50 protein-coding genes (1 of these 50 running past the window's edge) are annotated in these 57,671 nt (G+C 49.2%); 27 read left to right on the top strand and 23 right to left on the bottom strand.

Features of this window, described 5'->3' with window-relative positions:
• The 5 genes from PsB1_RS09370 to maiA all read right to left on the bottom strand — a co-directional run.
• Positions 1-151, bottom strand: the 5' portion of a protein-coding gene (locus tag PsB1_RS09370; protein WP_284360672.1) for a DUF3108 domain-containing protein. Its footprint begins 668 nt before the window's first position; only the first 151 of its 819 coding nucleotides appear in the window; the start codon lies at positions 149-151; the stop codon falls past the left edge of the window.
• A 1,203-nt stretch (positions 152-1,354) separates the two neighbouring features.
• Positions 1,355-1,909: a VOC family protein gene (locus tag PsB1_RS09365; protein WP_284360671.1), complete on the bottom strand. Its 555-nt coding sequence runs from the start codon at positions 1,907-1,909 to the stop codon at positions 1,355-1,357.
• Positions 1,906-2,982, bottom strand: coding sequence for a 4-hydroxyphenylpyruvate dioxygenase (gene hppD, locus PsB1_RS09360; RefSeq protein ID WP_284360669.1), 1,077 nt, complete (start codon positions 2,980-2,982; stop codon positions 1,906-1,908). Before hppD ends, PsB1_RS09365 begins: the two co-directional genes overlap by 4 nt.
• 67 nt (positions 2,983-3,049) lie before the next feature.
• Positions 3,050-3,505 carry a MarR family winged helix-turn-helix transcriptional regulator gene (locus PsB1_RS09355; RefSeq protein WP_284360667.1) on the bottom strand — a complete coding sequence of 152 codons (456 nt, stop codon included), beginning with the start codon at positions 3,503-3,505 and terminating at the stop codon, positions 3,050-3,052.
• 51 nt (positions 3,506-3,556) lie between these two features.
• On the bottom strand, positions 3,557-4,219 hold the full coding sequence (gene maiA, locus PsB1_RS09350; protein ID WP_284360666.1) for a maleylacetoacetate isomerase: 663 nt from the start codon (positions 4,217-4,219) through the stop codon (positions 3,557-3,559).
• A gap of 209 nt (positions 4,220-4,428) precedes the next feature.
• Here maiA and PsB1_RS09345 point away from each other — a divergent pair, with 209 nt between their 5' ends.
• The gene (locus tag PsB1_RS09345) at positions 4,429-5,169 is read left to right on the top strand and encodes a Bax inhibitor-1/YccA family protein (protein WP_284360664.1); all 741 of its coding nucleotides are present in this window, start codon (positions 4,429-4,431) and stop codon (positions 5,167-5,169) included.
• A gap of 104 nt (positions 5,170-5,273) precedes the next feature.
• On the opposite strand, the gene PsB1_RS09340 is transcribed toward PsB1_RS09345, so the two are convergent.
• Positions 5,274-6,782 (bottom strand): DNA recombination protein RmuC, encoded by a 1,509-nt coding sequence (locus tag PsB1_RS09340; protein WP_284360663.1) that lies wholly within the window; start codon positions 6,780-6,782, stop codon positions 5,274-5,276.
• 827 nt (positions 6,783-7,609) lie between these two features.
• On the opposite strand from PsB1_RS09340, the gene PsB1_RS09335 reads away from it, so the two are divergent.
• The 4 genes from PsB1_RS09335 (at position 7,610) to sdhB (ending at position 11,967) form a co-directional block, all read left to right on the top strand.
• The gene (locus PsB1_RS09335) at positions 7,610-8,548 is read left to right on the top strand and encodes a radical SAM protein (protein WP_284360662.1); all 939 of its coding nucleotides are present in this window, start codon (positions 7,610-7,612) and stop codon (positions 8,546-8,548) included.
• A 452-nt stretch (positions 8,549-9,000) separates the two neighbouring features.
• Positions 9,001-9,477, top strand: a complete 477-nt coding sequence (locus PsB1_RS09330; RefSeq protein ID WP_284360701.1) for a response regulator — start codon at positions 9,001-9,003, stop codon at positions 9,475-9,477.
• 361 nt (positions 9,478-9,838) lie between these two features.
• A complete protein-coding gene (locus PsB1_RS09325; protein ID WP_284360660.1) occupies positions 9,839-11,065 on the top strand; it encodes a type III PLP-dependent enzyme domain-containing protein in 1,227 nt (408 codons plus the stop codon).
• Positions 11,066-11,184: 119 nt separating this feature from the next.
• Complete coding sequence (sdhB, locus tag PsB1_RS09320; protein WP_284360659.1) at positions 11,185-11,967, top strand: succinate dehydrogenase iron-sulfur subunit; 783 nt, start codon at positions 11,185-11,187, stop codon at positions 11,965-11,967.
• Here sdhB and PsB1_RS09315 read toward each other — a convergent pair.
• Positions 11,964-12,377, bottom strand: a complete 414-nt coding sequence (locus PsB1_RS09315; RefSeq protein WP_284360658.1) for a hypothetical protein — start codon at positions 12,375-12,377, stop codon at positions 11,964-11,966. The genes sdhB and PsB1_RS09315 overlap by 4 nt on opposite strands.
• Before the next feature lie 175 nt (positions 12,378-12,552).
• Between PsB1_RS09315 and PsB1_RS09310 the strand changes: the two genes are divergently transcribed.
• Positions 12,553-12,963: an MmcQ/YjbR family DNA-binding protein gene (locus tag PsB1_RS09310; protein WP_284360657.1), complete on the top strand. Its 411-nt coding sequence runs from the start codon at positions 12,553-12,555 to the stop codon at positions 12,961-12,963.
• A gap of 72 nt (positions 12,964-13,035) precedes the next feature.
• On the opposite strand, the gene PsB1_RS09305 is transcribed toward PsB1_RS09310, so the two are convergent.
• The 3 genes from PsB1_RS09305 to argE all read right to left on the bottom strand — a co-directional run bounded on the left by PsB1_RS09305 (position 13,036) and on the right by argE (position 16,613).
• A complete protein-coding gene (locus PsB1_RS09305; protein WP_284360656.1) occupies positions 13,036-13,746 on the bottom strand; it encodes a M48 family metallopeptidase in 711 nt (236 codons plus the stop codon).
• A complete protein-coding gene (ctpA, locus tag PsB1_RS09300; protein ID WP_284360654.1) occupies positions 13,747-15,177 on the bottom strand; it encodes a carboxyl-terminal processing protease CtpA in 1,431 nt (476 codons plus the stop codon).
• Between the two features lie 245 nt (positions 15,178-15,422).
• The gene (argE, locus tag PsB1_RS09295; protein WP_284360653.1) at positions 15,423-16,613 is read right to left on the bottom strand and encodes an acetylornithine deacetylase; all 1,191 of its coding nucleotides are present in this window, start codon (positions 16,611-16,613) and stop codon (positions 15,423-15,425) included.
• 112 nt (positions 16,614-16,725) lie between these two features.
• On the opposite strand from argE, the gene metK reads away from it, so the two are divergent.
• Complete coding sequence (metK, locus tag PsB1_RS09290) at positions 16,726-17,922, top strand: methionine adenosyltransferase (RefSeq protein WP_284360652.1); 1,197 nt, start codon at positions 16,726-16,728, stop codon at positions 17,920-17,922.
• A 4-nt stretch (positions 17,923-17,926) separates the two neighbouring features.
• Here metK and phbB read toward each other — a convergent pair whose 3' ends face one another.
• On the bottom strand, positions 17,927-18,649 hold the full coding sequence (phbB, locus tag PsB1_RS09285) for an acetoacetyl-CoA reductase (protein WP_284360651.1): 723 nt from the start codon (positions 18,647-18,649) through the stop codon (positions 17,927-17,929).
• A 932-nt stretch (positions 18,650-19,581) separates the two neighbouring features.
• On the opposite strand from phbB, the gene PsB1_RS09280 reads away from it, so the two are divergent.
• Positions 19,582-20,619 (top strand): LysR substrate-binding domain-containing protein, encoded by a 1,038-nt coding sequence (locus PsB1_RS09280; RefSeq protein WP_284360650.1) that lies wholly within the window; start codon positions 19,582-19,584, stop codon positions 20,617-20,619.
• 24 nt (positions 20,620-20,643) lie between these two features.
• Positions 20,644-21,066, top strand: a complete 423-nt coding sequence (locus PsB1_RS09275; protein ID WP_284360649.1) for a helix-turn-helix domain-containing protein — start codon at positions 20,644-20,646, stop codon at positions 21,064-21,066.
• A gap of 68 nt (positions 21,067-21,134) precedes the next feature.
• Here the strand turns inward: PsB1_RS09275 and PsB1_RS09270 are convergent, their stop codons facing one another.
• Complete coding sequence (locus tag PsB1_RS09270) at positions 21,135-22,118, bottom strand: quinone oxidoreductase family protein (protein ID WP_284360648.1); 984 nt, start codon at positions 22,116-22,118, stop codon at positions 21,135-21,137.
• Between the two features lie 871 nt (positions 22,119-22,989).
• Between PsB1_RS09270 and PsB1_RS09265 the strand changes: the two genes are divergently transcribed.
• The 6 genes from PsB1_RS09265 to PsB1_RS09240 all read left to right on the top strand — a co-directional run bounded on the left by PsB1_RS09265 (position 22,990) and on the right by PsB1_RS09240 (position 28,951).
• Positions 22,990-23,283, top strand: a complete 294-nt coding sequence (locus PsB1_RS09265) for a DUF6489 family protein (RefSeq protein ID WP_284360647.1) — start codon at positions 22,990-22,992, stop codon at positions 23,281-23,283.
• Positions 23,280-24,593, top strand: a complete 1,314-nt coding sequence (mnmE, locus tag PsB1_RS09260) for a tRNA uridine-5-carboxymethylaminomethyl(34) synthesis GTPase MnmE (protein ID WP_284360646.1) — start codon at positions 23,280-23,282, stop codon at positions 24,591-24,593. The genes PsB1_RS09265 and mnmE overlap by 4 nt, the downstream gene beginning before the upstream one ends.
• A gap of 96 nt (positions 24,594-24,689) precedes the next feature.
• Positions 24,690-26,558 (top strand): tRNA uridine-5-carboxymethylaminomethyl(34) synthesis enzyme MnmG, encoded by a 1,869-nt coding sequence (mnmG, locus tag PsB1_RS09255; RefSeq protein WP_284360645.1) that lies wholly within the window; start codon positions 24,690-24,692, stop codon positions 26,556-26,558.
• Entirely contained in the window at positions 26,545-27,225 is a 681-nt protein-coding gene (rsmG, locus tag PsB1_RS09250; protein WP_284360643.1) for a 16S rRNA (guanine(527)-N(7))-methyltransferase RsmG, read from the top strand. Before mnmG ends, rsmG begins: the two co-directional genes overlap by 14 nt.
• Positions 27,222-28,031: a ParA family protein gene (locus tag PsB1_RS09245; RefSeq protein ID WP_284360642.1), complete on the top strand. Its 810-nt coding sequence runs from the start codon at positions 27,222-27,224 to the stop codon at positions 28,029-28,031. Before rsmG ends, PsB1_RS09245 begins: the two co-directional genes overlap by 4 nt.
• Complete coding sequence (locus PsB1_RS09240) at positions 28,028-28,951, top strand: ParB/RepB/Spo0J family partition protein (protein ID WP_284360641.1); 924 nt, start codon at positions 28,028-28,030, stop codon at positions 28,949-28,951. The genes PsB1_RS09245 and PsB1_RS09240 overlap by 4 nt, the downstream gene beginning before the upstream one ends.
• On the opposite strand, the gene ribD is transcribed toward PsB1_RS09240, so the two are convergent.
• The 3 genes from ribD to PsB1_RS09225 form a co-directional block, all read right to left on the bottom strand.
• Positions 28,931-29,614: a bifunctional diaminohydroxyphosphoribosylaminopyrimidine deaminase/5-amino-6-(5-phosphoribosylamino)uracil reductase RibD gene (ribD, locus tag PsB1_RS09235; protein ID WP_284360640.1), complete on the bottom strand. Its 684-nt coding sequence runs from the start codon at positions 29,612-29,614 to the stop codon at positions 28,931-28,933. The two genes, PsB1_RS09240 and ribD, sit on opposite strands and share 21 nt — an antisense overlap.
• Positions 29,614-30,333, bottom strand: a complete 720-nt coding sequence (gpmA, locus tag PsB1_RS09230) for a 2,3-diphosphoglycerate-dependent phosphoglycerate mutase (protein WP_284360639.1) — start codon at positions 30,331-30,333, stop codon at positions 29,614-29,616. The genes ribD and gpmA overlap by 1 nt, the downstream gene beginning before the upstream one ends.
• A gap of 443 nt (positions 30,334-30,776) precedes the next feature.
• Positions 30,777-31,607, bottom strand: a complete 831-nt coding sequence (locus PsB1_RS09225; RefSeq protein ID WP_284360638.1) for an N-formylglutamate amidohydrolase — start codon at positions 31,605-31,607, stop codon at positions 30,777-30,779.
• A 242-nt stretch (positions 31,608-31,849) separates the two neighbouring features.
• Here PsB1_RS09225 and cpdR point away from each other — a divergent pair, with 242 nt between their 5' ends.
• Entirely contained in the window at positions 31,850-32,209 is a 360-nt protein-coding gene (cpdR, locus tag PsB1_RS09220) for a cell cycle two-component system response regulator CpdR (protein WP_284360637.1), read from the top strand.
• An 8-nt stretch (positions 32,210-32,217) separates the two neighbouring features.
• On the opposite strand, the gene PsB1_RS09215 is transcribed toward cpdR, so the two are convergent.
• On the bottom strand, positions 32,218-33,690 hold the full coding sequence (locus PsB1_RS09215; RefSeq protein ID WP_284360636.1) for a DNA-3-methyladenine glycosylase 2 family protein: 1,473 nt from the start codon (positions 33,688-33,690) through the stop codon (positions 32,218-32,220).
• Positions 33,691-33,827: 137 nt separating this feature from the next.
• On the opposite strand from PsB1_RS09215, the gene PsB1_RS09210 reads away from it, so the two are divergent.
• The 6 genes from PsB1_RS09210 to PsB1_RS09185 all read left to right on the top strand — a co-directional run bounded on the left by PsB1_RS09210 (position 33,828) and on the right by PsB1_RS09185 (position 43,303).
• Positions 33,828-34,376: a methylated-DNA--[protein]-cysteine S-methyltransferase gene (locus tag PsB1_RS09210; protein ID WP_284360635.1), complete on the top strand. Its 549-nt coding sequence runs from the start codon at positions 33,828-33,830 to the stop codon at positions 34,374-34,376.
• Positions 34,377-34,436: 60 nt separating this feature from the next.
• Entirely contained in the window at positions 34,437-35,354 is a 918-nt protein-coding gene (gene pyrF, locus PsB1_RS09205) for an orotidine-5'-phosphate decarboxylase (RefSeq protein ID WP_284360634.1), read from the top strand.
• Positions 35,355-35,375: 21 nt separating this feature from the next.
• The gene (gene addB, locus PsB1_RS09200) at positions 35,376-38,453 is read left to right on the top strand and encodes a double-strand break repair protein AddB (protein WP_284360633.1); all 3,078 of its coding nucleotides are present in this window, start codon (positions 35,376-35,378) and stop codon (positions 38,451-38,453) included.
• A complete protein-coding gene (gene addA, locus PsB1_RS09195; RefSeq protein WP_284360632.1) occupies positions 38,450-41,974 on the top strand; it encodes a double-strand break repair helicase AddA in 3,525 nt (1,174 codons plus the stop codon). Before addB ends, addA begins: the two co-directional genes overlap by 4 nt.
• A 24-nt stretch (positions 41,975-41,998) precedes the next feature.
• Positions 41,999-42,319 carry a thioredoxin TrxA gene (gene trxA, locus PsB1_RS09190; protein ID WP_284360629.1) on the top strand — a complete coding sequence of 107 codons (321 nt, stop codon included), beginning with the start codon at positions 41,999-42,001 and terminating at the stop codon, positions 42,317-42,319.
• Between the two features lie 198 nt (positions 42,320-42,517).
• Positions 42,518-43,303 carry a 3-hydroxybutyrate dehydrogenase gene (locus tag PsB1_RS09185; RefSeq protein WP_284360628.1) on the top strand — a complete coding sequence of 262 codons (786 nt, stop codon included), beginning with the start codon at positions 42,518-42,520 and terminating at the stop codon, positions 43,301-43,303.
• Position 43,304: 1 nt separating this feature from the next.
• Here PsB1_RS09185 and PsB1_RS09180 read toward each other — a convergent pair whose 3' ends face one another.
• Positions 43,305-44,825, bottom strand: a complete 1,521-nt coding sequence (locus tag PsB1_RS09180) for a hypothetical protein (RefSeq protein WP_284360627.1) — start codon at positions 44,823-44,825, stop codon at positions 43,305-43,307.
• Positions 44,826-45,003: 178 nt separating this feature from the next.
• Positions 45,004-46,482 (bottom strand): efflux transporter outer membrane subunit, encoded by a 1,479-nt coding sequence (locus tag PsB1_RS09175; RefSeq protein ID WP_284360624.1) that lies wholly within the window; start codon positions 46,480-46,482, stop codon positions 45,004-45,006.
• Positions 46,483-46,583: 101 nt separating this feature from the next.
• Here PsB1_RS09175 and PsB1_RS09170 point away from each other — a divergent pair, with 101 nt between their 5' ends.
• From PsB1_RS09170 to PsB1_RS09150, 5 genes are all read left to right on the top strand, one after another.
• The gene (locus PsB1_RS09170; RefSeq protein ID WP_284360622.1) at positions 46,584-47,255 is read left to right on the top strand and encodes a TetR/AcrR family transcriptional regulator; all 672 of its coding nucleotides are present in this window, start codon (positions 46,584-46,586) and stop codon (positions 47,253-47,255) included.
• On the top strand, positions 47,245-48,603 hold the full coding sequence (locus PsB1_RS09165; protein ID WP_284360620.1) for an efflux RND transporter periplasmic adaptor subunit: 1,359 nt from the start codon (positions 47,245-47,247) through the stop codon (positions 48,601-48,603). Before PsB1_RS09170 ends, PsB1_RS09165 begins: the two co-directional genes overlap by 11 nt.
• An 11-nt stretch (positions 48,604-48,614) precedes the next feature.
• A complete protein-coding gene (locus tag PsB1_RS09160; protein WP_284360618.1) occupies positions 48,615-51,866 on the top strand; it encodes an efflux RND transporter permease subunit in 3,252 nt (1,083 codons plus the stop codon).
• A gap of 166 nt (positions 51,867-52,032) precedes the next feature.
• On the top strand, positions 52,033-52,239 hold the full coding sequence (locus tag PsB1_RS09155) for a twin transmembrane helix small protein (protein WP_284360616.1): 207 nt from the start codon (positions 52,033-52,035) through the stop codon (positions 52,237-52,239).
• Positions 52,236-52,910, top strand: coding sequence for an SDR family oxidoreductase (locus PsB1_RS09150; RefSeq protein ID WP_284360614.1), 675 nt, complete (start codon positions 52,236-52,238; stop codon positions 52,908-52,910). Before PsB1_RS09155 ends, PsB1_RS09150 begins: the two co-directional genes overlap by 4 nt.
• Positions 52,911-52,922: 12 nt before the next feature.
• Here PsB1_RS09150 and PsB1_RS09145 read toward each other — a convergent pair whose 3' ends face one another.
• From PsB1_RS09145 to hemE, 5 genes are all read right to left on the bottom strand, one after another.
• A complete protein-coding gene (locus PsB1_RS09145) occupies positions 52,923-53,378 on the bottom strand; it encodes a hypothetical protein (protein ID WP_284360612.1) in 456 nt (151 codons plus the stop codon).
• A 65-nt stretch (positions 53,379-53,443) separates the two neighbouring features.
• Entirely contained in the window at positions 53,444-54,739 is a 1,296-nt protein-coding gene (gene rho, locus PsB1_RS09140) for a transcription termination factor Rho (protein WP_320412732.1), read from the bottom strand.
• A 137-nt stretch (positions 54,740-54,876) separates the two neighbouring features.
• On the bottom strand, positions 54,877-55,332 hold the full coding sequence (locus PsB1_RS09135; protein WP_284360611.1) for a CopD family protein: 456 nt from the start codon (positions 55,330-55,332) through the stop codon (positions 54,877-54,879).
• Complete coding sequence (gene hemH, locus PsB1_RS09130) at positions 55,329-56,375, bottom strand: ferrochelatase (protein WP_284360610.1); 1,047 nt, start codon at positions 56,373-56,375, stop codon at positions 55,329-55,331. Before hemH ends, PsB1_RS09135 begins: the two co-directional genes overlap by 4 nt.
• 69 nt (positions 56,376-56,444) lie before the next feature.
• Positions 56,445-57,521 (bottom strand): uroporphyrinogen decarboxylase, encoded by a 1,077-nt coding sequence (gene hemE, locus PsB1_RS09125; RefSeq protein WP_284360608.1) that lies wholly within the window; start codon positions 57,519-57,521, stop codon positions 56,445-56,447.
• Between the last annotated feature and the right edge of the window lie 150 nt (positions 57,522-57,671).

Raw genomic sequence — 57,671 nt, 5'->3', positions numbered from 1 at the left:
CGATGCGCGCCCGCAGTGAGATTTCGACTGTTCGCGTCTGGTTAGGGTCAAGCGACGCCAAAAAACTTTTGGTCGCATTATCTCTTGCCACACTGGGTGTCGCCAGCACACACAGGGTACCGACCAGTTGTGCCAAACAAACCTTAGTCATTTTATGCTCTCAATTAAGGATTAAGCGGGCCGCCCCTTATGCACAATCAAATTGGGGTAAGCCGTTCCGCCATCATGAAGGTGCATGATTAGTCCAAGCATTCAGGATAATATGCATAGATTACCCCTCTAAGCCAAAAACAGTCTGCATTTCAAGATGTAGTTCAATCTATGCCCATCGGATTTGATTGGGATTTAGATGTGTCTGGTCAGAAGTGCAACCAATCTTTAGGATAAAGGTATACTTCATTTTGTCCCATGTTGCTTAACTCATGTTGCTTATCTTTAGACAAAAATTGTGTTCCTGGTGACTTTAGGCTCTTGGGTTTGTGTTGGATGGCTTGCACGCAAGCAGATGTTGTCTTTGCCAGTCACGAGCATATGAGTGATGTGTCAACACTTGCAAGTTGGCCCGCTTTAATCTTTCACTTCTTGGGCTGACCCATTTGACCCAATCTGGGGTTGGCATAATCGGGGCCTTTTGGAAAATTGTTCGATTGCCAGTCCGCTTTGATCTAACCATGTGGCCCATACCAGCCATAGGCCGCCGATCAACTACGCATTTTTGCATCACTTAGCAAACATGTCAGCGAAAGATTGCCCATAATCTTTCAACTTGATCACGCCTCACCCACCAACCCTAATCTTAGGAATGGTTTAAAACGGTCAATGATCAACAAGAATGTGTGCATTTAGTTTATCACTTTTGGCACCAATCTCCTCAATTGCACATACAATCCCACAACCTTAGGCCCATCATGACTTAAAATCTTCATTATGCGAATTGTCAGATTCGGACCTAGCTAAAGCTAAGCTAATCCTAATAGCCAAACTCCTGATGCTACACTCCTAAAGCTGTGGGGCTTCCACCCATTCGGGGTCTCGCGCATGAGATCAGGCGGGATCCGGTCTGCCTTTTCAATTTGGGCCTGTTAAGGGTTTTAGGCTTTGGTTGGGTGTCATGGCTTTAACCCCAAACCCAACAATGTCTTAGGATAAGACGACAATCAGTGCCCATAACCGATCGTATCTATTCGCGGATAGGTGGCTTGGCATGAATTAACCAAACGCAGCTGAAGGTGAAGTGGTTTTGTACAAGCAAGGCCAGTCACCACCCAAGCTTGATCGCGCTGAACGAGCCAATTATGACGCCATACCTAACTATGGGCAATTCAAGCGCCATGTCATCGCAGTCGAACCAGAGTTAAGTTTGCGACCTGTGACTGGCCCGCGCTTTGGCATGAAGCCAATCTGCGTGACGGGGTGCCTTTTTTGTGCGGGACCATTCTTCCAGCATGTCTGGGGCAACCCGGCGTAACTCGGTAATTTCTTGATCCGTACCAATATCGCACGCCAGTTCCAAGCGATGGCCATTGGGATCAAAAAAATAAATGGAGCGAAATATGCCATGATCGGTTGGCCCGATGACCTCGCACCCCGCCGCTTCGGCTCGTGCCTTGCCAGCTAATAGCGCGTCTTCGCTGTCCACTTTGAAGGCAATATGTTGCACCCATTCAGGTGTATTGGGATCGCGCCCCATTTCGGGCTGTTGCGGCAATTCAAAAAAGGCCAAAACATTACCACCCCCCGCGTCTAAAAACACATGCATATAGGGATCATATTCGCCTGTGGAGGGGACATGATCTTCTGCGAAGGCAATCACGAAGGTCATACCCAAAACGTTGTGATAAAAGTCTACCGTCTCTTTCGCATCTCGGCAGCGATAGGCGACGTGATGAATACCTTGAAGGTGGTTCATTCTTGCAAAATCCCGCGTCGAATTTGGTCTAATTCGATGCTTTCAAACAGGGCTGTAAAATTCCCCTCACCAAAGCCCTCATTGCCTTTACGTTGGATAAATTCAAAAAAGATCGGACCAACTGCATCCTTGCCAAAGATTTGCAATAACAGCCCTTGGCCTTCGCTGGGGGCACCGTCAATCAAGATTCTGCGCTGGCGTAACGCTTCCACATCATGGCCGTGGCCCGGCAGGCGGGTGTCGATCAAATCAAAATATGTATCAATCGTATCTTGCAATTCAACACCACGCGCACGCAGATGATCCACAGTAGCCAACAAATCGGATGAGCCCATTGCAATATGTTGTATGCCTTCGCCCTTATAGCGTTGGAGGAATTCTTCAATTTGATCGGTCTTGCCGACTTCGCCCTTACTTTCGTTGAGCGGGATACGGATTTTACCGCAGGGACTGGTCATGGCTTTGGAGAAGAGGCCTGAAACCTTGCCTTCAATGTCGAAATAGCGGATCTCGCGAAAGTTAAAGATGCGCTCATAAAAATCGGCCCACACCTCCATATTGCCACGAAAAACATTATGGGTGAGGTGATCAAGATAAGTTAGGCCTATTGAATTGTTCGCTTCTTTTTGTGCAGCACCAGGGATGGGCTTAAAGTCGACATCATAAATGCTTTGCGCGCCATAACGGTCCACCAGATAAATGAATGCCCCGCCAATACCTTTGATCGCTGGAATATCCAATTCCATAGGCCCTATCGGGCTATCAACTGGCTCTGCACCTCGGGCAATGGCTTGTTTTAACGCGTAAGCCGCATCCTTGACGCGAAAGGCCATGGCATTGGCAGAAGGCCCGCGCTGTTCGCGAAACTGTGCTGCTTGGCCAGCTGTTTCCATGTTGAGAATAAAGTTAATATCGCCCTGTTTGAAGCGGACCACATTTTTGGATCTATGTTGTGAGACTGCCGTAAACCCTAATTGGTGAAAATAGGTGGCCAAGGTGTCTGGGTTCGGGCTTGTAAATTCCACAAACTCAAATCCATCTGTTCCTAAAGGGTTTTCAAACAGGTCAGTCATCACCAAATCCACCTCTTTTGACCCTATATAATTTCATTTGTTACTAAATGCCAAGATCAAACCGCAATCAAACATCGTGTCCTTGCGTCAACCTCATGGCTTTCTCTTCCAGTTTGCGCAAAATGGATTCTAAACGTTCCGCCGCTTGCACACCAATGGCTTCGATTAACTCTTGCTCAAGTGATAAGGCCATTGGGGTAACTTCTTGAACAATTGCGAACCCAGCTTTGGATAGGCTCAATTGCACCGCACGCCGATCAGAAGCTTTGTACCTTGAGCGCACCAGGTCACGGGCAACCAAAGTAGCAGTTGCACGACTGACCATGACCTTGTCCATCGTCGTGCGCAAGACAAGCTCTTGTTGTGACATGGATTGACCTTCCGATAAGACGGCCAAAATCCGCCACTGAGAAGTTGTGAGGTCAAAGCGGCTCTCATAAGCTTTAGCAATCAGTGCGCTAACCTTGTTGGATGCTACAGCCAAACGGTAAGGCAGATAGGTTTCAAGATGGAGTGGCTTCATAATGGTTCAAAGCTGTTTGAATTATATCGATCGGGTGCAAGCTGGCTCAGTTCACCCAGGGTTCAAGTTTTGGGAGTCAATTTGTGTTTCTGGGGCGGTAGACAAAAAAGCAGGATGTACACGTGCCTGTGCATCAGCTCTGACTAATAATGGAAACATGGTTAAATCGACGCCAAAGCGACGGGCATTATTCATTTGTGGGACCAAACAGATATCCGCCAAAGTTGGCTCTTGACCGTATAAATAGCCTTGACCTGGTGACCAGCCCCTGTTTGCAGTTTCCTTTTCAAGAGCGCCGAATCCTTGAGCTATCCAGTCCGCACACCATTGGGTAACGCGCGCTTCATCGGCACCAAAATCATCGGCTAATTTTCGCCTTACATTTAGATTTTGCAGCGGGAATATATCGCTGGCGATCACATGAGCAAAGGCGCGGCATAAAGACCGCTGCCATGGATCTTGTGGATAAAGGCTCGGCCTCGGATAGAATTCTTCTAACCAATCCACTATCGCCAAAGATTGTGTTAAAACCCCTTCCTCCGTGACAAGTGCTGGGACACGACCTTGCGGATTGAGATCGAGATAGACAGTGGATTGGTGATCATTTGCGCGCAAACAAACCGAATGATGCGTTACGCCGATGCCCTTAAGCGCCAAAGCTATGCGAACCCTGTACGATGCCGAAGAATGCGAATAAGCGTGTAATTCAATCATGGATTGAGCTTAGCATCTGTTTACGTCCGCGGCTATATCTTCACAAGCTACAAGCTGTAACTATTTGGTTATGCCTAGGTTGTTAACGGCTACAATGAGGGGCATACACAAAATCGTGTAGTCACCATGTCTTGCATTCCTTGCCCAAAGACATGATATTAGTCTACCGATGCGGCAAAAGTCTGCCCGCAAAGTGTAAAGGATAGAACATGAACGACCGAAATAGGTTTCAAGCTCAAGCGATCCCAGCCGGGACCACGATGGACATGTCCGTCGACGCTGGCCTGCGGAGCTTTATGTTAGGCGTCTACAATAAAATGGGCTTGGGATTGGTCCTTTCTGGCCTTTTAGCTTATGCTACATCATCGGTTCCAGCAATCCGCGATCTCCTTTTCACAGCCAATGGTGGTTATACTGGTGTTGGCATGGTGCTGAGCTTAGCGCCCCTTGGTGTTTTACTGATTGGTATGTTTGCGATGCGCAATCCTTCCAAAACTGGGGCAAGCCTCCTCTACTGGACGATTGTGACGCTTATTGGTGCAGGCCTTGGGGTGTTGGCGATACGCTATACGGGCGAATCTTTGGCCTCTACCTTCTTCATCACGGCTTCTGCCTTTGGTGCGTTGTCCTTGTGGGGCTATACTACCAAGCGCGATCTGACAGGTTTTGGAACCTTCTTAATCATGGGTGTATTTGGCCTAATCTTGGCTTCCATCGTCAACATATTCCTGCAAAGCTCTATGATGCATTTTGTGATTTCAGGGCTCGGTGTGTTGATTTTTTCTGGCTTGATCGCCTTTGATACTCAGCGACTCAAATTTGATTATTACCAACTTTCCGGCAATGATACTGCTTTATCGGTTGCCACAAGCATGGGTGCGCTCAGCCTCTATCTGAACTTTATCAATCTGTTTCAATTCCTGCTCAGTTTTTTGGGCAACCGCGAATAAATAAGCAGATTGATTGCGCCAATGAAGCCCGTCGATTTAGATCGGCGGGCTTTTCCTCTTCTTGACTCATGCTTTTAAACACTTTTTTCAACAATCTGGGGTACTTAAGAACGATCATCTAGATCATCCTTGCCTAAAAGGTCGCTTGGGTCGATTGAAGGTAATGCGTCTTGCCGGCTGCTACCGGGTAGACTTTCGACCGCCCGCAATCGGCGACCTAAGACATTTTCCCGGGTGCGGGCTTCAAGCACGACATTTTTGGCTTGATCCAATTTATCTTCAACTTTTTTGAGCACGCCGCCAAATTTTTCAAACTCTTGTTTTACAGTACTCAGCACCTGCCACACTTCACTGGAGCGTTGTTGAATGGCAAGGGTGCGAAACCCCATCCGTAAACTGGTCAAAGTTGCCATTAAGGTCGTAGGCCCAGATACCAGAACCTTATGCTCACGTTGCAATAAATCTACCAAGCCTGGGCGACGCACCACTTCTGCAAATAAGCCTTCAGTCGGCAGGAACATGATTGCAAAATCGGTGGTATAGGGGGCGGCAATATACTTATCGCTGATGTCTTTAGCCGCCACACGAATGGCTTTTTCTAAACCTTTTTGCGCAGCTTCCACCGCCGCGCCATCCGCCCGCTCAGACGCGTCGATCAGCCGCTCATAATCTTCAATCGGCAACTTCGCATCAATTGGGAGCCAAACCGGGGAGTCGCCATCATTGGGCAGGCGGATGGCATATTCGACGCGTTGGTTGCTGCTAGGTTTAACTTCCACTTGATGTGCATATTGATCTTGGCTCATAGCTTGTTCTAGGAGCATACCTAGGCTGGCTTCGCCCCAAGTACCGCGCGCTTTGACATTGGTGAGGACGCGCTTGAGATCTCCAACCCCGGTCGCGATGGTTTGCATTTCCCCCACGGATTTAAACACACGCTCCAAATGCTCATTGACTTGGCTGAAAGAGGCACCCAAGCGCTGTTCGAGCGTACCTTGCAACTTCTCATCGACGGTGACACGCATTTGTTCTAGCTTGGCTTCGTTTTCTTGTCTTAGGACATCCAAGCGGCCTTCAACGGTTTGGCGTAAGGCTAAAGCTGCGCGGTCATTGGCCTCCATCAACTCTTTAATCTGTGTTTGAGCTTGGCTTAATCCTTCGATCTGTAAACGACCATGCGCGGTCATACCCTCCATCAGGCTGGTGGACAACAGAGCGATTGCTTTGTTCACCTCTTCACGCAGCGCGCGGCTATCATCCCCCGTTGCGACGCGATGTTCGGCTAAGCTTAGGCCAAAATGATCCAAACGCTCACGTTGATTGGTTGCCATAAGATCGATCAGACGATGCAATTCTTGGGAGATGCCCGCTAAACGATTGGCCATTTCTTCGCGGGCCAGCACGTTTTGACGACTTGCCTCATCCCGGAGCGAGCTAATGCCCTGTTGCAGGACCTGCCCATGATCAAGGACGCGAACATTAAGATCGTCGATTCGGCGGACCATCAAGTTTAAGGGCCTATTCGACCGCGTTAGGGCAAAATAGAGCGCAATGAGAGCCACTAAAGCGTAAAGCCCAATCAAAGCGATCAGAGTTGTTGTTTCAGAACTCATTGGAGGGCCCAATCTGGTTTCGTCCCGCTTAGCCTAACGCAGCTCTTAAACCAATGTCTGAGTGCAATAAATTAAAGGCCAGTCCAATACGAAGATCAACTGCGGCCGCATTGTTGCCAATCCTGTTTCAAACCGATGGTACTAGATGGTATAGGTAGACTAAATGAGCATTATAGACATAAAAAAGACCGCGCCATGGTTAGGCGCGGCCACTCTCGATCGAGAGCCAAAGGGGCGTCTCCTCCCCGAAACGCCGCTGGAACAAAGTCCAACTATCTCCCTGTGACAATGTGTCACCTTTATGTCAAGTGTCTTTCATTCTCAGTTGCAGCAATGGCTACAATTTCAGTTAGGATACCTGATCTTGCAACTGACGCAGTGATCAGACCGGATGCATACCTGAACCGCCTACATGATGTACACGATGCGGCTTGGGTTCAGCAAATCTTTGGAAAAATTGAAATTAGTCAAGAACATAATGCTCTAAGGTTGCACGAGTCTTTAACATCTATGTCCACTCAGACGTCCAGTTACAGATCAGCTGCATGAAGGGTCTTTTAGACTAAAGTTGGGGTATGCACGATGAAGCGAACGTTCTTGTTTTGGCGAACATCTCTGCGCTGATTGTTTGGGTGAAGCTTCGCAAAAAATTTCTATGAAATGGCAGATGAAGTATAGGGCATTTGCGATCGTATCCAAGCACTGTGTGAACATATCAAGTCGGGTGCTAGGATGAGCTGTCCCATTGTTCCATTCCGAAATGCTGGTTTAAAAGATGTACCATCAACTTTATACTTAACCAGCAAAGCCCACTGGAGCTGACCATTTTGGCACTTTATCCTACGCAGAAATTTCAAGATCAGGACCGCACCGCAAAGGGTGAGCCAAGAGCCCGTGTGACATTTGAGGGATTTAAGACCTTGTGGTTTAACACCGGGACCTTGTGTAATATAACATGCGTCAATTGCTATATCGAAAGCTCGCCCACCAACGACCGCTTGGTCTATCTGACTCCGGCCGATGTTGCTTCTTATTTGGATGAACTAGCAACCCTTAAGTCCCAGCCGATTGAGATTGGCTTTACCGGTGGGGAGCCCTTTCTCAATCCTGATATGATTGAGATTTTACACCTAACCCTTGAGCGTGGCCATTTTGTGTTACTCCTCACCAACGCAATGAAACCAATGATGCGCCCCCGCGTACAAAGAGGTCTGACTGAGCTATTAGCACTGTATCGGGAGAAACTGAACTTTCGGGTGAGTCTAGACCATTGGTCGCCCGTCCTGCATAATCAAGAGCGTGGGGAGGGTGCGTTTGAAGAGACCTGCCTTGGTATAGATTGGTTGGCCGCACAAGGGGCAAAGCTGGCGATTGCGGGACGCAACTTGTGGGGTGAAGGTCAAGATGAGAGTCAAGCAGGATTTGCTGCACTGATTGAGTCGCACCAATGGCCCATTCAATTAGATCAACCATTCGCTTTAGTTTTGTTTCCTGAGTTAGATGCGCATGCCGATGTGCCTGAAATTACTCCCAACTGTTGGACGATTTTAGGGGTGGATCCTTCAAGCCTAATGTGTGCAAGTTCTCGCATGGTGGTCAAACGCAAAGGGGCCAAAAATCCAATAGTTCTGCCTTGTACCTTATTACCCTATGAGCCGGCTTTTGAATTAGGTCGGACTTTAACTGGCAGCCAAGGTGATACGAAGTTAAACCACCCCCATTGCGCCAAATTCTGTGTTTTAGGTGGGGGATCTTGTTCTGCTTAGTGTCACACTATCGTGTGGATTTGTCTTGCTTGGCCCTGTAGCAATGTGGAAGAGGGCACACATTGGTAAGATTTACAGCCGAGATTGACCACCCATTATTCCGATTATCCTGTCTTACTCATTGAACTGGCTATTCCATAAAGCCCGCAGTTATCGGCCCATTCTCATATCGGTACTGACATCTTTGTATTGGTCTTTAAGTGTGGGTTGGAACAGGGATTTATATAGGCTAATGAGGTGTATAGTTTATTTTTAAACTATTATGTAGAGAAGGAATCAAAATTTACCTTCAAATTAAGTCATTCTAAGCAAATTATAAATTAAAAAGTAGGATAATTATTATAAGCAGGCATGAAAAACCCTTTTCATGTTCATGCAGACCTGCCTCATATTATGTATGTGCAAGGAATATTAGTGATTTGACTCTAACGACTTCTTCCCCTCTTTCTATTATGATTGTGGATGATAACCACCACATGCGCAGCATATTGAAAGAATTATTGCGCGCTGCTGGTATATACGAAGTCAAGGAAGCCAGCGACGCCGTAGAGGCGTTTGAGTTTATGAGATCGGTTCCGGTTGACTTATTGTTGGTCGATCTGGCTATGCCCATGGTTGATGGCGTTGAATTCTCTAAAATGATCCGAACCAATCATGACAGCCCCAATCCTTATTTGCCAATTATCATGATTACCGGCCATTCTGAACGCTCGCGTGTCAATGCTGCACGTGATGCGGGTGTGAATGAGTTTTTGGTCAAACCTGTCACAGCTAAAAGCTTGATGGACCGTCTATCCTTAATTGTGAATAGGCCGCGTGGGTTTATCAAAAGCAAAAGTTATTTTGGCCCAGACCGGCGTCGCAAGAATGACACCACCTATGGAGGTTCTGATCGGCGTACCTCCAATGGGCAAAAGGATAAGACATAGAGCAAGGCCATGGATGTGGTTGAGCAACATATCTGGTTATAAGCAGTCTTTAGCGTGAAATGACCATCTGATATTTATGCATTTTTTTCATTTTTGGTGTGTTTGACTGGCTCAACAGAAAAAAACGATTGCACCAAAAAAAAATAGTCTTATACGCGTCGCTTCCGGCGGACCTGGAAACAGCATCCAGTCCACTAACGCCCCCTCGGGCCCAGGCCACACGGCAGCGGCTTCCACCCCCGCTTCCGGCGTAAGCTTCCAAGGGCGGACCTGACTTACATCCGGGCATTGATCGGATTTCTGATCGGTGTCTAGCATGTCCGACTAACGCCGGCCTGGGTTTAGATCATAGGGGGATCCAATGGATCACTTCACAAGTGCGCACGACGCTGTCGTGCACCTGCGTCCTGACGTGCCACTGGCGGTCAATCGGCCACATCGCGTCCGGGCGGCTACGCGTTGGTTCCTTGATGCGTTTGAGGGCGATATTCTCTACGCGGTAAAAGCTAATCCGTCACCATGGGTATTGGAAGCGCTGTGGCGCGAGGGTGTGCGTCACTTTGACGTCGCCTCAGTCAATGAGTGCAAACTGGTGCGCGACATGTTCCCTACTGCAACTTTGGCCTTCATGCATCCGGTCAAGAACCGCACTGCCATTGCACGCGCCTATCATGAATTTGGCTGCCGCATTTTCGCGCTCGATACCCTAGAGGAGCTTCGCAAAATACAAGAAGAAACCGGGGGCGCGACGGATCTGACCTTGATGGTCCGCCTTGGTGTCAGCAATGCCGATGCAAGTCTAAAGCTTGAGTCCAAGTTTGGCACGCATGGGGAAGAGGCAGTGCTCTTGCTTCGCCATGCCCGTGCGGCGACCGAAGAGGATTTAGGGGTGTGCTTCCATGTTGGCAGCCAATGTATGAGTCCCAATGCTTGGCGCGACGCACTGTATGAAACCTCAAAACTGATTATTCAGGCAGGTGTTACCGTCGATGTTGTCGATGTAGGTGGTGGTTTCCCAGCTGTTTATCCCAATATGGCACCACCCCCCATGCAAAGTTATGTTGATGAAATCCATCGCTTGTTTGATGCGATGCCCGTCACTATGAATTGTAAACTATGGTCAGAACCTGGGCGCGCCTTGGTCGCAGAGGCCACTTCTATCGTGGTGAAAATTGACCTTCGTAAGGGCAATAGGCTTTATATCAATGATGGTTCTTACGGCACTTTGTTTGATGCAACCCATATTAAGTGGCAGTTTCCAGTGCGCCTCATTCGATCCAACACCTTGGATCAAGGCGCAACATGCGCAGATGAGCTGCTCGTCAGCAAGCTGGCCGATTTTAGCTTTTTTGGACCAACATGTGATTCCTTGGATTGCGCTGAGGGCCCGTTTCGCTTGCCCGAAGACGCTGCAGAGGGCGACTGGATCGAAATTGGCATGCTAGGGGCTTATGGCGTCACCATGAAGACTGGGTTTAACGGCTATGGCGAGGTGATTGAGGTACAAAGTAGCGATACGCCTTTTACCTCAATGTTTCCAAGCGATCAGCCCGCAGGCCAAGTGGTTCCGCTCTACGCCAAGGGTTAAGTCTTCGCTTTAAGGTGCCTTAGGACTGCATTGGGAAGTACGATACCCTTTGCCCAAGGCCCAAACTTGCCCTATGTCACAGTCAAAACATTTTGAGAGACGATAAGGATAGCCGCTGTATGGTTCAGCTTACACTTCCAGCCAATTCTCGGGTAACCAAAGGCAAGCATTATCCAGCACCAACTGGCGCAAAAAAAGTGCGTAGGTTTAAGATTTACCGCTATGATCCTGAGACTGGACATAATCCGCGCTGGGACACCTATGATGTGGCCGTCGATCAATGTGGGCCTATGGTTCTTGATGCGCTCATCCATATCAAAAGTACGATGGACGCGACCTTGACTTTCCGCCGCTCTTGCCGCGAAGGCGTTTGTGGCTCTTGTGCGATGAATATTGGTGGGCGCAACACTTTAGCCTGCACCAAAGGCCATAGCGAGGTTCTAGGTGATACAATCGCAATCAGCCCGTTGCCTCAAATGCCTGTGATCAAGGATTTGGTTCCTGACCTAACCAATTTTTACGCCCAATATGCTTCCATTGAACCTTATTTGCAGACCACCACACCCACCCCTGAACTAGAGTGGAAACAAAGTCCACAAGACCGTGAATCATTGGATGGTTTGTATGAGTGCATTTTATGCGCCTGTTGTTCCACCTCCTGCCCGTCTTATTGGTGGAACGGCGACCGTTATCTCGGCCCTGCCGTATTGTTACAGGCTTACCGCTGGTTAATTGACAGCCGGGATGAAGAGAAGGGGAAACGTCTAGACCATCTAGAGGATCCATTCCGCCTCTATCGCTGCCACACAATAATGAATTGCGCTCAAGTTTGTCCAAAAGGCCTCAACCCAGCCAAAGCCATTGGTGAAATCAAATCTATGATGGTTGAACGCGCGCTTTAAAGGCGCAGCGCTCTGCTGATCCTGTCGGCAAAATGGGTGAATCTGGGATAATCTTCGCAGATAATCTGTACAAAAACATCCCACGGCGGTATATTACTCATGTAAACTGGTCCTTCACTCCCAACATAGGCACCACCGCCCACCCCAACGTACAAACCACCACCTGGTCCTTCATACAAGCCACCACCTGGGCCTGCATAGAGACCCCCGCCAGGCTCTGTGCTTAAGCCACCCCCGCGACCTGTTGATAGCCCGCCGCCCGGGCCAGTATATAGTCCACCACCTGGGCCAGTATAGAGCCCGCCGCCAACATCTCGAGATGCACCCCCGCCTGGCCCAATGTATAATCCTCCACCCGGCGAAGAATTACGTCCACCTCCGATGCCGAAAGATTGATTGCGCGGCCACATTTCAGATTCCTCATAATTGGGATAATGGGCTAATCGATAAAGGTTAAATCCTTCTGAGTATCAAAATTGAAAATCGAACTAAATCACTGTTTATGAATTCTTGGCTGATATTTGATTTTAATTACAATCTATATTTACCTTGATATTTTCGATTTTTGATAGCTATTTTGCATAGATGAAAAAAAGCAAGGATCCCAAAATTATTGAGCCAAAACCGAAGTTGTTGACGTGGGAGGCTTTGCGGGCTTTTGCGCTCAGCTTGAACTTACCCAATGTGGAAGATGCAGTCTCTTGGGGGCAGCCCAATCTCAAAGCCCATGGCAAGTTATGGGTGTGGTGGAATAGCGAAGAACATGCGGCTGTGTTTAAATCTAGCTTTGAAGAACGCGATTTTCTCCTAGAATTTAACCCTAACACTTTTTTTATTACCCCCCATTATCGCAATTGGCCTTTGATCTTAGGGCGTCCGGATCGTTTGGACCCTGCTTGGGTGGCTGCCAATTTAGAGCGCGTATGGCGTTCGCAAGCCAAAAAATCGTTTTTAAAAAAATGGGATGATGAAAAAAGGGCAAATAAATGTCATTAAGTTGATTGAAGCCTACCACCTAGTCAAACCCAAAGAGAAAAGGCTCATCCACCATAAATAGATATTCAGTCCTTAGAAGCCTAAAGCCAATAGGGTATCCCCATGCGCCCTCAACCAAGCGCGAGCTGGTTTCCAATCTGGCATTAAAGATGTAACCAGCATCCAGAATGAATTGGAGTGATTGAGTTCAACCAAATGCGCCATTTCATGGGCGACCACATATTCAAATACCTTTGGCGGTGCACCAATCAACCGCCAAGACAACATGATATCGCCATTCGCCGTACAAGACCCCCAGCGCGAGCGTGTGTCACGTATCGTGATCGTATTGGGCGCTTTACCCAGTTTTGCGCTAAAGACTTGAACATAGTGATAGGCGTCGCCGTGGGCGAGGGCCTTGAGGGCCAACTTAGTTCGCCCGGCCATGCGTTGTGGGGGCGCAAAAATCTCCAAAATGGGCTCTTGGCCATCATGAAAACTTGCCGCTTGTCGGCCGGGCTTTCGAACCAGCTTGGTCGGCCGCCCACGAAACAAAAAGCTGGCCCCTTCTTCAAACGGGGCAGGCAACGGCAAGGCAGTCAGCCGCGCGTCGATCCAACCGCTATTTTGGTGGGCAAAGCCAAGTGCATCAGAGAGCTTGACCCGCGCTGGACCTGAAACCATGACGTGGCGCTTGATCGGATCCACCCGCAAGGTCAAACGCTTGGTCCCTCGACGTGCAGTGATCAAGGCCTGAACCTGCCGCCCAGACGGTAGATGTAAGTTGGCGAGATGGCGGATCATCTAGTTTGGTGCAGTCGCAGCCTTAGCAGGAATCCCCTCTTGCGGCTTTAATTCAGCGCGGCGCGTCACAGTCATCGGAGCACGCTTAGGCAAGCCAGCGGCGAGCAATTCATAAGCGCGCTTGAGTTGATAATCCTCACCCTCTTTCCAGCCAACAGGTGGCATTTCTTTGGGCATGTGGGGCAAGGAGCGCTTGAGTCCACTCTCATTATCGAGTGCATGGGGCAAATCCTCTTCACCACGAAACATGGCTTTGCGCTCTTTGAGTTGTTCCTCGGTGGTCCGCACCGCTGCAATCTCGATATCAGGTTCAATGCCCGCGCCCTGAATAGAACGCCCAGCAGGGGTGTAATATTTAGACGTGGTCAAGCGCAGCGCGCCGTCGCGGCCATTACGCAGCGGGATCACGGTCTGGACCGAGCCTTTGCCAAATGAAGCCATACCAACAATAGTGGCACGACCACGGTCTTGAAGGGCACCCGCCACAATCTCTGAAGCAGAAGCCGTACCCTCATTAATCAAAACGACCATGGGCACGCCCGCCAAACGTTCACCCGGTGTGCCATAATAACGCTGAATATCATCGGGCCTTCGTCCACGTGTTGAGACCACCTCTCCACGGTCCATAAAGGTATCGGCCACTTCAATTGCTTGGTCGAGTAATCCACCGCCATTGTTGCGGAGATCGAGCACAATCCCCTTCAACCGCCCGCCCAATTGGCGCTGAATATCGTCAATCGCTTTATTAAGGGCTTGGCCGGTACGCTCGTTCACAAAGGTTGAGATCCGAATATAGGCAAAATCACCCTCAATCTTGCTGGTCACGGGCTTAAGCACGATGACTTCGCGCTTCACCTTGGCGATAAAAGGCTCCATCGTATCGCGCGCCACGGTCACATCAATGGAAGTGCCCACAGGGCCACGCATTTTCTTAACCGCTTCATCAAGTGGCAACCCAAGGATGGAGACACCGTCCACCGCAATCAGTTTATCACCCGCTTTGATACCAGCCCGTGCCGCTGGACTATCGTCCATTGGCGAAATGACTTTGACAGCACCGTCTTCGCTGGTAACTTCAATGCCGATGCCGCCATATTCGCCACGGGTTGAGACTTGCATATTGTTGAAGGCTTCGGCGTCTAAATAGCTGGAATGTGGGTCAAGGGATTGCAGCATGCCATTGATGGCCGCGGCCACCAATTTGTCATCCTTAGTCGGCACCACATAATCGGTGCGAACCCGCGCCATCACGTCAGCAAACATTTCAAGTTGGCGTAAGGTATCCTCACCCTTGGCGGCTGGAACCGGGATATCACCGCGCCCACCCGCAGACCAAGCAACCGCACTGGCCCCAAGGGCCGCGCCTAAGCCCAAGGTTCCCGCCAGAACCGGGGCGATCCACCAGCGCTGTGACTTTTGGACGTCTTTCATCTTATGCTACTCCAACGCGTGACAAGGTGGTAAAGGGCACCTGAATTCATATCATATAGTCTAGCCAAATCCGTTAGGCACTTTTTAGTGCAGTCCATGACAAACCTTTAATCCTTCTAACTTTGGTTTGAACATAGCGCGTGCACTTGCTTGGTTACCCTCTAAAGATGTGCAAATTATGATTGAACACGTGTTTTTTCAACTATCGTTGAAATGATTGGCGTATAGATGGTTGGCTATGATGTTTAACTAAGAAACGTGCCCGAATCTCCCCGCATACGCTGCACCAAAGCGATCATGAAATCTACACAAGCTTGTAACTGCGACATTTCTATAAACTCATCGGGCTGGTGAGCCTGCAAAATCGAGCCTGGTCCGCAAATTACTGTCGATAGCCCGCCTAGTTGGAAAATGCCGCCCTCGGTCGCATAGGCAACGGCACGCATAGAATTATCCCCAGTCAGAGCACGCGCCATAGCTTCAGCTTTACCATTGGTTTCAGGTAACATGGCGGGAGAAAAAGAACGCTGTGTCATGACAGCGCCCCCTTCGGGTGCCTTAAGCTTTATCGCTGCGTCTAACTCTTCCACCCATTGCGCAATGCTCGTTTGATACGCTTTGGGATCATCGCCTAATTCAAACCGGATATCAAAAATGAAATGACACGATTGTGCCAATATGTTGGAAGCGGTACCACCTTGAAGCACCCCGATTGTGATTGTGGTTCCAGCTGGCTCAAAGGAACTGTGCTTTGGGGCTTTAGCACGGGCTTGATCGGCAAGCATGTAGATTTTTGCCAGCAGTGGCACAGCTTCCATGATCGCTGAAACACCTTGCTGTACTTGGCTCGAATGTGCTGCTTTGCCGGTTATTTCCACCTGATAAACGGCCAAACCCTTTTGTCCTGAAACAACCCGCATATCGCTTGGTTCACCGATGATAACGCAGTCCAACGGCGCATAATCAAGGCCAAGCGCGCGAACCAATGATGGTGCACCTAAACATCCAATCTCCTCATCATAGGTTAGGGCAATATGGATCGGCGCTGTGAGTTTCGCCTCGGCCATATGGGGTGCCAAGGCTAAGGCGCAAGCTGCAAACCCCTTCATGTCGCAGGTGCCGCGCCCATAAAACCTGCCATCTCGTGCTACCAAGGTCCATGGATCGCTGGTCCAATCTTGATCGTCGACCGGAACAACATCGGTATGTCCCGACAATACTATACCCCCCGGTTTGGTGAGTGGTCCAAAACTGACTATCAAATTGGCTTTCGTGCCATCACGATTGGGAATACGCCGCGTCACGGCACCAAGCCCCCTAGTCCGAGTTTCAACCCAGTTAATCAATGGCAGATTAGAGTTGCGTGACGTCGTATCATAACTGACTAGATGGCCTAGAATTTCAATAGTGTCACCAAGAAGTTTTTGCTTATTCATAGCAAGACTGTGACATGAAGTCTGACTAAGCGCTACTTTTTTCGTTTGCTATGTTGATTTCAAGATATAAACATGTATTTATATCTCAAATAATCGAGACTGGAGTTATCCCTTGGCCCGTACTTCATATTTTTTCACCTCTGAGAGTGTATCTGAGGGACATCCTGATAAAGTTTGTGATCGGATTTCAGATGAAGTGGTCGATCTTTACTTTCGCCACACAATTGCTGAAGGGCTTGATCCATGGGCTTTACGTTGTGCGGCTGAAACCTTGGCAACCACCAATCGTGTCGTCATTGCAGGGGAATTTCGTGGCACCAACAGCGTAACCGAAGACCTAATCGCCCACACTGCGCGTATGGCCATCAAGGATATTGGCTATGAGCAAGACGGGTTCCATTGGCAATATGTCGATATAGAAGTGCTCTTACATGGACAGTCTGAGCATATTGCCATGGGTGTGGATGCGTCGGGTAACAAGGAAGAAGGAGCTGGCGACCAAGGCATTATGTTCGGATATGCCACCAATGAAACCCCAGAATTAATGCCAGCACCCATCCAGTTTAGCCATAAAATTCTTAAAGATTTGGCCAATGCGCGCAAAAATGGCGTTCTGGCCATGCTCGGCCCCGATGCGAAAAGCCAAGTCACAGCGCGTTACGAAAACGGCAAAGCCGTTGCTGCAACATCGATTGTCCTATCAACCCAACATCTCGATGAGAGACTGTCCAGTGATGACATTCGCGCCATTGTAGAGCCTTATATACGTAAATCACTTGGCGATATTTTGCCGATCGACCAACATTGTGTGTGGCATATCAATCCAACGGGCAAGTTTGTCGTCGGGGGTCCCGATGGTGATTGTGGTCTGACTGGGCGCAAAATCATCGTTGATACTTATGGTGGGGCGGCCCCCCATGGTGGCGGGGCTTTTTCTGGCAAGGACCCCACCAAAGTTGATCGATCTGCGGCCTATGCAGCCCGCTATCTCGCTAAAAACATCGTTGCAGCCGGTTTAGCAGATCGGTGTACCTTACAATTATCCTATGCCATCGGCGTGGCTGAGCCCTTATCCATATACGCCAATTGCGATGGGACCGAGCGCTGCGATTTGAACTTGCTTGAGAAGCGATTACCGCAATTGATAAAGCTGACACCGCGTGGCATTCGCAGTCATTTAGAGCTCAACAAACCGATTTATGCCCGAACCGCAGCTTATGGTCATTTTGGCCGTGCCCCAGAGGCCGATGGCGGTTTTTCGTGGGAAAAAACCGACTTAATCGATGAGCTCAAAGACCTGCTCGTTTAAGAAATCAGCCCGCAATGAATTGCGCGCCGTTAATGGTCAAAGTGGATCCATTGATAAAGCCTTGATCTTCAACCAAAAAGATGACGGCGCGCGCGATCTCTTCGCTTTCACCTAGGCGACCACATGGTATGGATGCTTTGACTTTGGCCAAGGCATCTGAGTGCATGGCTGAGACCATTTCAGTAGCAATATAACCCGGTGCAACACAGTTTACGGTCACGCCCTTGGCAGCCCCCTCCTGGGCCAAGGCTTTGGTGAAGCCAATCACGCCAGCTTTAGCGGCTGAATAATTGACCTGACCAATTTGGCCTTTTTGGCCATTGATCGAAGATATATTGACAATTCGACCAAACCCACGCTCGCGCATGCCATTGATCACAGGGCGGGTGCAATTAAAAAGACTATCAAGATCAACATTGATGACCGACCGCCATTGTTCTGCGCTCATCTTATGGAAAAATCCATCCTTGGTAATTCCAGCATTATTAATCAGAACCGAAATGGGCCCTAACTCTGCTTCGATCCGGCCCATCGCCTTCGTGCACGCCTCATAATCTCCTACATCAAATTTATATGTAGCTATACCGGTTTGGGCGGTGAACGCCTCTGCAGCTTGATTATTACCCCCATAATTAGCACCAACCACATAGCCAGCATCGCGCAAAGCGATCGAGATCGCGGCACCAATGCCACGTGAGCCCCCTGTCACAACCGCAACTTTTTTCATGTGTTTCCTCACCTTTGTTTCAAAGCTTATAGTTGCTTACCCTAGCGAAGCCTGCCTAGCTTGGAAGTTACTATTATGTCGCATTGCAGTTGAATTTTTGAAAAGGTCAGTTCGCTATAGGCTGCGTGGTCTATGCTACATCGTCCATAAGTGTGGCTTTCCTGTTTAGATTCCTGCACGAAACCCCAATGATTGTTGCCATCTCGAATAAGCTAACGCTAAGGACACTGAGTTACCGACACTCACTGTGTTGCGTTTGAATAAGTTCAATCAATACCTCTAACCGGTCGATGGCGGCATATAGACCCTTTCAGCTTCTAACTCTCGAACTTGCATCAGGACAGGTGATAAAATCAAGTCATCACTTGGGCTGAATGGTTCTTGTTCGCTCAATAACGAGCTTACCATAAGTAAGATTGGTTCACTGGGCATCTATTCTAATCCTTGGCTGATAGGGTCCTTCAATTGTGCGGCTGCTACGATTTCTCATGTCGTTGGATTTGTGGTCAGTCGCACCATAGTCATGCTAAAGATCTTATTCATTCAAGCTCAGAGCTGGTGGCAGCTTTAAGATTTTCGCGGACATCCGCTGCAGCCAGCTTGATGTATCTAAGTCCAGCTTGATGCGTCCAAGTATAGTTGGGGCGGCCATTGTTCGGTGTGGTACTAAAGCTGACCTAGTAAACTTGAATGTCATGATCATCTTTTCCAAAGCCGTCTTGTCGATTGTGATTTTCCAATCAGCAACCAGATGTACCGAGGTGCTTGTGGCTCCTATGCGCAAAACTGACCCTTCTCAACAGCTCAAAAAATAGAACGAACTGAAAAAGTGTGCTTAATTCATCAAATACTAAAAAATCTACTTGGGAGTTCACAAGATTTGCAATATAGTTAAAGTTTATTTGAGGAGTAGTGTTCCTTTGAACCAAATCATGCGGCACAAATCTATTATGTCGGATCTGCATGTTTTTCATGACGCTGATTTATGTAGGGGGCCTAATGTTACAGCGCACGCGCTGCGTGTGCACCCCTCGACGGTATCAAGGGCTTTAGATCAACTTGAAGCGGATTTGAATGCCCGGCGGGTTCGCCGAACCGCTCAAGGGTCTGTCCTAACCAACGCAGGTATTCTTGCCCACACCTACAGACGCACCATTGATTATCACAACGGGGAGCTGGATCGCGACATTTGTGATTCTGCTGCCGTTTCCCCAAATGGAGCCGTCACCTTATTTTGTTCGGATGAGGTTGCTGTTCAAGTAATATGCCCAGCATTAACCCACTTATTACGCGAAAACCCAAAACTGGATATTCACCTTGTTTCTGGTTTTAAGCCAAATCGGCCATTGGAATCTGATGCGGAAATTTCCCCTAATTTTAGTGCAGAACCCATAAGTGGTTATTGTTCGCACTGCTTGGCATTTTTCCACCATGGTTTATTTGAATCTAGGTCATTATTCGAGCTTTATGGCATGCCAGCTTCCTTGGAAGATGCTTTGTGTCATACCTGCCTAAACCATGAAGCACAAACCCATACCGAGGCTATGAAGCGCCAATTTCCGCCCTTTCAGACTTTGGCCCGACGTCGCGTTGAAACTAATTCCAGCGCCGCTTTTGTTGAGGGCGTTCTGGCTGGTATAAGAATTGCATGGCTGCAAATAGCTTTGGTGCCAATGTACCCTGAATTGGTTATGGTAGGCAGCCCTGCAACAGCGATAGAATTGAGTATGGTGTATCATCGTGATCTGGAGCGCATACCACGTATACAAGCGATTATATGCTGGCTCGAATCTATTTTCGATCAGCGTACAAAACCATGGTTTCTATCAGAATTTATCTGGCCGAGTGATTTACCCACTCACCCAATCGAGTTAGCGGGTGACATGCTAAATGGCACAGGTGAATTTGCTAAGACGGTACCCCCAAAATTGCGGGTGCTACTATATACTATCAATCAATCAGGTGTATGAATCTGAAACAATGGAGTAAGTGAGTTGTCAGTAAAAGAAATCTTAAACCCTCGAAAGGCCGATGATTTGGACCATTTTGTGGCGCAACGGGTGCGTCGCCAACGTGACGCTGTTGATATGACACAAGACCAATTAGCCCAGGCACTTGGTATCTCGTTTCAGCAGCTTCAAAAATATGAGCGCGGCGTGAATAGAATATCAGCTTCACGCTTGTTTCAAATTTCCTGTGTACTTGGCGTTGGGCCTGAATATTTCTATGAAGGTGTCGATACCTCCCAATTTGTCCAATCACCAAAATCAGAGCGAAGCGAACCGCCACAATCCTCCATCTTAAGCTTGATCGCACAAAATCCCGATGCAACCGATCTGGTGATCGCTTTCGTGGAGATCAAATCCCCCAAGCAACGTCAAAAAGCGATTGATTTGATACGCTTGCTTGCCGATTAAAGACAAGCTTACCAGAATAATACCTAACAGAGCGCGTCTGGTTTGTTACAAACCGGACGCGCGCCTAGTTATTCACTTGGTTCGGGGATCAAAATTGTTGAGCCGACAGTGTTGCGACTTTCTAATTCCTTATGTGCGCTGGCAGCATCGACGAGTTTACGCCTCGCACCGATAAGGGGGCGGATGATTCCACTTTGTACCAAACTGAACAAACTACTCGCAGCTTCATCTAACTCTTGTCTCGTTGAAACATAATCAAATAAAGTGGGGCGCGTTAGGAATAAAGACCCACGTTTAGAAAGCTCCAATGGTGAAATTGCTGGTGGTGGGCCTGAGGCGTTGCCAAAGCTCACTATCAACCCCCTTGTTTCGCAACATGCCAGAGTGTCCATGAACGTATCTGCTCCAATGGAATCATAGACAATTGTACACCCCTTGCCATCGGTTAGACGCATAACTTGATCAACAAACCCATTTTTTCGATACAAAATTGTGGCATCGCAGCCATGTTGATGGGCAAGATCTGCTTTCACTTCTGAGCCTACGGTTCCAATGACTCTAACCCCGAGATGGGCCAGCCAGGTGCAGGCCATCAAACCAACACCGCCAGCCGCTGCATGAAATAGCACTGTATCGCCTTTCTTGAGCGGCTTGAGACGCCGAACCAAAAATTCTGCTGTTAGACCTTTAAGCAGGATTGCTGCTGCTGTCTCAAGATCGATGAAAGCAGGGACAATAACCGCCTTGGTTTCGGCAACAGCAACATAGCCAGCATAGGCACCAAGGGGCCCTAAACAGAAAGCGGCACGATCTCCTACCTTAAAACGGGTAACTCGCGCACCAATTCTAACCACAGTCCCGGCCCCTTCAAGCCCGAGTGCAGAAGGATAAGAAACAGGATAAATGCCTGTCCGGTGATATATATCAATAAAATTGACACCGCAGGCAGCCAGTTTAATGAGTATTTCTTCGGGTCCGGGTACTGGGATGGGTGCTTCTCGAAGTTCTAGCGCTTCGGGGCCACCGGGCTTTGAGACGACAATTTGTTGCATCCTATGCTTGTCACTCACTTTAAATGTAGGTTCGCTGGTTTGCAAACTTCGCCCCATCACCATTTTCATCCGCTAATTTGGTGTGCAACACATGTCCAAGCCTAAGATGTCACTGGATTATGCTAACAGAAGCGTGTTGAGCTGTGCAATGATCTTCTGTTGCGCCACTTCTTTGACGATCAAATATTCTCAACCTCTTACAGCAGCCGACGACTTGGTCTTGGGCCTGCATTGGCCTACCAACCGAAGATAAGAACACCAAAATAGCTGCCACGGGTACCTATATCCGACTGATTCGCTACGACCTAGCTTTTTGGCCTACCCAGATATCCGCCAAATGTGCCAATATGGGCCTTAGTCTGGCAATGTTACCAAAGAGGCGGTTCTTTATACAATAGCCTTGTCTGAAGCATGAATCGTCGTAAATTACGGAAAGCTTGGTGCATCCCTTTGATCATATCACAGCGATATCCATGCAAGGCTTGATGCGCTAGATATTGTCAGGTCGCGAACCTACTAAAATGGCCGGCAGACCTATCATTATGGTCACACATCACCTCATAATCATAGTTTCTCTCCGAAAGAACTAATAGTTCATGGATCTTTGGAGTTACGTCATTGGCTTGATTGGTCTGAATTTGCCCATTTGGGCCTACGATGTCACAGAAATGGCCCTTGCCATTGTCACACGGAAACAAGGTGATAGGAAATTTACTTGAAACTTGAGCCTAAACACACCCAATACCGTTATAATAGTTTTGAAATGGAGCTAAAATAGAGATATGCATGCCTTATCATTTTCAGATATGATCGCTATTAAGTTACAATGGTCTTGCGGGTATTATAGTCCCTAATTTTGCAGGAGAGTGGCATGAAAGTTTCACTAGAAGTTGACTTAACCCCGAGTGAGGCACGTGAGCTATTGGGATTGCCTGATTTAAGTTCGGTACAGGCCGCATTTGTTAATTTGGCCAAGGATAAACTCGATAAAACAGCAAGCATTGTCGATGTTGAACCGATGTTGCGCACTTGGACCGGATTAGGTGGCGTGGCAACCGATGCTTTGGGTGCCCTTGTCAGCGCGGCCTTTAAAGTTGCCGCCGGTGATGTTGGGACAAAAAACGGCTCATCAAGTGATCAGTCTCCAAACGATAAGCCTTCGTGAAATCTGAGACCATTATTGCACTGGCTTCTGGCTCTCTGCCCGCAGGCGTCGCGATTATTCGTCTATCGGGACCTGCATGTATAGCAGTCGCACATCGTCTATTTGGGGCAATACCTTCCGCCCGTCACGCCAGCTTGGTATCGATTATTGATGGCGATGGTGTTCCCATTGATCGTGCTTTGACGCTCTATTTTCCAAAACCAAAGAGTTTTACGGGCGAAGATGTTTTAGAGCTGCATGTCCATGGCGGCCCGGCCGTGGTGCGCGATACCTTAACCTGTTGCTTGGCAGTACCTGGTGTTCGCCTCGCCAATCCCGGTGAGTTTACCAGACGCGCCTTCGAGAACGGGAAAATGGATTTAAGTGCTGCTGAGGGGTTAGCAGATTTGGTTGAAGCCGAAACTGTGAACCAGCGGCGTCAAGCATTGCGCCAAATGGAGGGCGCACTTGCGCAAGAAATCACCCGTTGGCGCGATGCCATTATAGACTGCCTTGTAGATGCTGAGGGTGATATTGATTTTCCTGATGAAGATCTTCCGCCTGGTCTAAATGCGCGCGCACGGGTGCGGATCCAGGATTTGCTATGCAAATTGCAAGCTTATGCCCATGATGCCAAAAGAGCACAGCGGGTGCGCACTGGTTATCGGGTTGCCATTATCGGACCACCTAATTCCGGTAAATCAAGTCTCCTTAATAAGTTAGCTGGTCGTGATGCAGCCATTGTTGCACCTATTGCAGGTACGACCCGTGATATAATTGAAGTGCGCTTGGTGCTCAATGGTATGGTTGTTTTGGTTTATGATACAGCAGGAATTCGCGATACGAAGGATGCCATCGAATCTGAAGGCGTTAGACGGGCGACTATGCAAGCTGGAGACGTGGACTTACGTTTAGCCTTGATTACCTGCGACGAGGATAGATTAGAACTTAATTCATTGATGAAACCCGATGATTTATGGTTACTGGGTCAAGCCGATCGCATTGCATGGGGTCCTGCTCAGCGTGGGGAATTAGTGATTTCCAGTGTCCAAGATATTGGTATCAATCATTTAGAAATTCTGTTAGCTGATCGCGCAGCCCTTGATACCGCCCATAGTCAAGCCGCCCCCTTAACCCGGCTGCGTCATCAAGACGCGGTTCAAGAAGCTATAGGATGCCTTGCCCGAGCTGCAGATGCTACACACGCTTCACCTGAACTCATTGCTGAAGATTTACGCCTTGCTGCGCGGGCTCTCGGTCGTATTGCTGGTCAAGTTGATGTGGAAGATGTTTTGGACCGATTGTTTGCCCAATTTTGCATTGGCAAATAATCTAGCATGTTTCACGTGAAACGCATCTGCCATGTTGAGTCGACGCTTGCCCCTTATTTCAGTATGTAAGCTTCACTTTATTTAATTGAGGCCACTATGGATCAGCATTTTGACACCATCATCATTGGTGGCGGCCACGCAGGCTGCGAAGCGGCTTCTGCCAGTGCTCGTCTTGGGGCTAGCACGTTACTGATTACCCATAGAGTTGAAACCATTGGTGAAATGTCATGTAATCCCGCAATTGGTGGTCTTGGTAAGGGCCATCTTGTCCGGGAAATCGATGCCTTAGATGGCATTATGGGCCAAGCCGCAGATGCGGCAGGCATACAGTTTCGTATGCTCAACCGCTCTAAGGGACCTGCCGTTCGTGGTCCAAGAGCACAAGCCGATCGCGATCTTTATCGTAGGGCGGTACAAAAAATCCTTACTCAACAAGATAATCTTACTATTCTTGCGGCCAGTGTGGAGGATTTAATCCTCGACCAAGGTGTGTGCATTGGTGTCATACTCGCTGATGGTGTTAAATTGAGGTCCGGGGCGGTTGTTTTAACCACAGGAACTTTTTTGAACGGCATGATCCATTTGGGTCAAAAGACATGGCCCGCTGGACGAATTGACGAAGCCCCTTCCATTGGCCTCGCCAACACGCTTTACCGCCTCAATTTACCCATGGGCCGCCTAAAAACTGGAACGCCTGCACGCCTCGATGGTCGTACCATTGATTATAAAGCATGTGATCCGCAGCCTGGTGATGATCCACCTATTCCGTTTTCCTTTCTAACCGGTGCGATCACACTACCGCAAGTTCCGTGCTGGATAACTTGTACAACGCAAGCAACCCATCAGGTTATTCAAGATCATTTGCATCTTTCTTCGGTTTATGGCGGCGCGATTTCTGGTCGTGGTCCGCGCTATTGCCCATCGATCGAAGATAAAATTGTACGCTTTGCCGACAAGGACAAGCATCAAATCTTTTTGGAACCAGAAGGTCTTAACGACCCGACGATATATCCTAATGGCATTTCGACATCTTTTCCCGAACACATACAACGCGCCTTTATTGCTACGATTCCTGGTCTTGAAAGAGTGGTCATTAATAAGTTCGCTTATGCGATCGAATATGATTATGTTGATCCCCGTGCATTGGGTTCGGATATGTCTGTCTTAACCGTGCCAGGACTTTATTTAGCTGGGCAGATTAACGGGACAACAGGCTATGAGGAAGCGGCAGCACAAGGCCTGATGGCAGGATTGAATGCAGCGCGCTATGTTGCCGGCCAATCGTCTGTCAGTTTTGGCCGTCATGAAGCCTATATTGGCGTGATGATTGATGATCTTGTTACGCGCGGCGTGACTGAACCCTATCGTATGTTTACTTCCCGCGCAGAATATCGCTTGAGTTTGCGCGTCGATAATGCCGATCAAAGACTGACTCCCATTGGTATCAAACTGGGCTTAGTCGGCAGGGTAAGACAAGATGTTTTTGCAACCAAGCTTCGATATTTAGAGCAGGCGCGTCACTATGCCACCAGCACCCATTTGACTCCAACTCAGGCTAGTCGCATGGGCCTGATGGTCAATCAAGACGGTCGTAAAAGGTCACTTTTGGAACTGATGGCACTGCCTGAAATTGGTCTTGAACGGATGAAGTCATTGTTCGCCGATTTAGCAAATTTACATCCTCAGGCTTTAGAGCAATTAGAGATCGAAGCTTTATATGCAGGCTATTTGGATCGACAGGAAGCCGATATTATTGCATTTCGCCGCGACGAGGATTTAGCTTTACCGTTAGATCTTGATTACAGCACTATTGGCGGGCTATCCAACGAGGCTCGGGAAAGATTAACATTGGTCCGGCCAACCAGTTTGGGGCAAGCTGCCCGTATAGAAGGGATAACTGCGGGTGCGCTGACAGCCCTACTTGCCCATGTCCGCCGTGGAAGTCCATCTCGTGCCCTTGCCTGACAATCAGATCATTGGAACAATAGATGAATTACAAGCCCAAGAACTGCTAGTGAGTCATATTGGTGCTTCACGTGAAACATTGGATCGATTTAGGGCCTATCAGAGCTTGCTTGAAAAATGGGCCCCTCGGATTAATCTGGTCGGTGCCTCAACGCTGCCGTACTTCTGGTCACGCCACATACTCGATTCTGCGCAAATTCTTCCCCTTGCGCCACCCAATGCCGTATCATGGGTTGATTTTGGTTCAGGCGCTGGCTTTCCTGGCCTAGTATTGGCCGTTTTGCTAGAGAACAGGCCTCAATCGACCCTGTTCTTAATTGAAGCTAACACGAAACGCTGTGCCTTTTTGCGTGAGGCCGCTCGGGCGATGGAGGTAAAAGTTGAAATCATTCAAGCAAAAATTGAGGATGTCGCACCAATTAAACTGGATGTCGTTACCGCAAGGGCCTTCACATCATTGGATCAACTCATGACCTATGCCGTCCCATGGATGGCACAATCAGGTCATGCACTCTTTCCAAAGGGACAAGACATTCAAGCTGAACTCATAAAAGCCTCGACACGATGGCAATTTCAGTCCATTATTTATCCATCACTGAGCGACAGCCGAGGATGTGTTGTCAAGATTTTCAATTGTCATTCTAAATTAGGTTTATGCCAACTATGAAACCGACACGTATTATTGCTATAGCTAACCAAAAAGGCGGCGTAGGCAAAACAACCACGACGATTAATCTCGCGACTGCATTAGCGGCTGTAGGCGAAGCCGTTTTGATCATGGATTTAGACGCACAGGGTAATGCCTCTACTGGCCTTGGTGTGCGGGCAGCCGACCGTCGCATCACTACCTATGATGTTATGATGTCTGAAGCGACAATTGGGGAAGCAGCCATCGCGACACTCATTCCAAATTTGGCCGTAATTCCTGCCAGCGTTGATCTTGCTGGGGTTGAAACGGAATTGTCGCAAGCTGCTGATCGGGCGTTTCGACTGCGCGAAGCATTGATCCATCATCGACAAGATGTTTCACGTGGAAACAGCATCGCTTATAGCTATATTTTGATTGATTGCCCGCCATCGCTGAATGTGGTCACGATTAACGCTATGACAGCTGCACATGCGGTACTGGTGCCCTTACAATGTGAGTTTTTCGCCTTAGAAGGATTATCGCAATTGATGCGGACGGTAGACTTAGTGAAAGGTTCACTTAATCCAACTCTAGAAATCCAGGGCGTTGTTCTGACGATGTATGACCAGCGCAATAATTTATCTGATCAGGTGGCCCTAGATGTTCGGTCACATCTAGGCGAAAAGGTCTATAGCACAGTGATACCGCGCAATGTTCGCATTTCAGAAGCGCCATCTTTTGGTAAGCCAGCCTTGCTGTATGACCATAAATGTTCGGGCAGCCAAGCCTATATGCGCTTAGCTAGTGAAATATTGCAACGCGAGCGAGCAATGTTAGCAGCATGAGTGAAGAAGCAGAACTGACCCCTAAAGCGCCGCTTAAAGCCGAAAGCCGAACACCACGTGGCTTAGGTCGCGGATTATCTGCTCTTATTGGGGAGGCTGAAACGAGCCACGCTGGGTTGGTAAGGGGCGATATTGGAACTCGCGAGATTGGTCTGGATCTGATCGTCCGCAATAAAAGCCAACCACGTCGTCAGTTTCATGAGGATGAGCTTCAAACGCTGGCTGAATCACTTAAACAACACGGCATTTTACAGCCCTTGTTGTTGCGACCCTTGGAAAATGGCTCTGGTAAATATGAAATCGTAGCGGGGGAACGTCGCTGGCGTGCTGCCCAACTGGCAGGCTTGCATAGCGTACCTGCCCTGATACGCAATTTTGATGATTTGACGACATTGGAAGTCTCAATCGTTGAAAATGTGCAACGAGCAGATCTTAATCCTATTGAAGAAGCTATGGCCTTTCAGCAATTGGTGGAGCGCTTTGGAAGAACCCAACAAGCCATTGCCGACGCGATCGGGCGAAGCCGAGCGCATGTATCCAATACAATCCGATTGCTGACACTTCCGGAATCAGTTCAAAATCTAGTCAAAACCGGCGAAATCAGTGCCGGCCACGCGCGTGCGATCATTCAGGCACCCGATCCATTCGTTGCAGCCCGCCTAATTATTGATCAGGGATTAAGTGTGCGTGACGCAGAAAAATTAGCTTCAAATCGAGATCCCAAGATGGGACGGACAACGCGGTCAACAAGCCAAGCCGATGCTGATTCTAAGGCTTTAGCCCATGATTTATCGGTTGCCTTGGGTCTAGAAGTCGGACTGACGCATAAAAATGGGGCTGGTGGGGCGTTGACGATCCATTATCGTAGTTTGGAACAATTAGATGATTTATGCCGCCGTTTAACCGCCACTGGCCGTTGACGGCTTATCTATTGAATCAACGATTCCTAAGAGCATCGCCTGTTTTGCTAAAAAGCTACCGGGTGATATACAAACACGCATCATGCCTTCTTGGCCAAGTTCTAAGATCATTTGCGACAAAGAGGCTGTAATTCCATCGTGTAGAACCGCATCAAACGTGCCATCATCTTGCCCAACATGAAGCCAGGGCAAGCCAGTTCGCAGCCGCTTCACAAATCCTGCAATCTGTGTCTGCCCAGCCTCTGAAAACAGTCCAACATGAACCTCAATGTCGGCCTGCCGCAACCGCCTAACCCCCTGACCGGTAGTACGTGGATCGGGATCAAGAACGCTGATAGTTACGGATTTGACGCCTGCTTGTATCAAGGCATCGCTGCAGGCAGGGCCACGGTTGCTTTCATGTGCGCAAGGTTCCATGGTGACATACACAAAAGACCCATCGGCTTGATTTCCAGCTATAGCTAAGGCTACTGCCTCACCATGCGGCCGACCGGATACTTGTGTCCGCCCCTCTCCAACCACTATGCCATTGCGCACAATTACACAACCAACACTTGGATTTGGAGCCGTTTTACCAAGACCGTCGCGAGCGAGCTCAAAGGCGCGACCCATGAAGCTCTCATCCAATGCCGACCAAGTCTTGGTTGCCAACCTATCAGACATCAGCGCAATTCTGGGACTGTTACCGCGCGTGAAGGATCAAGATAAGTTGCACGAATTGGCTTCAACTCCTTATCCAGTTCAATGAGCAATGGATTTCCAGTAGGGACCTCAATGTCCATGATATCGCTACTAGAGAGGTTAAACACATGCTTGATGATCGCCCTTAACGAATTTCCATGTGCAGAAATTAACACGTGTTCGGATCGCAATTTTGGGACAATGGCCTCTTGCCAATAGGGTAAGACCCGGTCCAATGTCATGGCAAGGCTCTCACCATCAGGTAACAGACAGGGTGAAACATCTCGGTAGCGTCGATCATGGCTAGGGTGAAGGGGATCGGAGATCAGCTGGGCAGGCGGTGGGATATCAAACGACCGCCGCCAGATCCTAACCTGTTCTTCTCCATGTTTTGCCATCGTCTCGGCTTTATCAAGCCCTGTGAGGGCCCCATAATGGCGTTCATTCAAACGCCAGCTCTTTTCTTCAGGAAGCCAACAACAATCCATGGCTTGAAGCGCCAGCCACAGGGTGCGAATGGCACGGGTCTGAAAGGAAGAAAAGGCATAAGAGAAATCAACATTTGCCGATCTTAAGAGGGTGCCTGCATAACGCGCTTGGGCTTCACCTTCCTCAGTTAAGTTCACATCTACCCAACCTGTGAACCTATTTTCAAGGTTCCATTGTGATTGACCATGACGGAGGAGCGCAAGTTTGGGCATTGGTGTTCCTTAACCACATACACTAAAACGGTGGTGGGAAACATCCCTAAAAGCTTTATCGTAGGAAAATCAAGCGTCCAAACGCCCTTATCGTCGAAATGAGAATGCAACATGGATTGGCACAAAATTGAAATGCAAACATCCAAAGCAGAAAAGAGCAGGTAACACGACCGAAGGTGCTTTGCATGCAAATCAATCTATTGCAGCATTGCTGCAATGCAAAAATGAAAAAAATAATGATTACAGATCATTTGAAGAAATGTGACTTAAATTCTAAAGATCCAAATGCAAAAATGCTTGATTATCTCGCAGATGCAAAATAAAAAGCATTGAACGCTTTGGCGTTCATGCCCTTTTCGGGCGTTTCCTCCCAAAAAAACTTATGGCCGGGCTTCAACGCCCGGCCTTTTCTTTTCCACTAGACTTAAGATCAACCGGGTGTGTCACGGTATTAATAGTCGGGAGAAAGCAGATAAATGACCCACAAACTCACCAAACATACGCCGTAAATCGGAAAAAACAGATTTTTTGATCAGGGCACCTTCAACCATGTAAAGAGAGCGATTGATCTCAATTTGAAGCGCATGCCGCATAAGGGTAGGATGACCATATCGATGTATGGAATAACCACCAGCAAAGGGATAATTACGCGCCACTTTAAATCCAAGGTCACTGAGGAAGCGATCGGCTTCCTCGATGAAGATTGGGTCACATGACACACCATACCGGTCGCCTAAGACAATATCATAGCGTGGGATCCCAGAAGCGGCAGAAGGCATAGAATGGCAATCGAGTAAAAGGAAATGACCCACTTGGGCCATAATCCGCGCCAAAAGTTCATCTAGCGCGTCATACCAAGGCACATAAACTTGACACAATCGGGCCTGTATCTCCTGATAGGTTAAAGACTTGGCATAGATTGCAATACCATCGCCTACTGTCCTTGGAATGACGCCCAAGCCTGCTTCCACCCGCGGCGAAGAGAAACCCGATTTCTCAGGGGGTAAATCAATCACCAGCGCTGGATCAAGCTCTTCACAATCGCGATTTAAATCCACAAAGGCCCGTGCATAATCCGTAGTTAACCAATAAGCGCCAGCCAAAGGGGCATCCAAAAACAATTCATCTACAAATGCATCTTCTGAGCGCCGAAGGGCTAGGCGATCCAGACATGCAGCATCGAGCAAATCCTTGGGGTAAAAACGGCCTGAATGGGGACAAGTCACCACCAGCCCCCCCTCAGCAACAAGCGGGGATAAAAGACGAAAAGGCATGGGGGTGCCAGAAAAAGGCTCCACCTGAGAGACGCGATCATATGCTAAAATGCTGCCCTCCTAAACATGTGGGCAGCTTAAGCACAATTGGTAGCAAATAACAGAGGGGTCAGGACGCGTTGAAGTGCTAGCTGTGGCATTGACAAACAACACACAAATTTATCCTATGCACGTGTGCGTCAACCTCGCCTTCACAATATTGGCGCATAGGGAACCAAACAAAATAATGGAGTAATGCCACTATGGCGCGAATCCTATTGGCTGAAGACGACGATTCCCTGCGTACATTCCTTGCAGCAGCCTTACATAAAGCCGGCCACAGCGTCATGGATTATCCAGATGGTGATCAAGCCTTATATGCACTTAATAACATGGGCTTTGACCTATTATTGACCGATATCGTCATGCCAGGGGTGGATGGCGTTGAGCTGGCGCGACGTGCTGCCGAAGTTGATCCCAACATGAAAATCGTCTTTATAACAGGATTTGCAGCCGTTGCCCTCAATGCAGCTAACCAAGCCCCATCCAAAGCCAAAGTCCTATCGAAACCATTTCATTTGCGCGAACTGGTGGCAGAAGTCGAAAAGGTCATGGCTGCATAACGTTGGCGTCAGCTAGCTAAACTTGACCAGATGTGCTGAGCAGCATAGGCACGCCAAGGTCGCCACGAGTTTGTTCTTGCGTTCAGGGCTTTCAGATCAGAAAAGCAAATGCCCAAATCCTCAAGGCCGCGCTTAAGGGCAACATCCCCGAATGGGAATGCATCAGGGTCTCCTAACGCCCGCAATCCAATATAGGCCGCCGTCCATGGGCCAATGCCTTTGATCGCCAACAATCTACCAATCACAGCATCTGGAGGACCAGTCAGAAGAGTTGGGTCCTCAACATAGGCCTGGGAAAATTCTTTTAAGCACATCAATCTAGAAGCAGGAACACCTAAAAAACTCAGATCGGACGCAAGAATGGAAGTCGCAGTCGGGAATAAATGGGTAAGCCCACTTTGAGAATGCAACTCACGAGATAATTTGTCGCCTAACACTGCCACCAATTGAGCACCTAAACCAATGGCGGCTTTGACCGAGACTTGTTGGCCCAAAATTGCACGCACCCCAATTTCAAATGGTTCAAAAGCCCCCGCAACGCGCAACCCCGGCCTTGCCTCAACCAAGGGACTTAGTGTTAAGTCCTGCTTTAAATGCGTATCAATGGCTTCTGGATCGGCTCCGAGGTCGAAGCATGCACGGATTCGCGCAAGCAATAATGGCAAAACTTTAAGATCCTGACAATTGATCTCAACTTGAAGCCAATCCCCTAAACCCTTAGTAACGCTGATAATTCCTATTTGCCCATCTAAAGCGAAGCTACGTCGATACACACCCCCCTCAAAGCGCTCAACGCCAAGATAAAGACGATCGACCATAAAGCCTGATATAGCATTCCAATCATAAGGCGGCCGATAACGTAGTTTCAGAACAATCGAACCATGGTGTTTTATGAGGCCATTGTGACCAAGTTCGCTGCGAAGTGCGCTTGGCGGTCGCCTAAACAAAGCGTGAAAGGCTTCATTAAAGCGCCTAACGGAAGAAAAGCCTGACGCTAAAGCAATGTCTGTAATCGACATTGTACTTTCATGCACCAATTGCTTGGCCAAAAAGAGCCGCCTGGTCTGGGCGACGCTACTGGGGCTAGCGCCAACATGCTTTAGGAACAGGCGGCGCAAATGTCTTTGACCTATTCCCAAACGATGGGCCAAACCCTCAACCGAGCCAGTATCTAAAACTCCCTCTTCAATCAGACGTAAGGCACGTCCAATCGTCGTGGCTGTGCCGCGCCAAGCCGGTGTATCGGGTGCAGTTTCCGGCCTACAGCGCAGGCATGGTCTGAACCCATGTTCCTGCGCTGCAAAAGCGCTTGGGTAGAATTTCACATGGTTCCGTTCGGGAATCCGCGCCGGGCAAATCGGTCGACAATATATGCCAGTTGTGGTCACGGCCGTGAAGAAACGGCCATCATAACGGGCATCGCGTGCGCTAATAATACGATAACAGGTATCTGGATCGAGGAACATAGAACCCCCTGACATGGCTCTACACCTGTGTCTAGCGGAATTCGGACGTGGTGTTTGTATCAAAATGGGCACTAAAGGTCCGAAAACCGCTAGCAGGCTTAGTCAGATTGGAAGATAAGCCTAGGATAAAATGTAGCAGCGGACGCGATCACATGAAACTTTTCTTAGACCATATCCCTTCGCCAATGGGTGAGATGATGCTCGTCACCGACCAAGACGGCAAGATTCGTATGTTTGAATGGGTCGATCATCAAGAGCGTATGGATCGGCTTTTGGCACGCCAATATAAGAGTCACTATCACAGATTTAAGCTGGACATGGTGAAAGGGTCCGCACCTATCCATATCCGCCAAGCGCTTGACGCATATTTTAATGGGCAAATCACAGCTATTGAGGATTTAGAAACGGCCACTGGGGGCACGGAATTTCAAAAGACAATATGGCGCGCCTTACGCACAATACCGGCAGGCACGACCTTGACTTATGGCGACCTTGCTACTCAAATCGGCAAACCCAAAGCTGTACGTGCGGTTGGCCTAGCCAATGGCGCCAACCCAATTGCCATCATTGTCCCATGTCACCGTGTCATCGGGGCCAACGGCACATTAACTGGATATGGTGGCGGCCTTGCCCGAAAACAGTGGCTTTTAATGCATGAACAAGCCTTGAGAGCCCCAAACAAGTTAAACATGGATGTGTAGTGCTGCGCTCTGGGCAGATGTGATCTGGGCAGAATCGACAAGTTCGCTTAAACACATAAGATGACGAGTTTCAGCGACCGCCTCACTCAACAAATACGCCACTTCGCCACCCCCCTTTGCGTTGGACTTGATCCATTTGAACATGAAATCCCTCATCTCTTCGGGCCCATTGGTGCACTTTCAACGCTGGAGGCCTTTTGCCAAGAAGTGATCGAACAAGTTATAAGCAAGGTGGCTGTCATAAAACCCCAGATTGGGTTGTTTGAACCATGGGGTGGTGAAGGTATAGCTCTCCTTGCCCAACTAAGCCGCTATGCCCGGGATCGTGGACTATTGGTTATCATCGACGCCAAGCGTGGTGATATTGGCTCGACAGCTCAGGGCTATGCAAAGACTTTTTTAGGTCAGGATGCGGCAATTCCCTGTGACTGCTTGACCATTAATCCTTATTTAGGCCTCGATAGCCTAGAGCCCTTTGTGACAACGGCGATGGCTTATAACAAAGGTGTAGCAATCTTGGTGCGCACCTCAAATCCGGGGGCGGTTGATTTTCAAGATTTGATGTGCGGTCATGCACCCTTGTGGATGCGGGTAGGTGAGGCATTAGTAGGATTGCAAGCGCAGATGATGGGGCAGGGAAATTATTCCTCTCTCATGGTGGTGTGTGGGGCAACTTGGCCCGAAGAAGCGGTAAAACTCCGACATGTTTTACCAAAAACCCTATTTTTAGTTCCAGGCTATGGTGCGCAAGGTGCTACCGCTGGAAATGCATTAGCCGGGCTGATTAAGGGACCAAAAGGCCATGAAGGGGGGGTTATATCTTCCTCTCGCGCCATATTATATCCAAGAGCGTGCAAAGAGGCCACTTCCTTGGCCCAATGGCGTCAAGTTTTTCAGGTCAATTTAGAAATGATAATTCACGACTTGCACCGTGCGTCCGATAATGTCGTGCCAATCAAACAAAATACATCCGACTAAATGGATGAAAGGCACTATGGCATGGCACAGCATATGTTTGACCTGTTCCAAGCGAAAACCCCGCGGGTGTTCACTATCCCGCCAACAGTGTCATTTCTTGATACGTTCGCCCGCACCCTATTGGCAACATTGGACCAGCCAGACACGCCGTTTAACTTGTCTGATGCCCTGATTTTGCTACCAACACGGCGGGCATCACGGGCGCTTAGTCAAGCGTTTTTGGACGCCCATACCAAGACTGCAACCTTGCTGCCGCGCATCCGCACCCTCGGCGATCTTGATCCAGCTGATACAAACCTCGCTGAGCTCAGCGACACGCTTGCACAAGCCCCCGTGGTTGATCCATTGGCTCGTAAACTGATCCTAGCGCGCCTTATCCAAGCTAGAGGTAAGGCTTCAGATTGGTCCTCTGATCCTGCTGCGGCCTTATCAGCAGCCGATGCCTTAGCAAACCTTCTTGATTCCGCAGCCATGACAGCCAGCGGGGAAAGTGAGTTTGATTGGTCGAAACTCGACACATTAGTGACACATCATGACTTAGCTCAACATTGGCAACAATCAACAACTTTTCTGTCTATCATTACGCAGGCTTGGCCCGACTATTTACGCAGTATCGGCAAAATAGACCCCGGCGTGCATCAAAGACGAAATATTGAAGCCATTATTGCAAGCTGGAAGCTGAACCCTCCAAAACATACGGTCATTATTGCTGGTTCTACCGGTTCGATGGCGGCAACTAGAAATCTGATGCAGGTTGTGGCTCGACTTCATAAAGGGGCTGTGATTTTGCCCGGCCTTGATCCCTTCATGACCTCTGATGCTTGGAAGGCGGCGCGTGATGACGATCAGCATCCCCAACGCGGTCTCGCCGTAACACTTGAAGCCATAGGTATAGATCGTGAACAAGTACAAGTTTGGCCAGGCGTGCATGAAACAGATGCGTTGCGCAACCGCCGCTTAGTCCTCAACGAAGCGCTAACCCCGCAAGCCTCCACAGCCGATTGGCCAACACGCATTCAAGACCTCGGCACAGACTCCATCGCCATGGGTCTTGAAGGTATTTGCTTGATTGAGGCAGCCAGCGAAGACGAAGAAGCCAGTGTCATTGCACTTGAATTACGCAAAGCCATTGAAACACCTGACAAAAAAATCGCCCTCATTACGCCAAGCTCGCAAATTGCTCGGCGGGTTGGTGCCAAAATGCAGCGTTGGTCCATTCAAGTTGATCATTCATCCGGCCAGGCCTTAGCCGAAACGACAATAGGTAGTTTCATCAAGCTTGTTGTCCAATGGGCAAGAGATCCAGCGGAACCTGTATGCTTGAAGGGTCTGTTGTACCATCCTTTGACAAGCTTGGGCCTTGACCGCACCCATATAAGGGTCTGTGCATCAGCCCTTGAAATTTCCTTATTACGAGGTGCACGAAAAGATGATCATTTAGGTGATCTCATTGGGCGGGTAAAAGGGCTTGATCCGCAAAATTGGCTCAAACAAGCTCAAGCAATCGACTCAAAACAAGTGGCACCTAGCCAAGCTGATGCCATAGCGCTTCTTGAGAATTTACACCAGATCTGGCAAGAAATAGGAATACTTCAGGGCCCACTTAGTGTCATTGCTTATAAGATTTCAAGCCTCGCTGAACGCATTGCCACCACACCAGCACAGTCCGGCGCACAATTGTTATGGCGTGGTGAAGCGGGAGAGGAAGCTGCCCGCTTGTTGAGTGCCTTGATCGAACATGGCAGCTATTTTGGCTCTGTCGAAGAGCCTGCGGTTGAAAGAACCTTAAACACAATAATGGCAGGCATTGTGGTCCGCCCGCATACTATTCATCCAAGAATTGCTATTCTTGGGCCGCTAGAGGCACGGTTACTCCATTTCGACCAGGTCATTTTGGCTGGGCTGGATGAGGGGGTGTGGCCACAGCCCAATCTACCTGACCCATTTCTATCACGCGCAATGCGGCAAGATTTAGGTCTGGGGTCTGTCGATATCTTTATAGGCCTATCCGCCCATGATTTTGCGCAATTTGCTTCAACTTCGCAAGTCACACTGACGCGCTCATCAAGGCGCAATGATGCGCCCTCCATCCTGTCTCGCTGGTTATGGAGGCTCAAGACATTAGCCATAGGTGCCTTAGGGGAGGCAGGGGCCAAGAAGGCCATAGAAGGTGACTCAAACTGGTTGGAACTGATTCGCCGCCATGCGCCGGTCAGGACATTTGATCCGTTGGCAGCTCTTCCTGCCCCCAAGCCCCCGATCTATTCGCGTCCGCGAGCCTTTCATGCCACCGAAATTGAAACTTGGATCCGCGATCCTTATAGCATCTATGTCAATAAAATTCTAAAACTGCGACCACTTGAACCTTTAGGTGGTCCAATTGGGGCGGGAGCGCGGGGGACTGCTATTCATGCTGGCGTCGAGGTGATCGCGGATTGGGCCACAAAGCGCCCAATTGACCCTTTCGATGCCCTGAGTGAGGCATTCAAGTCGGCTTTACTGACTTCTGGCTATCGGGGATGCGACCTCGAAATCGAACTTGTGCGTCTTAAACCTTCCATAGCCTGGCTTGCCCATGAAGAAATCGAGCGCCTTAAAGCTGGATGGCACCCTTTGGTTGAACGAAAGGGCAGCATAGAGATAGATACCAATGAAGGGCCACTGACCTTAAGCGCACGGGCAGATCGGATTGACGTTGGCCCTTCAGGTACACAAATCATTGATTTTAAAAGCGGACAAACACCCAGCGCCAAGCAAGTAAAAGCACTATTCAGCGCACAACTCCCTGTCACGGCTTTGATAGCAGCAAAAGGCGGATTCAAGGACCCACGCATCACTTTACCAGCAGATTTGCGCCATGTGCGGTTGGGCGGACAAGATGTAGGATATACCCCTGCTGTAGCCAGTGACACCAACGTAGCTGAACTTATTGAGCGCGTAACACATACTTTGCGACAACTATCAGCCTGCTATGATAGGCCAGAGCGAACGTATCTGTCCAAACCGCGGGTCGCCTTTATCAAGGCAGCCAATTATGAAGATCCCATTGACCGTCTTTCACGCCGGGCAGAATGGGCAGATGCGGTAGGCACAGAATGACCGACCTAGCTACGACAACAATCCCGGCAATAGTTGCCCAGACACTACACAATCAGTTCATCGCAGCACGTCCTGATGTATCCGTCTGGGCCAGTGCCAATGCAGGGGCAGGAAAAACAAAAGTCCTGATCGATCGGATCGCACGCTTACTACTTGCGGGGTCACAGCCTGGAAAAATTCTGGCGGTTACCTATACAAAGGCAGCGGCTTCTGAAATGCAGACGCGTCTCTATAAACTACTAGGGTCGTGGACAATCGCCTCAAATGAGCAGCTCAAGGCCGTTTTATTGGATTTGGATCCGCAATTTTCTCATCCAGGCGATGCATTCTTAGCCCACGCACGCGCCCTATTTGCCAAAGCCCTAGAAACACCAGGTGGCCTAAAGATTCAAACCATTCACGCTTTTTGCCAAACGATATTACAGCGCTTTCCACTGGAAGCAGGAATTCCACCGGGCTTTAGAACGCTCGATGAGGCTGAGGCCCAACACTTACAAGCCCAAGCATTTAAACTTGCCTTTGCCACAGAGCCAGACGCATTTAAAACATTGGCACGTTTAACCAGCCAATCGGGCCATTTTACCCTTGTAAAAAACGCCCTTAGAAGCAAACCTACTTTCCCCCAGTTTCCAATCAATCTAGATAGATTGGCCAAAGAATTAGCCAAAGCCTTAGAGATTGATCCTGAAAAGTCGACTGAGACTTATCAACAAGAAGCTATAAATCAACTAGATCCTGCCGCTTTGACACAAGCAGCAACTGCTTTGATGGCAGGCACAGTAACGGACATCAATTCAGCTAACAAACTTTGCATTATGGTCGAAAGTGAAGATCAAGAAGCCGTTGTGAATGCATGGCGTGACCTGGTTTGGACGCAAGAACATAAGCCCAAGTCCAAAACAAAAATCTATACCAGCCAATTTGCAACTCATACCAACATTACTGACCTGTTGGGTGGAAGCCCTGAAGCACCAAGCGTGCTTTGTGACGCATTCAATCACATGCAAGAGAAAATTCGCGCTTTATCAACCTTTCACCTCTCTATGGCACTGACGCGGGCGACAAATGCCTTTTCCCTAGCGTGGAGCCAAATCAAACAGGCTATTGGAGTTCTCGATTTCGATGACCTTCTCACCAAAACGGCAGCCTTATTACAATCAGGGCAAGGGGCGGCGTGGGTACTTTACAAGCTTGATGCCGGCATTGATCATATATTGATTGACGAAGCCCAAGACACCAATCCAGCACAATGGGATCTTCTAGCACCCTTATTTGCAAACCTTGAACAAGATAAGCGCACTTTGCCCCGAACGCGTTTCATTGTTGGCGACGAAAAACAATCCATTTATTCATTCCAAGGCGCGATGCCAGAACGGTACTTACAGGAAAAAGCGAGTTTTGAAGCGGGTGCTGCGACGTTTGCAGATGGCAGAGTAAGTCTTGAATTCGACCTATCGTTTCGTTCGGGCCAAACTATCTTGAATGCTGTCGATGCGGTTTGGGCCCACGCATCACAACAAATGGCAGCAGCAGATGGGCAGTATGATCCAATATTCTGCGATGATGAAACCAAATTCACCTTCCCTACTCATCACTTAGCTTTTCGCGATCAACATGTTGGGGTGGTCGAGTTATGGCCCTTAACCGTGTCAGGAGACAAATCTGCCGAGAGGGAGGCCTGGGATCACCCCCTAAATATAGAGCGCGAGGATAGCAGCCGTAACCGATTGGCAGACCGTATCGCGGGCGAAATCAAGGCGCGCCTCGATAATAGGTTCATGATTCCAACGCGTGAAGGGTCACGCGCCATGACGGCAGGCGACATAATGATCCTAGTCAAAAGACGCGGACTTTTTTTTCATCAGCTGATCAAACGTCTCAAATTTCACAAAGTGCCAGTGGCGGGAACTGACCGCATCCGATTGAACGAAGATCCAGCTGTTATGGATCTTGTGGCTTTGGCGCGCTTTGCCTTATTGCCGCAGGATGATTTTAACTTAGCCTGCGTCCTTAAAGGGGCTTTTTGTGGACTCATCGATGATGATAAACATCTTTTTCCCTTAGCCTATGACCGACAAGGCTCTTGCCTATGGGATCGTCTGCTACACTCTAAAGAGCCCCTACATCGCGATATAGCGGCGTTTTTGGCGTCGGTTCAAGCCCGCGCAGCCGGTTTACCGCCTTTTGAATTTTTGGCCTCTGTTCTTGAACGCGAAATCAAACCCAAAAAGACGGGCTGGACCCTCCTTATCGAAAGACTTGGCCCAGAAGCGCGAGAACCCGTGGAGGCGTTATTGGCCAAGGCACTGGAACATGGCCGCAAGCAAGTTGCAAATTTGACCAGCTTTTTAAGTGGTCTAGACAATGATGTTTCAGAGATTAAACGCGAAGCCGAACACGGGACCACAGGCATACGCGTGATGACCATTCATGGCGCTAAAGGGCTTGAAGCACCAGTGGTGATCTTACCCGACACAACCTCACCACGCACCAGAAAGGGCGATCATATCTTTCAGCATGAGGCGAGTGGGGCCTGGCTTTGGTCGCCTGATCCAAAGGCGGATTGCCGTTATATTGCAAAGCTACGCGCACAAGCCCAGCAAGCAGAAGAGCGGGAAGATATGAGGCTTCTCTATGTCGCCATGACACGGGCGCGAGACCTTTTAATACTGTGTGGCTTCCAATATGGACCTAAATCCAAAGACCCAGATCAGCCAAAGGATAATTGGTTTAACTTATTAAGGTCAGCCTTACCTCTCATTGGCGATGAAAAAGTAGGCGCAGGGTTTGATTTCACATATAGCTTCTGGGGTCGTTATCTAAACGTAGCAGATTTCTGCGAAGCCAAGCCCATTGATACAGTCCCTTTGCCTGAATGGATTGATCAAAACCCACCTCCTCAATTAACCCCACCGCGTCGCATTGCCCCCTCCATCTTGGCTCCTGACGGTGCACTGCCAGCGACATTGTCCCCATTGGCCACCCAAACCAATCATCGCTTCAAGCGAGGGCGACTTATCCATGAGCTGCTGCAACATCTTCCAAATGCTGATACTCATCAATGGTTAAATCTCGCAAAAAGTCGCCTCAAACGTGAGCTTGAACTCAGTGAGGCAGAACAAAACGCAATCTCTACCGAAACCCTAAAAATCATGCATGACCCGCAATTTGCGGCACTATTTGGACCAGGAAGTCGGGCTGAGGCGGCAATCATTGGTCGTGGTCCTGGATTGCCAGACGATATGGTGGTCAATGGTACGGTTGATCGATTGGTTGTGACAAAAGACGAAGTGTTAGTATTGGATTTTAAAACCAATCGCCCCCCACCCCAGTCGATCGAGGATGTGGCCCAAGTCTATCTCAATCAAATGGCCGCTTATCGGGCGCTACTACAAGCCAGTTGGCCGGACAAAATCATCCGATGCGCGCTGCTTTGGACCGATGGCCCTCATTTAATGGGCATACCTGATCAAGTTCTTGATCGAGCCTTGCGAGTCATTGCGGCACTACCTAGGTTATAATTTTAATGACGCGGAGCGTGTCCCATGCCAACAATTTCAATATCTGATGACAGCTTTGAACGCGATGTCTTAAAGGCCGCAGGGCCAGTCCTTGTTGACTTCTGGGCGGAATGGTGCGGCCCGTGCAAACAGATTGGCCCAGCCCTCGAAGAAATAGCCAACGAATTGGCTGGAAGAATTGTGGTCGCCAAACTCAATATTGACGACAATCCAATGACCGGCACGCGCTATGGCGTGCGCGGTATCCCTACCATGATGCTGTTCAAGGATGGACAAGTGTTATCAACCAAGGTGGGCGCTATGGCAAAGAGCCGCATTAGCGCCTGGATTGGAGAGACGCTTTAGAGATCCTACGTCTCAAAAATTCATTCGGACACGCTTTGCGCCCTTTCAGCACAAACCGCTGTCGAAGCTGGCCACAGTCGTGAAAAAAGACATGACTGTCTAACCTAGATTTTGCCACTTTGGCATGTTTTAGGAAACCACGCATTGAGAGTTAAGTCATGGGGCAGCTTCTGCTCTAGTACCGAAAAGGATATTGTCATGTCTGGTCAAACTAAAACCGCCCTGATAACCGGATCGACCAGCGGCATTGGTCTAGGCATAGCCACCGCATTCGCTGCCCAAGGCTATAGCATCATCCTTAACGGACTTGGCGAATCCGATGAGATTGAAGCAATGCGTGTTGGGCTTGCCAAAGCGCATGGGGTGAAAGTGATTTATCATCCCGCCAATATGACCAAGCCCGAAGAAATTGCCGATATGATGCAACAAGGCGAAACCCAATTTGGTGGGGTTGATGTTCTGGTGAATAACGCAGGTGTGCAATTTGTATCACCCATCGAATCCTTTCCCGTTGAAAAATGGGACCAGATCATCGCCATCGATTTAAGTTCTGCGTTTCATACGATCCGCTTAGCCATACCAATGATGGTCAAGCGCAAATGGGGACGCATCATCAATATAGCATCCGCGCATGGATTGGTCGCTAGTCCATTTAAATCCGCTTATGTGGCGGCCAAACACGGTTTGGTCGGGCTGACAAAAACCGTCGCATTGGAGCATGCCCAAGAAAACATAACCTGTAACGCAATTTGCCCGGGTTACGTCTTAACAGGTCTGGTGCAGGCCCAAATTCCCGATCAAGCCAAGTCACGCGGCATAAGTGAGGACGAAGTTATCAAAAATGTCCTACTGGCAGCTCAACCCACCAAGCAATTTGTCACGGTTGAACAAATCGCCGCGTTTGCCCTTTACTTGGCTAGTGAGAGTGCCGCCCAATTCAACGGCGCTATACTTAGTATGGATGGCGGCTGGACTGCCCAATGATTCATAGTTTTACACTCTTTTTCACACCTTGTTGGGTATGTTGGCACTGGGCTAATAAAGTGTCAATTTGACCTGGGTTTGAAGGAGGAAATTGAAGAAAAGACCCTTGGGATGAAGCCTTAATCGGGGCTTGCGTTTTCAGGCGCTCTAACAGGGGATCTTGCCCTGCTTTATGTAATGAACCAGTCACTTCAAAGCCTTGAGCACTTGGTTTCCATTTCATCTTGATCAGGACCGATTGGCCATTGCTAGAAACGGACACAAGCTCGGTCGGACCGGTCTTTGGCACAGGCAATCCGGAAATTGACACACTATATCCAGCCCCAGGCCGACATGCGATCGAGAGTAAAGCGCCCTTCGGGCCTTGAGGGGTTACCATACGGGTTGGGCTGGTTAATCGCCAGCTTTCCTGTGGCGGTTTCGGTGTGCTCCCTATGGTCTGGGATGCCGGATCAGAGGATTTATCCTTGATTAGAACCTCCTGCGACCAAGACAATTGACCACCATGTATTTGATAGGTAGCTAACGTTCTTTGGGTAGGGGCAGAAGAACAAAAACCGCTTATTTGCAACACCTTTCCCCGGATTTGTCCAACAATTGCTTCGGATTTTGCAGGTGTTGGTATTTCGAGACTGGTCATGCGCACTAAATCAATCACCACCACGCGGCTGTTACAGTCACCGCCCGCTTTAGGAGTGGCCACAAGTAAGGCTAACTCAGCAAAACGCCCGTCGATAGGGAATGTAGCTTGTATGAATAAGGGCGATTGTCCTGCCGGTAGGGCCACCCACGCGTCATGTTGTTGCGCGTGCTGTGGAGTGATTTGCTTTGGCTGTGAATTATTAAATGAATAGACCAATTGCCCATCCACCCATGCGCCGAACTGTTGACCATTTCCGGCAATCAGAAACAGACCATTGCGGCTCAGAAATTGTCCGGGTGGCAATGGTGGTGGCTTTGCACCCACCAGCATCAAATCCGCATACAGCCGACCTTGGGATTGAAGCACCCCGTTTTTTCTCATCTGGGTCAGCACCACAGTGCCTGGATAAGGACCTGGGACAAAGATCAGATCAAGCATATTGGGTGGGGTGAGAGTTTTTTCATCCTTTCTTTGAGGTCGGTGATACGTCAGAGCTATATCATAGCCGCCCGGACGGACACGCGCACGGCGGGTTAACGTTTGCCCAGCTTGGGATGCTTGGACTTCCAACTCGGTCAAATATTGCTCCACAGAGAGGGTGGTTGAGGATAAGGGCAGGCTCTGGTTTACGCCAGCATATATGGTTTGCGGATTGAGCGTCAGGAATAATTGACGCTCACTCAACAGATCGGGGCTGGGACTAGGAACAGCCACTTCTGCTACCTTGGGCGTGCGCATATAGGGAATGATAACACCGCCAAGTGCAACACCAAGGACAAAAAACAAAAGCGCAACCAAAGCTACGATCCCATAGCCTACTTGTGGCTTAAAAACGGGTCTAGATTTAATGGTGATTGGCTGACGGTCACTACGCGACATAGGGTTTTCTTTAATCTGGTTTGGGGTGCGCGGCCAAGTCCCAGAATCCTAAACCCAGACTTGATCTATGGGGTCTTCACTTCAATAAGCCAATCAAGCAAAACCAATGCGATGGTGCTCAATAGCTTTGAAGATCAGACGTCGCTTGATTGAATGTGATTGAGTAAGACTTCGGTACTTATATACCTGGCGAGCCCGCAAAAGTTCGATAGAGTCCAATCGCGGCATCGCTCAATTGGGCTTGACTGGCAAGCCGTGTTTGCTTGGCTGCAGCAAGCGCGCTTTCAGCGTCTAAGCGCTCTTTATAAGCAATTAGACCTGCCTTAAATCCTGATAGTGCAGCTAGATAACGGACTTGAGCTGCTGTTTCACCTTCCAACGATGCTACTACGCGCAGTCGCGCTTGCTGATATGCGCTTAAAGCTGTTTGAGCCTCGGCAATCGCGTTTAAAGTTGTTGACCGATAGGCTAAAAGCGCCTGTTTAAATCGCGCTTGGGAAGTGCGTACACTGGCGCGTCGTTGCCCGAAGTTAAACAGGGGAATATCAATCACAGGGGTGGTATTAGCCAATTCACGCGAGGCAGCCAAAGGACTTCCTGCCAAAGATGACAGCGTCGTGATCGTCCCGACAATCGATAGGCTTGGGTAAAGATCGGCCCGCGCAATGCCAACACTGGCAGCTTGAAGGATTGCATCTTGTTCAGCTCGCTTCACATCAAGGCGACGACGGATAAAGTCAGCCGGCACTTCAACTACCAATGGGGCTTGGGTGTTAAACTTATAATCTGGGATTGCTATCAATAGGGTGTCCAATGATCCAGGTACAACCCCGCGCAAGATTGCGATACGATCAAGGCCGGCTTTAACCCTCAATTCTGCATCTGGTAGCTTTTGTTTGATTTGGGCGGCCTGCCCCTGTATGAGGCCCTTATCAGCCAAAGAGATCAGTCCGTTTGCTTCACGTTCATTGGCTATAGCATTTAATTGTTGCGCACGATCAGCCTCCTCACGCAGAAAGGCCAAGCTTTGCTGCGCATTGCGCAATTCATTATAAGCAGCAGCCAAATCGGCAATCACAGCAACTTTTGCACCTTCCAAAGATGCGGCCGCCCCTGCTTCATTGGCCCGTGCACCAGATATGGCAGAACTTAACCGGCCAAATAGTGGTACTTCCCAGGAAGCACGAAAGCTCTGCGATCCTGTGGTTTGCTGATCTACCAACTCCCCAGAACTCGTGATTAACTTCTGATTATCACGTGCATAATCGGTGCTTGCGCTTGCAACAAAATTAATACGTGGAGCAAAACCCGCAATCGTTGCGCGCCCGGTCGCACGGGCCTCTTTCAGGCGCTGATATGCCACCTGCACCGTTATGTTTTCATTTAAAGCGTCACGAACCAATTGGTTGAGGGTGGGGTCTGCAAATTGTTCCCACCAGCGTGCACTATCGCCCATGGAGGCAGGTGGCGAGTCGCGGAAAGAGACGGGTAAGATTTGAACAGGATTGCTAACTTTGGGTGCACCGATTCCAGGGATCCCGATCGATCCCCCAGTTGCACATCCACTGATCATGCAAAGCAAAATTAAAGCGTTTGCGATGAAACCGACACGCCCCACTTTAAAGCTTCTGATTTTTAGAGCTTTGATTCCCGACATGAACTTAATGTCTCCGCAAACTAATGTTTTTTGAGTTTCCATTTGGCCTTGACACCAAGGCCACATAATGCGAACGAACGTTCGCTATCGGAATAAGACTAATGCCACGCACCGTCAACCCATTGAAAGCTGAAATTCGACGCCGGGAAATACTCGACGCCGCCCAAGCCTGCTTTGAACGCCGCGGCTTCCATGGCACATCAATGGACCAAATTTGTAGCGAAGCCAATATCAGCCCTGGCGGTCTTTATCGCTATTTCCCGTCCAAAGAAGCAATCATCGCGGCCATGGCGGAAGATGAGCGCAGAAGTGCAACCTTGACTTTTGCGGCGGTTCGCGCGTCGGATAATTTTTTGCTTGCTTTGTCTAATCTGTGTGAAAAATTTGTTGAGGCCTATTCAGATCCCAATCGGGCGGCCTTTGCAGCTGAATTGATGGCCGAAGCGGTGCGCAACCCTAAATTTGCTGCTGTGGCGCGGGAAGCTGAAAGCAAAATTCGTTCAGATATTACCACCCTATTACAAGCCGGCCAAGAACTTGGCCATGTTGAACCAAGCCTAGACCCGGCTGAGGCTTCGGCTGTGCTGATGGCTGCGGCCGATGGAATGGGACTACGGATGACTTTTATGAATGACTTTACCGCTCATGAAGCGGCATCCGCCCTCAAAAAATTGGTTTTGCGCTTTTTAAGTCCCACAAAAGCCCCCTTTCACCTAACGCCTAGCCCGATCAATTCGGTCACAAAACCGATTGGAGCCACCAATGACGCCTAGATATCCAGCCACATCTCTTGCCATTCTTCTTATGGCGGCTCTTAGCCTATCGGCCTGCGGTAAAGCAGGAGACAAGAAGGCAGCGGATGCAAAAGAGAAAGGGCTAGGTGGTCGGATGCCTCAATCGGTATCGATTGAACCTGTCGCGTTACAAAACTTCACCGGTCGCTTGGTGGTGGCGGGTCAGGTTCAGGCGGTCAATGAAGCTCGGGTTTTTCCAACATCCTCAGGGGCGCGGGTCTTACAAATTCTCGCAGACGCCGGCGATAGGGTGGTAGCTGGCCAAGCTTTAGCGCGTTTAGATAGCCGACAGGTCAATGCGGATAACGAATTATTGGCGGCTCAGGTGCGTCGCGCACGGACGACATTGGCTGAAACTGAAGTTGGACTAGCTGCGGCGAAGCAAAACCTAGATCGTGCTGAAAATGGTCCCCGTGAAAGCGCCCTTGATATTGCGGCCGCTCAAATAGCGTTTGAGCAAGCCGATGGGGAATATCAACGTGCATTGGCTGTCAAGGGTGATGGCGCGCTTTCGATGGAGCAAATTGACGCAAGGCGAAACGCAGCGCGCACAGCAGAAGCCCGCCTTAGGACTCAACGAGGCGATATCGCCGCCTTCTTAGACGGCCGCAAACAAGCGGTTGCGCAAGCTCTTGCCCGTGTGGGGGCCGCCAAAGCTGATCTTCAGTTATCCATAGCCCAACAAGTTCAATCACAATCGCGCCAAAACAATGGATTGATCAGTGCCCCAGTTTCCGGCCAAATCATTTCACGCACCGTTAATGTCGGCGAGATCGCTGGCTCCAGTGGCCAACCCATGTTTGTGATTGTAGCCAATGATGCACTTGAAGTCGCGGCTGAAGTACCAGAATCAGAAATCGCGCGCTTAAGCATAGGCATGAAAGCGCAATTTACCGCGCCGGATGGCTCCAGCGTCAATGGTAGTTTACGACGACTGCCCGCCCAAATTGACCCGCAAAGACGCACGGGAATCGCTAGATTTAGCTTAGAAAAAAACCCAAGTGTTCGGTCAGGTGTTTTCTTGACCGGGGCCGCAACTTCTGCTGCCCGCCAAGCCCTAAGCGTCCCAGCCTCGTCCCTGGTTTATGGCCGGGAAGGTGCATCGGTATTCGTGATGCGGCCCAAGGATAATTCAGTCACCAAAGTTAAAGTGACACTTGGTGCCCGTGAAGGGTCAGCCGTCGAATTGATCAGTGGCCCCTCGGCCGGTTCATTGGTTGTAACAGCTGGCTCAGCTTTCTTGGCTGAGGGCGAGAAGATCAACCCTGTCCGTAGCACAGTGAACGGTTCGCCCCCAAGCCAGCCTGCCACTCCACCCAAGAAGTGAGGTAAGTCTTCATGCGCAATATATCTTCTTGGGCGATCAAAAATCCAATTGCCCCAATCTTGTTATTTTTTGTCTTAACCATCATGGGCATAGGTGCATTTTTTAAGCTGCCGATCAATTCCAATCCAGATATTGAGTTTCCAGCCTTTACGGTCCAAGTCGGACTTCAAGGTGCAGCACCCAGCGAGCTTGAAAACCAGATTGCCACCAAAATTGAAGGTGCGTTAGCTTCGATCGAAGGTGTTAAGACGATGAACACCACGCTGGTGACGGGGAGTTCAACCACTTTTGTTGAGCTGCAGATCGGCACAGATATCTCAAAAGCGGTGGATGATGCCCGCGCTGCAGTATCCCAGGTCCGTTCAGAATTACCCGATGGCATCAATGAGCCCCAAGTTGCTCGCATCGATTTCAATGACCAAGACCCATTGGTGATTTATTCGGTGCGTGGCCCCGATATGGCCACTGAGGATATATCTTGGTTGATTGACCGTGAGTTCAGTCGACAATTGCTGTCGGTTAAGGGGGTCAGCCGGGTGGAGCGTTGGGGGGGGGCGGACCGCGAGATTACTGTAGATCTTGACCCTGCCCGTCTTACTGCATTTGGCGCTACAGTATCGCAAGTGAGCCGGGCGTTACGCGGGCAGAATATTGATTTGCCAGCAGGACGATCTGAATCAGGCTCAGGTGAGCAGACGATCCGTGCAATCGGCTCAGCTAAAACAGTAAATGAATTGCGCAAAACCCCAATTATTCTTGAAAGCGGGCGCGTTGTAAGATTGGGCGATATTGCCGATGTCAGAGATGGCTCCAGTGAGCTGCGCAGCATTGGCCGATTTAATGATCAGCCTGTCGTTATGTTTCAAGTATTACGCTCAAAAACCGCAAGCTCACTAAAAGTTTATGACGCGGTACGGTTAAAGGTTGAGGAGCTCAAAAAAACCTATCCCAATCTTGTAATTGAACCGGTTTTTACCCCAACCGATTATGTACAAGAAAGCTTTGATATGTCGATGGAGACGCTCTTTGAGGGGGCACTATTGGCCACCTTGGTGGTGGCGGTCTTTCTCGGGGGATGGCGTCCTGTTATAGGGGCTGCTGCCATCATCGCCATAGCATTGATTTGCTTAAGCTGGGTCGTGCAGGCCACCAGTGGTGTACATGTATCAAAGACTTTGTTGCTGGCTATTGGCACCGTCATCCTCGGCATTGTGACTTTTCTCATCAAGGATGGTCGCGCAACATTTTTGGCGGCAATTGCCATTCCGCTTTCAACCATCCCAACGTTTTGGATGATGGGCTTATTGGGTTTTACGCTCAATGATGTAACCTTGCTCGCATTGGCCTTGGTGGCTGGTATTTTGGTAGATGATGCCATCGTTGAGATTGAAAATATTGTTCGCCACATTCGCATGGGTAAATCTCCCTATGCTGCGGCACTGGAAGCGGCAGATGAAATTGGCTTAGCGGTTGTGGCAACCACTGGAACCCTTGTAGCGGTGTTTGCGCCCGTTTCGTTTATGACGGGCATTGTTGGTCAGTTTTTCAAAAGCTTCGGTCTCACCGTCGCAGTAGCGGTGTTGTTTTCACTGCTTGTGGCCCGCTTAATTACGCCACTCCTTGCTGCCTTTATTCTTACCCGCTCGCCCCCTGAAGAAGAGGGCGAAGCAGGCAAACGCTATATTGCCTTTTTGGAAATGGCCTTGCGCAATCGGTGGAAAACAGTTGGGATTGGTGTATCTGTCATGATCCTTTCCATCATGATGTTAAGTCTTGCCCCGAAAACATTTACCCCAACGATCGATCAAGGCTTCGTTCAAATGCGGATTGATTTGCCCCCCGGATTGTCGCCGGACGAGGCGGATGCGCGTGCGCGCGAAGTGGCCGCTATTGTCATGAACCGGCCCGAAACAAAATCCGTGGTACAAAGCGTTAATGGCGATTTAACTGGGGCCACTTATTTTATCTCGTTGATCGAGCGGAAGCACCGCTCAATTTCTCAGCAAGAATACGAAGGTGTGTTGCGCGGTGAAGTTGGTAAAGTTCCAGGAATCCGGGCGCGCTTTGGTGGTGGCTGGGGCTCTGGCGGGCTATCCATCAACCTCACTTCCGATGACCCAGATGCCTTAGCCACAGCGACTGCGCGAGTCATGCGTGAGATGCGCAAAAAACAATGGGCAGTAGATTTGCGCTCAACTGCCGATTTAACTCGGCCAGAACTCCATATCATCCCGCGCCGGGAAGAGGCAGCTCGCCTTGGCGTATCGATTTCTGAAATTGCAACGGCCGCACGTTTAGCCACAACCGGCGATATCGAGCTTAACTTGGCTAAATTCAATGCTGGCGAACGCCAAATTCCAATTCTGGTTCGCTTAGCTCGCGAAAATCGGGCTGATATAGAGGCGATCGGCGCTTTACGTGTAGGAACTGCCACTGGGCAAACAGTGCCTTTGACTGCAGTCGCTGACATTGAATTTGGTGGTGGTGAAGCGCGGATCACGCGAGAGGGGCGTCAACGTGTCGTCACCATTTCTTCAGGTCTAACAGCTAACAAGCAATTGGGTCCAGCTTTAGAAGAATTAGCCAAGGAAGATTTCTATAAAAATCCCGGCCCCGGTGTAACCGTCAAACCCGACGGGGACGCCGAAGAATTGGGCGACATGTTTGGACAGTTCGGCAGTGCTGTCGGACTGGGTATATTGCTGATCTATTGTGTTTTAGTGCTTCTATTCAAGGACTTCCTGCATCCGATCACTATTTTGTCGGTCATTTTGCTCGCCCCTGCAGGTGCCTTTATAGCGCTTGGATTGGTTCAAGAACCCATGTCACTACCCGTGATGATTGGTTTGCTGATGTTGATCGGGATCGTCATCAAAAACTCGATCCTGCTTGTTGACTTCGTGATCGAAGCCCAACATCGGGGTGTACCCCGTCATGAAGCATTGATCGATGCAGCACGCAAACGGTCACGGCCGATTATCATGACGACGATCGCGATGATCGCTGGTATGGTCCCTGCGGCCCTAACAACTGCCGGGGCTGGTGCTTTCCGGCACGGTATGGCGATTGCTGTGATTGGCGGACTCACACTCTCAACCGTTTTGAGTCTGATTTTTGTTCCCGCCGTATATACGCTGATAGATGATTTGGATCAGCGGTTAAAACGCTTCTTTTCTAAGGTGCCTACGGTTTCGTCCGAAGATCGTGCATTAGCGCTAAAAGAAGAAGTTGAACGGCGCGCCAGCCAGGCAGCAGCGGAATAACACGTTCGATCTTAATGAAGGAAACTGGGATGGGGTGTGGTGATTGTTTCATCTTTTGATCGATTTCTGTTCATTTCAGCAAAGATCATCCTAGTGCCACACCTTAAGCCCAAACAGACAGTGTCCTATGATTGCCGGATGAAGTTGAAAGACTTATAGTCCCCAAATGTCATGGACCCCGATTAATCTCGCTATTTTCGTTGCTATGGCCTCTGTTTTAGTGGTCCTGGTCATCGGGATCGCAAACCTTGCGATAACGGGCGATAAAGCGCGGACCCGCTCAAATCAACTGATGCGGTTACGTGTATTGGTGCAATTCATTGCAATTATCCTTTTGATGGTTGGTTTTTGGCTTAAATCCCACCCTTTATGAAACTATATAATTATTCAGGAAAAACTGCGCTAGTAACCGGTGGCGGTGGAAAGTTTGGCAACGCCTTGTGCTTAGCCTTGGCCCAAGGCGGATCTAAAGTGATCGTAAGTGATTTTGATTTGACAAAAGCCCGCGCAACAGCGGCGAAAGTGGGTGGTTTAGCGCTAGGTTTAGATGTTTCAGACGCCGCGATGTGGACGAATGCTTTAGCCAGTATCCAAGAACTATTTGGCCCATTAGACCTATTATTTCATTGCGCCAGTCCCAACCCTAGAGATCACCTAGATAGCGCTACGCTGTTGGCGACTTGTGTAGGTGGGGTAGCGCTTGGCATGCATGCTTGCACAAGTGACCTTAAGTTGAAGCTTGGTGCCTATGCGCATGTAACAAGTGTGCAATTTGTCAGCGATGAAGCATGGTCTCCCAAGCCTGAGGCCGCCATCTGGTCAGCCTGCCAATTTGCCAAGCGGGGGTTGCATCTGGCGCAATCTAGTCGCAAGGATGGTTTAAAGTCTGTTTTGGTTGGCTATAATATCCCTCCCAAGCCCGGCAAAATGGTGCGCGATGAAGAAGTGATTGCTGCGACCTTGTGGGGAATAAGCCGTGGAAAATGTGATCTATTCGTACCAGGTGGCATTGGTGTCGGCGCATTTCGTCGTAAAAGCCTTTAAGATTTCTACCCTTTATGATGGCATGCCCGGGCAACGAATATAGCTTTCAGCTGGTGCGCCGTCCCATGAGATTTCGGCTTTTTTTCTGCCGCGCTGTTCTATCAATAGATGAAAAGAAACCCCAATGGCGTTTTGAGCAGTTATGTCAAAACCATCAGCAGTCGTTTCAACGCGAAGTATTTTGTGCCTCTCTGTCCCAGTGGGGCGAATACTATCGAGCCACCAAGCCTTAGGCGCATCAATCAATACATAGCCTTGAGACATTCTGTCTGGGTTGCAGGCAATGGGCCCGCCATCACCCGGTTGACCCAAGAAAGCTGCATTGGTTTTAGGGCCAGCAAAAAGATATTCACGATCTTCCTGTGTTAAATGTGCTAAAGGATCCTTTGGCGTGCACGCGCTCATGCCAATGCCAAGTACTGGCCCCAGAATACTGATCAAACTCAGTAGAGTGTAACGTATGGCCATCTCCCCATCCTAATGCAATCTACCTTATCCAATGACACAGATAATGGAACACAGAGTGGTTAATCTTATGTATTCATACTTTGGAAAAATTCGTCGTTGTTCTTGGTCTGTTTGAGCTTGTCCAACAAAAATTCCATCGCATCCATGGTACCCATTGGGTTTAATATCCGCCTTAACATATACATTTTTGGCAAATGTTCCTTTGGCACTAATAGCTCTTCTTTCCGAGTACCCGATTTGATGATATCAATGGCCGGAAAGACCCTTTTATCGGAAACTTTCCTATCTAAAATAATTTCCGAATTGCCTGTGCCTTTGAACTCCTCAAATATAACTTCATCCATGCGCGAGCCGGTTTCAATCAAAGCCGTTGCGATGATGGTCAAAGAGCCGCCTTCTTCCAGATTTCGCGCCGCACCAAAAAAACGCTTTGGTCGTTGAAGCGCATTGGCGTCCACACCCCCGGTCAACACCTTGCCAGAGGACGGGACCACCGTATTATAGGCCCGACCCAAACGAGTGATTGAATCCAACAATATCACGACATCGCGGCCATGTTCAGCGAGGCGCTTAGCCTTCTCAATCACCATTTCAGCGACTTGTACGTGGCGGGTGGCAGGTTCGTCAAAAGTGGAAGATACCACTTCACCCTTTACAGAGCGTTTCATATCGGTGACTTCTTCAGGGCGTTCATCGATCAAAAGCACGATGAGATAGACCTCAGGATGATTGATTTCGATTGATTTAGCGACATTTTGAAGAATAACAGTTTTACCAGTACGCGGTGGCGCGACAATCAAAGCACGCTGCCCTTTGCCGATGGGTGACACTATATCAATCACCCGACCCGTTCGATCCTTGCGTGTTGGATCTTGTATTTCAAGATGCAAGCGTTCATCGGGGTAAAGTGGGGTGAGGTTATCAAAATTTACTTTATGGCGGGCTTGTTCTGGATCGGTAAAATTAATCACATCCACTTTAGAGAGGGCAAAATAGCGCTCTCCGTCCTTAGGGGCCTTGACTGGCCCTTCTACCGTGTCGCCTGTGCGCAAGCCATGGCGGCGGATTTGTTGGGGCGATACGTAGATATCATCGGGTCCAGAGAGATAGTTTGATTCAGGAGACCGCAAAAATCCAAAGCCATCAGAGAGGACCTCTAATACACCGCCACCGCCGATTTCCGATCCCCGCTCTGCTTGGGCTTTTAAGATCGCAAATAAGAGGTCTTGCGTGCGAAGGTTCGACGCGCCGTCAATCTCAAGCGATTCTGCCAAGACCACTAATTCAGTAGGGGTTCGGGTCTTTAATTCTTGTAACGTAGAGCGACGGGGCGGCGCGTCGATCAACAATTCCTCTGACATGTCAGGGCCTCAAAAAAACTAGGATGAAAACCGACTTGGCAGGACTGCCGCGGCTAAAACGGCGCAACCAATCACCTTGTGGTGATCTTGACCTGAATTCACATGACCATAATCGCGCGTCTGGTCAAGATGCCAACTCAGGAAAAAGGTTCTAGAACCACCATAAAGACAGCAATGATCATGAAAACAAAAGGCAACTCGTTCAAAAACCGAAAGGACACATGATTGAGTGGCCGCTCACCGCGAGCAAATGCTTTTCGCCACCGCAGATACAGATGATCAAGGGCCGTGATTGCTGTCACCATCGCCAGCTTTATTTGCATCCAAGTGTGGGCCAAGAGATCAAAGCCTTCCCGTCCAACCATCAGGCATATGCCTAAGAGCCAAACCACCAACATGGCGGGGATCATAATCCCGCGATGCAGACGGCCCTCCATAACGATCAATTGTCGGTCCAGCTCGCCACTGGGCGCTGCTGTCGAATGATAGACAAATAATCTAGGCAAATACATGAGACCCGCCATCCAAGCGATCACCGCAATGATGTGCAAGGCACGGAAAACTTCATAATGGGCACTTATCCATGCGCTCATGCAGCGCACCCACCAAAGGCCGCTCGCGGGCAGGCTGGGCACGCCACGACACAACCGCCTGTTCGTGCAGCGAGGATAGAGTCGGAACTGTCTAATAGGTCGGTTGTGAGACGTGCGAGTTCTTGAATAAACACTGGTCTTGTTCCCAATGCCGCTGCCCGCAGATAAAAGGGCACCCCAACATGATGGGCAACTTCCTTATACTCATCATCTAATTCCACCAAAGTCTCAATATGTTCAGACACAAATGCAATCGGCACGACGATAATGCCAATCCGATCGGCACCAGCCCGCTCAATCTCGGTTTCGGTGGCAGGCCCTATCCATTCCACAGGCCCCACGCGGGATTGATAGCAAGTTACATGCTCAAAATGATCAGGCAATAAGGGTTTTACAGCCGCAACTGTTTCTTCAACCTGCTTTTGATAGGGATCGCCATCATCGATGATTTTTTTGGGCAAGCCATGCGCGGACCATAGAACGCGTAACCGCTTTGGTCGTCCGCCCGCTTCCCAAGCTTCCATGACCGCTTGAGCGTGGGCCTCAATGAACCCTGGTGCGTCCGGGTAACAACAAATCAATTTAGCGGGCCCACCGCCAGCTTTTTTCCAAGCCTCAAGGGAAGAATTCGTCGTGGTCGTGGAAAACTGAGGGTAAAGTGGCAATAGAACGATTTGGTCGGGATTAAAGGCTTTAACGGCACAAACCGCATCTTTTACAAAAGGCTTCCAATAACGCATCGCCAAGACGATTTTAAATTCAGCATCGCCATAACCTGGCCGCGCCTGCAGCGCCTTGAGGATTGCTTCACCTTGGGCTTGGGTTTCAGGTAGGAGTGGCGATCCACCCCCCATTTTGGCATAATTGGCCCGTGCAGATTTCGCCCGCAACATAGAAATAAATTGAGCTAAAAACCAGCGAATAGGTGCGGGCGCGCGAATAATTGCTGGATCAGAAAAGAGATTCTTTAAAAAAGGTTGTACCGATTTTGGGCCATCTGGACCACCCAGATTAAACAGGACAATGGCAATTTTCTGACCCATAATGGTTGGTTTACCTATTTGATCGTGTGACAAATGAATGTCGAGAGATAAAAGAATGGTGGGGCCTATTCATCCGCTAGCTTTGACTTTGTGCATGACGAATTCCACGTGTGAGATCGGTGTTGAAGGGACAACGCCATGTCCGAGATTGAAGATATGTGGTCCGCTCTTCGCTGCGGCAAGAATAACATCCACAGCTTGGTCAAGCCTATCCCCGCCAGCCATCAAAACCATAGGATCTAGATTTCCTTGTAAACAAACATTTGGCCCCACGTTTGTTCGTGCTTGATCCAAATCGGCAGCAATGTCCAAACCAATACCATTAACGCCAGTTTCGCGATGAAACTGGCCAGCCCGGTGACTAGCGCCGCGTGGAAAACCAATGATGGGAACTTCTGGATAAGTTTCGCGCACAATTTCAACTACTTTTGCGATTGGCTTAGTCACGATTTCTGTAAACAAATGGCTCGGAATATCTTCGGCCCATGATTCAAAAATCTGTAACGCGTCAGCACCGGCTTTAACTTGGGCGATCAAATGTTGCCCGACTGCTTGGGCTAACACTTCTAATAAATTTAGGGTTAATTGTGGGTTTTGATAAGCATATGCGCGTGCAAGATCACGCTCCCCACCGCGGCCTTGGATCATATAGGTCGCCAAAGTCCATGGTGCACCAGCAAAGCCAATCAAAGCTCGACTAGTCTCCATTTCACCACGAACCCGCTCAATCGCTTCATAGACTGGGGTAAGCCGGGTTTCAAGGCGTGACATATCCAATCGTGCGATGTCTTGGGACCCTGCCAAGGGCGACAATCGCGGGCCTTCGCCATCAGAAAAACTGACATCACGGCCAAGCGCATGAGGAACCACGAGTATATCTGAAAAAATGATCGCAGCATCAACTGGATAGCGTCTTATAGGTTGTAAAGTTGCTTCTGCAGCGGCGGCTGGGGCATAACAAAAGTCTAAAAAGCTTTTATTTTTAGAACGAAGCTCACGATATTCTGGAAGGTGGCGTCCAGCTTGGCGCATCAACCAAATCGGTGGACTTGCTTGTTTTTCGCCTAATAGAGTACGAACCAGAGCGCTCTTTGTTGTGCTGCTTTTGGCCTGTGCATGAGATAAGGGGTAGGCGACATCACTCAAAACGGTACCCTTCTTTATAAAAGTTAGATTCTTGATTCAGTAGGTAGAAGTCATGTGGATTGTTTATATCAAGCAAAATCCCTGCATGAGCCACCTGGATTTCTCAAGCTGTTTATCAGTTCTTATCCATGCCTTTTGCACAAACTACTT

The sequence above is a fragment of the Candidatus Phycosocius spiralis genome, from assembly GCF_030158815.1.
Lineage (GTDB): Bacteria > Pseudomonadota > Alphaproteobacteria > Caulobacterales > Aquidulcibacteraceae > Aquidulcibacter > Aquidulcibacter spiralis.
Note: the sequence above shows the minus strand (reverse complement) of the source record. Positions and strands in the feature narration are given on the sequence as shown.

Excerpts from the sequence above, each read along its gene's own strand:
- PsB1_RS09365 (WP_284360671.1), bottom strand. The coding sequence starts at position 1,909 with ATGAACCACCTTCAAGGTATTCATCACGTCGCCTATCGCTGCCGAGAT.
- hppD (WP_284360669.1), bottom strand. The coding sequence starts at position 2,982 with ATGACTGACCTGTTTGAAAACCCTTTAGGAACAGATGGATTTGAGTTT.
- PsB1_RS09355 (WP_284360667.1), bottom strand. The coding sequence starts at position 3,505 with ATGAAGCCACTCCATCTTGAAACCTATCTGCCTTACCGTTTGGCTGTA.
- maiA (WP_284360666.1), bottom strand. The coding sequence starts at position 4,219 with ATGATTGAATTACACGCTTATTCGCATTCTTCGGCATCGTACAGGGTT.
- PsB1_RS09345 (WP_284360664.1), top strand. The coding sequence starts at position 4,429 with ATGAACGACCGAAATAGGTTTCAAGCTCAAGCGATCCCAGCCGGGACC.
- PsB1_RS09340 (WP_284360663.1), bottom strand. The coding sequence starts at position 6,782 with ATGAGTTCTGAAACAACAACTCTGATCGCTTTGATTGGGCTTTACGCT.
- PsB1_RS09330 (WP_284360701.1), top strand. The coding sequence starts at position 9,001 with ATGATTGTGGATGATAACCACCACATGCGCAGCATATTGAAAGAATTA.
- PsB1_RS09325 (WP_284360660.1), top strand. The coding sequence starts at position 9,839 with ATGGATCACTTCACAAGTGCGCACGACGCTGTCGTGCACCTGCGTCCT.
- sdhB (WP_284360659.1), top strand. The coding sequence starts at position 11,185 with ATGGTTCAGCTTACACTTCCAGCCAATTCTCGGGTAACCAAAGGCAAG.
- PsB1_RS09315 (WP_284360658.1), bottom strand. The coding sequence starts at position 12,377 with ATGTGGCCGCGCAATCAATCTTTCGGCATCGGAGGTGGACGTAATTCT.
- PsB1_RS09310 (WP_284360657.1), top strand. The coding sequence starts at position 12,553 with ATGAAAAAAAGCAAGGATCCCAAAATTATTGAGCCAAAACCGAAGTTG.
- PsB1_RS09305 (WP_284360656.1), bottom strand. The coding sequence starts at position 13,746 with ATGATCCGCCATCTCGCCAACTTACATCTACCGTCTGGGCGGCAGGTT.
- ctpA (WP_284360654.1), bottom strand. The coding sequence starts at position 15,177 with ATGAAAGACGTCCAAAAGTCACAGCGCTGGTGGATCGCCCCGGTTCTG.
- argE (WP_284360653.1), bottom strand. The coding sequence starts at position 16,613 with ATGAATAAGCAAAAACTTCTTGGTGACACTATTGAAATTCTAGGCCAT.
- phbB (WP_284360651.1), bottom strand. The coding sequence starts at position 18,649 with ATGAAAAAAGTTGCGGTTGTGACAGGGGGCTCACGTGGCATTGGTGCC.
- PsB1_RS09280 (WP_284360650.1), top strand. The coding sequence starts at position 19,582 with ATGCGGCACAAATCTATTATGTCGGATCTGCATGTTTTTCATGACGCT.
- PsB1_RS09270 (WP_284360648.1), bottom strand. The coding sequence starts at position 22,118 with ATGCAACAAATTGTCGTCTCAAAGCCCGGTGGCCCCGAAGCGCTAGAA.
- PsB1_RS09265 (WP_284360647.1), top strand. The coding sequence starts at position 22,990 with ATGAAAGTTTCACTAGAAGTTGACTTAACCCCGAGTGAGGCACGTGAG.
- mnmG (WP_284360645.1), top strand. The coding sequence starts at position 24,690 with ATGGATCAGCATTTTGACACCATCATCATTGGTGGCGGCCACGCAGGC.
- PsB1_RS09245 (WP_284360642.1), top strand. The coding sequence starts at position 27,222 with ATGAAACCGACACGTATTATTGCTATAGCTAACCAAAAAGGCGGCGTA.
- PsB1_RS09240 (WP_284360641.1), top strand. The coding sequence starts at position 28,028 with ATGAGTGAAGAAGCAGAACTGACCCCTAAAGCGCCGCTTAAAGCCGAA.
- ribD (WP_284360640.1), bottom strand. The coding sequence starts at position 29,614 with ATGTCTGATAGGTTGGCAACCAAGACTTGGTCGGCATTGGATGAGAGC.
- gpmA (WP_284360639.1), bottom strand. The coding sequence starts at position 30,333 with ATGCCCAAACTTGCGCTCCTCCGTCATGGTCAATCACAATGGAACCTT.
- PsB1_RS09225 (WP_284360638.1), bottom strand. The coding sequence starts at position 31,607 with ATGCCTTTTCGTCTTTTATCCCCGCTTGTTGCTGAGGGGGGGCTGGTG.
- cpdR (WP_284360637.1), top strand. The coding sequence starts at position 31,850 with ATGGCGCGAATCCTATTGGCTGAAGACGACGATTCCCTGCGTACATTC.
- PsB1_RS09215 (WP_284360636.1), bottom strand. The coding sequence starts at position 33,690 with ATGTCAGGGGGTTCTATGTTCCTCGATCCAGATACCTGTTATCGTATT.
- PsB1_RS09210 (WP_284360635.1), top strand. The coding sequence starts at position 33,828 with ATGAAACTTTTCTTAGACCATATCCCTTCGCCAATGGGTGAGATGATG.
- pyrF (WP_284360634.1), top strand. The coding sequence starts at position 34,437 with ATGACGAGTTTCAGCGACCGCCTCACTCAACAAATACGCCACTTCGCC.
- addB (WP_284360633.1), top strand. The coding sequence starts at position 35,376 with ATGGCACAGCATATGTTTGACCTGTTCCAAGCGAAAACCCCGCGGGTG.
- addA (WP_284360632.1), top strand. The coding sequence starts at position 38,450 with ATGACCGACCTAGCTACGACAACAATCCCGGCAATAGTTGCCCAGACA.
- trxA (WP_284360629.1), top strand. The coding sequence starts at position 41,999 with ATGCCAACAATTTCAATATCTGATGACAGCTTTGAACGCGATGTCTTA.
- PsB1_RS09185 (WP_284360628.1), top strand. The coding sequence starts at position 42,518 with ATGTCTGGTCAAACTAAAACCGCCCTGATAACCGGATCGACCAGCGGC.
- PsB1_RS09180 (WP_284360627.1), bottom strand. The coding sequence starts at position 44,825 with ATGTCGCGTAGTGACCGTCAGCCAATCACCATTAAATCTAGACCCGTT.
- PsB1_RS09175 (WP_284360624.1), bottom strand. The coding sequence starts at position 46,482 with ATGTCGGGAATCAAAGCTCTAAAAATCAGAAGCTTTAAAGTGGGGCGT.
- PsB1_RS09170 (WP_284360622.1), top strand. The coding sequence starts at position 46,584 with ATGCCACGCACCGTCAACCCATTGAAAGCTGAAATTCGACGCCGGGAA.
- PsB1_RS09165 (WP_284360620.1), top strand. The coding sequence starts at position 47,245 with ATGACGCCTAGATATCCAGCCACATCTCTTGCCATTCTTCTTATGGCG.
- PsB1_RS09160 (WP_284360618.1), top strand. The coding sequence starts at position 48,615 with ATGCGCAATATATCTTCTTGGGCGATCAAAAATCCAATTGCCCCAATC.
- PsB1_RS09155 (WP_284360616.1), top strand. The coding sequence starts at position 52,033 with ATGTCATGGACCCCGATTAATCTCGCTATTTTCGTTGCTATGGCCTCT.
- PsB1_RS09150 (WP_284360614.1), top strand. The coding sequence starts at position 52,236 with ATGAAACTATATAATTATTCAGGAAAAACTGCGCTAGTAACCGGTGGC.
- PsB1_RS09145 (WP_284360612.1), bottom strand. The coding sequence starts at position 53,378 with ATGGCCATACGTTACACTCTACTGAGTTTGATCAGTATTCTGGGGCCA.
- rho (WP_320412732.1), bottom strand. The coding sequence starts at position 54,739 with ATGTCAGAGGAATTGTTGATCGACGCGCCGCCCCGTCGCTCTACGTTA.
- PsB1_RS09135 (WP_284360611.1), bottom strand. The coding sequence starts at position 55,332 with ATGAGCGCATGGATAAGTGCCCATTATGAAGTTTTCCGTGCCTTGCAC.
- hemH (WP_284360610.1), bottom strand. The coding sequence starts at position 56,375 with ATGGGTCAGAAAATTGCCATTGTCCTGTTTAATCTGGGTGGTCCAGAT.